The sequence below is a fragment of the Kaistella polysaccharea genome, from assembly GCF_020410745.1.
In the GTDB taxonomy this organism is placed as follows: domain Bacteria; phylum Bacteroidota; class Bacteroidia; order Flavobacteriales; family Weeksellaceae; genus Kaistella; species Kaistella polysaccharea.
On the sequence record NZ_CP084528.1, the window covers coordinates 2,018,502 to 2,076,172 of the forward strand.

General features: G+C 36.9%; 57 protein-coding genes (2 of these 57 cut by a window edge). 31 read left to right on the plus strand and 26 right to left on the minus strand.

The features are described from left to right. Positions 1-1,351, plus strand: the 3' portion of a protein-coding gene (locus LC814_RS09460) for an elongation factor G (RefSeq protein WP_226063687.1). It extends 773 nt beyond the left edge of the window; only the last 1,351 of its 2,124 coding nucleotides appear in the window; the start codon falls outside the window, past its left edge; it ends in the stop codon at positions 1,349-1,351. A 99-nt stretch (positions 1,352-1,450) separates the two neighbouring features. Here LC814_RS09460 and tnaA read toward each other — a convergent pair whose 3' ends face one another. The 3 genes from tnaA to LC814_RS09475 all read right to left on the minus strand — a co-directional run bounded on the left by tnaA (position 1,451) and on the right by LC814_RS09475 (position 4,202). Next, positions 1,451-2,827, minus strand: a complete 1,377-nt coding sequence (tnaA, locus tag LC814_RS09465) for a tryptophanase TnaA (RefSeq protein WP_226063688.1) — start codon at positions 2,825-2,827, stop codon at positions 1,451-1,453. 102 nt (positions 2,828-2,929) lie between these two features. Beyond that, positions 2,930-3,550, minus strand: a complete 621-nt coding sequence (locus LC814_RS09470; protein ID WP_226063689.1) for a DUF502 domain-containing protein — start codon at positions 3,548-3,550, stop codon at positions 2,930-2,932. A gap of 73 nt (positions 3,551-3,623) precedes the next feature. After that, positions 3,624-4,202, minus strand: coding sequence for a MiaE family protein (locus tag LC814_RS09475; protein WP_226063690.1), 579 nt, complete (start codon positions 4,200-4,202; stop codon positions 3,624-3,626). A gap of 154 nt (positions 4,203-4,356) precedes the next feature. On the opposite strand from LC814_RS09475, the gene LC814_RS09480 reads away from it, so the two are divergent. After that, positions 4,357-4,599 (plus strand): hypothetical protein, encoded by a 243-nt coding sequence (locus LC814_RS09480; RefSeq protein WP_226063691.1) that lies wholly within the window; start codon positions 4,357-4,359, stop codon positions 4,597-4,599. Between the two features lie 2 nt (positions 4,600-4,601). Here the strand turns inward: LC814_RS09480 and LC814_RS09485 are convergent, their stop codons facing one another. Beyond that, complete coding sequence (locus tag LC814_RS09485; RefSeq protein ID WP_226063692.1) at positions 4,602-5,723, minus strand: acyltransferase family protein; 1,122 nt, start codon at positions 5,721-5,723, stop codon at positions 4,602-4,604. A gap of 191 nt (positions 5,724-5,914) precedes the next feature. Here LC814_RS09485 and rplU point away from each other — a divergent pair, with 191 nt between their 5' ends. Both rplU and rpmA read left to right on the plus strand, forming a co-directional pair. Further along, positions 5,915-6,349, plus strand: coding sequence for a 50S ribosomal protein L21 (rplU, locus tag LC814_RS09490; protein ID WP_226063693.1), 435 nt, complete (start codon positions 5,915-5,917; stop codon positions 6,347-6,349). A gap of 26 nt (positions 6,350-6,375) precedes the next feature. Then, positions 6,376-6,633 (plus strand): 50S ribosomal protein L27, encoded by a 258-nt coding sequence (rpmA, locus tag LC814_RS09495; protein ID WP_226063694.1) that lies wholly within the window; start codon positions 6,376-6,378, stop codon positions 6,631-6,633. 72 nt (positions 6,634-6,705) lie between these two features. Here the strand turns inward: rpmA and thiL are convergent, their stop codons facing one another. Both thiL and LC814_RS09505 read right to left on the minus strand, forming a co-directional pair. After that, positions 6,706-7,764 carry a thiamine-phosphate kinase gene (gene thiL, locus LC814_RS09500; RefSeq protein WP_226063695.1) on the minus strand — a complete coding sequence of 353 codons (1,059 nt, stop codon included), beginning with the start codon at positions 7,762-7,764 and terminating at the stop codon, positions 6,706-6,708. A 31-nt stretch (positions 7,765-7,795) separates the two neighbouring features. Then, the gene (locus LC814_RS09505) at positions 7,796-8,335 is read right to left on the minus strand and encodes an acyl-CoA thioesterase (protein ID WP_226063696.1); all 540 of its coding nucleotides are present in this window, start codon (positions 8,333-8,335) and stop codon (positions 7,796-7,798) included. A 230-nt stretch (positions 8,336-8,565) separates the two neighbouring features. On the opposite strand from LC814_RS09505, the gene LC814_RS09510 reads away from it, so the two are divergent. Continuing rightward, positions 8,566-9,771 (plus strand): BaiN/RdsA family NAD(P)/FAD-dependent oxidoreductase, encoded by a 1,206-nt coding sequence (locus LC814_RS09510; protein WP_226063697.1) that lies wholly within the window; start codon positions 8,566-8,568, stop codon positions 9,769-9,771. A gap of 70 nt (positions 9,772-9,841) precedes the next feature. Then, positions 9,842-10,159 carry a bacteriophage spanin2 family protein gene (locus tag LC814_RS09515; protein ID WP_226063698.1) on the plus strand — a complete coding sequence of 106 codons (318 nt, stop codon included), beginning with the start codon at positions 9,842-9,844 and terminating at the stop codon, positions 10,157-10,159. A gap of 67 nt (positions 10,160-10,226) precedes the next feature. On the opposite strand, the gene LC814_RS09520 is transcribed toward LC814_RS09515, so the two are convergent. From LC814_RS09520 to rsfS, 7 genes are all read right to left on the minus strand, one after another. Further along, on the minus strand, positions 10,227-12,356 hold the full coding sequence (locus tag LC814_RS09520; protein ID WP_226063699.1) for a cation:proton antiporter: 2,130 nt from the start codon (positions 12,354-12,356) through the stop codon (positions 10,227-10,229). Continuing rightward, positions 12,357-12,920, minus strand: a complete 564-nt coding sequence (locus tag LC814_RS09525) for a hypothetical protein (RefSeq protein ID WP_226063700.1) — start codon at positions 12,918-12,920, stop codon at positions 12,357-12,359. Between the two features lie 89 nt (positions 12,921-13,009). After that, positions 13,010-13,663 (minus strand): phosphatidylserine decarboxylase family protein, encoded by a 654-nt coding sequence (locus tag LC814_RS09530; protein WP_226063701.1) that lies wholly within the window; start codon positions 13,661-13,663, stop codon positions 13,010-13,012. Between the two features lie 2 nt (positions 13,664-13,665). Beyond that, positions 13,666-14,541 (minus strand): phosphatidate cytidylyltransferase, encoded by an 876-nt coding sequence (locus LC814_RS09535; RefSeq protein ID WP_226063702.1) that lies wholly within the window; start codon positions 14,539-14,541, stop codon positions 13,666-13,668. A gap of 60 nt (positions 14,542-14,601) precedes the next feature. Continuing rightward, positions 14,602-15,183, minus strand: coding sequence for an LUD domain-containing protein (locus LC814_RS09540; protein WP_226063703.1), 582 nt, complete (start codon positions 15,181-15,183; stop codon positions 14,602-14,604). Positions 15,184-15,296: 113 nt separating this feature from the next. Further along, a complete protein-coding gene (gene ftsH, locus LC814_RS09545; protein WP_226063704.1) occupies positions 15,297-17,291 on the minus strand; it encodes an ATP-dependent zinc metalloprotease FtsH in 1,995 nt (664 codons plus the stop codon). Between the two features lie 48 nt (positions 17,292-17,339). Further along, positions 17,340-17,702 (minus strand): ribosome silencing factor, encoded by a 363-nt coding sequence (gene rsfS / locus LC814_RS09550; protein WP_226063705.1) that lies wholly within the window; start codon positions 17,700-17,702, stop codon positions 17,340-17,342. An 87-nt stretch (positions 17,703-17,789) separates the two neighbouring features. On the opposite strand from rsfS, the gene LC814_RS09555 reads away from it, so the two are divergent. After that, positions 17,790-18,506, plus strand: a complete 717-nt coding sequence (locus tag LC814_RS09555) for a biotin--[acetyl-CoA-carboxylase] ligase (protein WP_226063706.1) — start codon at positions 17,790-17,792, stop codon at positions 18,504-18,506. Here LC814_RS09555 and LC814_RS09560 read toward each other — a convergent pair. Genes LC814_RS09560 through LC814_RS09575 form a run of 4 tightly spaced genes read right to left on the minus strand, consistent with a single transcriptional unit; the run spans position 18,500 to position 21,832 of the window. Then, complete coding sequence (locus LC814_RS09560) at positions 18,500-19,594, minus strand: LptF/LptG family permease (RefSeq protein ID WP_226063707.1); 1,095 nt, start codon at positions 19,592-19,594, stop codon at positions 18,500-18,502. The two genes, LC814_RS09555 and LC814_RS09560, sit on opposite strands and share 7 nt — an antisense overlap. Before the next feature lie 19 nt (positions 19,595-19,613). After that, entirely contained in the window at positions 19,614-20,747 is a 1,134-nt protein-coding gene (tgt, locus tag LC814_RS09565) for a tRNA guanosine(34) transglycosylase Tgt (RefSeq protein WP_226063708.1), read from the minus strand. A gap of 3 nt (positions 20,748-20,750) precedes the next feature. Beyond that, positions 20,751-21,119 carry a DUF4296 domain-containing protein gene (locus tag LC814_RS09570; RefSeq protein WP_262903707.1) on the minus strand — a complete coding sequence of 123 codons (369 nt, stop codon included), beginning with the start codon at positions 21,117-21,119 and terminating at the stop codon, positions 20,751-20,753. Beyond that, complete coding sequence (locus LC814_RS09575; RefSeq protein ID WP_226063710.1) at positions 21,116-21,832, minus strand: polyprenol monophosphomannose synthase; 717 nt, start codon at positions 21,830-21,832, stop codon at positions 21,116-21,118. Before LC814_RS09575 ends, LC814_RS09570 begins: the two co-directional genes overlap by 4 nt. Before the next feature lie 135 nt (positions 21,833-21,967). On the opposite strand from LC814_RS09575, the gene LC814_RS12555 reads away from it, so the two are divergent. The 4 genes from LC814_RS12555 to LC814_RS09590 all read left to right on the plus strand — a co-directional run bounded on the left by LC814_RS12555 (position 21,968) and on the right by LC814_RS09590 (position 25,883). Then, positions 21,968-22,609, plus strand: coding sequence for a DUF4271 domain-containing protein (locus LC814_RS12555; RefSeq protein WP_511190240.1), 642 nt, complete (start codon positions 21,968-21,970; stop codon positions 22,607-22,609). Between the two features lie 12 nt (positions 22,610-22,621). Next, positions 22,622-23,362, plus strand: coding sequence for a uroporphyrinogen-III synthase (locus LC814_RS09580; RefSeq protein ID WP_226065810.1), 741 nt, complete (start codon positions 22,622-22,624; stop codon positions 23,360-23,362). Positions 23,363-23,443: 81 nt separating this feature from the next. Further along, a complete protein-coding gene (locus tag LC814_RS09585; RefSeq protein ID WP_226063711.1) occupies positions 23,444-25,543 on the plus strand; it encodes a S9 family peptidase in 2,100 nt (699 codons plus the stop codon). After that, complete coding sequence (locus LC814_RS09590; RefSeq protein WP_226063712.1) at positions 25,533-25,883, plus strand: hypothetical protein; 351 nt, start codon at positions 25,533-25,535, stop codon at positions 25,881-25,883. The genes LC814_RS09585 and LC814_RS09590 overlap by 11 nt, the downstream gene beginning before the upstream one ends. A 22-nt stretch (positions 25,884-25,905) precedes the next feature. On the opposite strand, the gene LC814_RS09595 is transcribed toward LC814_RS09590, so the two are convergent. Next, on the minus strand, positions 25,906-26,400 hold the full coding sequence (locus tag LC814_RS09595; RefSeq protein ID WP_226063713.1) for an SRPBCC family protein: 495 nt from the start codon (positions 26,398-26,400) through the stop codon (positions 25,906-25,908). Between the two features lie 185 nt (positions 26,401-26,585). Between LC814_RS09595 and LC814_RS09600 the strand changes: the two genes are divergently transcribed. Together LC814_RS09600 and LC814_RS09605 are read left to right on the plus strand one after the other, a co-directional pair. Then, entirely contained in the window at positions 26,586-28,133 is a 1,548-nt protein-coding gene (locus LC814_RS09600; RefSeq protein ID WP_226063714.1) for a sensor histidine kinase, read from the plus strand. 46 nt (positions 28,134-28,179) lie between these two features. Then, complete coding sequence (locus LC814_RS09605; RefSeq protein WP_226063715.1) at positions 28,180-28,866, plus strand: response regulator transcription factor; 687 nt, start codon at positions 28,180-28,182, stop codon at positions 28,864-28,866. 103 nt (positions 28,867-28,969) lie between these two features. On the opposite strand, the gene LC814_RS09610 is transcribed toward LC814_RS09605, so the two are convergent. Further along, a complete protein-coding gene (locus LC814_RS09610) occupies positions 28,970-29,509 on the minus strand; it encodes an SPOR domain-containing protein (protein WP_226063716.1) in 540 nt (179 codons plus the stop codon). 185 nt (positions 29,510-29,694) lie between these two features. Here LC814_RS09610 and LC814_RS09615 point away from each other — a divergent pair, with 185 nt between their 5' ends. From LC814_RS09615 to ypfJ, 12 genes are all read left to right on the plus strand, one after another. Beyond that, complete coding sequence (locus tag LC814_RS09615) at positions 29,695-31,059, plus strand: c-type cytochrome (RefSeq protein WP_226063717.1); 1,365 nt, start codon at positions 29,695-29,697, stop codon at positions 31,057-31,059. 21 nt (positions 31,060-31,080) lie between these two features. After that, positions 31,081-34,176, plus strand: a complete 3,096-nt coding sequence (locus tag LC814_RS09620) for a TAT-variant-translocated molybdopterin oxidoreductase (protein ID WP_226063718.1) — start codon at positions 31,081-31,083, stop codon at positions 34,174-34,176. Positions 34,177-34,194: 18 nt separating this feature from the next. Continuing rightward, positions 34,195-35,595 (plus strand): NrfD/PsrC family molybdoenzyme membrane anchor subunit, encoded by a 1,401-nt coding sequence (gene nrfD, locus LC814_RS09625; protein WP_226063719.1) that lies wholly within the window; start codon positions 34,195-34,197, stop codon positions 35,593-35,595. Beyond that, positions 35,582-36,103: a DUF3341 domain-containing protein gene (locus tag LC814_RS09630; protein WP_226063720.1), complete on the plus strand. Its 522-nt coding sequence runs from the start codon at positions 35,582-35,584 to the stop codon at positions 36,101-36,103. Before nrfD ends, LC814_RS09630 begins: the two co-directional genes overlap by 14 nt. Continuing rightward, complete coding sequence (locus tag LC814_RS09635; protein WP_226063721.1) at positions 36,096-36,842, plus strand: c-type cytochrome; 747 nt, start codon at positions 36,096-36,098, stop codon at positions 36,840-36,842. The genes LC814_RS09630 and LC814_RS09635 overlap by 8 nt, the downstream gene beginning before the upstream one ends. 14 nt (positions 36,843-36,856) lie before the next feature. Then, positions 36,857-38,188, plus strand: coding sequence for a quinol:cytochrome C oxidoreductase (locus LC814_RS09640; RefSeq protein WP_226063722.1), 1,332 nt, complete (start codon positions 36,857-36,859; stop codon positions 38,186-38,188). A 76-nt stretch (positions 38,189-38,264) separates the two neighbouring features. Beyond that, a complete protein-coding gene (locus LC814_RS09645) occupies positions 38,265-39,470 on the plus strand; it encodes a hypothetical protein (RefSeq protein WP_375373394.1) in 1,206 nt (401 codons plus the stop codon). A 2-nt stretch (positions 39,471-39,472) separates the two neighbouring features. Then, a complete protein-coding gene (locus tag LC814_RS09650; RefSeq protein ID WP_226063723.1) occupies positions 39,473-40,006 on the plus strand; it encodes an adenine phosphoribosyltransferase in 534 nt (177 codons plus the stop codon). A gap of 122 nt (positions 40,007-40,128) precedes the next feature. Further along, entirely contained in the window at positions 40,129-40,839 is a 711-nt protein-coding gene (locus tag LC814_RS09655; RefSeq protein ID WP_226063724.1) for a YfgM family protein, read from the plus strand. Positions 40,840-40,851: 12 nt separating this feature from the next. Then, the gene (gene ribH, locus LC814_RS09660; RefSeq protein ID WP_226063725.1) at positions 40,852-41,334 is read left to right on the plus strand and encodes a 6,7-dimethyl-8-ribityllumazine synthase; all 483 of its coding nucleotides are present in this window, start codon (positions 40,852-40,854) and stop codon (positions 41,332-41,334) included. A 59-nt stretch (positions 41,335-41,393) separates the two neighbouring features. Next, positions 41,394-43,472 (plus strand): LTA synthase family protein, encoded by a 2,079-nt coding sequence (locus LC814_RS09665; RefSeq protein WP_226063726.1) that lies wholly within the window; start codon positions 41,394-41,396, stop codon positions 43,470-43,472. 32 nt (positions 43,473-43,504) lie between these two features. Next, positions 43,505-44,362 (plus strand): KPN_02809 family neutral zinc metallopeptidase, encoded by an 858-nt coding sequence (ypfJ, locus tag LC814_RS09670; protein WP_226063727.1) that lies wholly within the window; start codon positions 43,505-43,507, stop codon positions 44,360-44,362. Positions 44,363-44,443: 81 nt separating this feature from the next. On the opposite strand, the gene LC814_RS09675 is transcribed toward ypfJ, so the two are convergent. From LC814_RS09675 to LC814_RS09685, 3 genes are all read right to left on the minus strand, one after another. After that, a complete protein-coding gene (locus LC814_RS09675; RefSeq protein WP_226063728.1) occupies positions 44,444-44,686 on the minus strand; it encodes a YtxH domain-containing protein in 243 nt (80 codons plus the stop codon). A gap of 162 nt (positions 44,687-44,848) precedes the next feature. Beyond that, the gene (gene pruA, locus LC814_RS09680) at positions 44,849-46,474 is read right to left on the minus strand and encodes an L-glutamate gamma-semialdehyde dehydrogenase (RefSeq protein ID WP_226063729.1); all 1,626 of its coding nucleotides are present in this window, start codon (positions 46,472-46,474) and stop codon (positions 44,849-44,851) included. 83 nt (positions 46,475-46,557) lie between these two features. Beyond that, positions 46,558-47,211, minus strand: a complete 654-nt coding sequence (locus LC814_RS09685; RefSeq protein WP_226063730.1) for a metal-dependent transcriptional regulator — start codon at positions 47,209-47,211, stop codon at positions 46,558-46,560. Positions 47,212-47,489: 278 nt separating this feature from the next. On the opposite strand from LC814_RS09685, the gene LC814_RS09690 reads away from it, so the two are divergent. Both LC814_RS09690 and LC814_RS09695 read left to right on the plus strand, forming a co-directional pair. Then, positions 47,490-48,521: a threonine aldolase family protein gene (locus LC814_RS09690; protein WP_226063731.1), complete on the plus strand. Its 1,032-nt coding sequence runs from the start codon at positions 47,490-47,492 to the stop codon at positions 48,519-48,521. Beyond that, entirely contained in the window at positions 48,518-49,861 is a 1,344-nt protein-coding gene (locus LC814_RS09695) for a M28 family metallopeptidase (protein WP_226063732.1), read from the plus strand. Before LC814_RS09690 ends, LC814_RS09695 begins: the two co-directional genes overlap by 4 nt. A gap of 57 nt (positions 49,862-49,918) precedes the next feature. Here the strand turns inward: LC814_RS09695 and LC814_RS09700 are convergent, their stop codons facing one another. After that, the gene (locus LC814_RS09700) at positions 49,919-50,731 is read right to left on the minus strand and encodes an enoyl-ACP reductase FabI (RefSeq protein ID WP_226063733.1); all 813 of its coding nucleotides are present in this window, start codon (positions 50,729-50,731) and stop codon (positions 49,919-49,921) included. Positions 50,732-50,834: 103 nt separating this feature from the next. Beyond that, the gene (locus LC814_RS09705) at positions 50,835-51,101 is read right to left on the minus strand and encodes a hypothetical protein (protein ID WP_226063734.1); all 267 of its coding nucleotides are present in this window, start codon (positions 51,099-51,101) and stop codon (positions 50,835-50,837) included. Between the two features lie 199 nt (positions 51,102-51,300). On the opposite strand from LC814_RS09705, the gene LC814_RS09710 reads away from it, so the two are divergent. After that, the gene (locus LC814_RS09710; RefSeq protein ID WP_226063735.1) at positions 51,301-51,855 is read left to right on the plus strand and encodes a DNA-3-methyladenine glycosylase I; all 555 of its coding nucleotides are present in this window, start codon (positions 51,301-51,303) and stop codon (positions 51,853-51,855) included. A gap of 125 nt (positions 51,856-51,980) precedes the next feature. Here the strand turns inward: LC814_RS09710 and LC814_RS09715 are convergent, their stop codons facing one another. Both LC814_RS09715 and LC814_RS09720 read right to left on the minus strand, forming a co-directional pair. Beyond that, entirely contained in the window at positions 51,981-52,835 is an 855-nt protein-coding gene (locus LC814_RS09715; RefSeq protein ID WP_226063736.1) for a nucleoside phosphorylase, read from the minus strand. A 195-nt stretch (positions 52,836-53,030) separates the two neighbouring features. Continuing rightward, positions 53,031-53,354: a translation initiation factor gene (locus LC814_RS09720; RefSeq protein WP_226063737.1), complete on the minus strand. Its 324-nt coding sequence runs from the start codon at positions 53,352-53,354 to the stop codon at positions 53,031-53,033. A 181-nt stretch (positions 53,355-53,535) separates the two neighbouring features. Between LC814_RS09720 and LC814_RS09725 the strand changes: the two genes are divergently transcribed. From LC814_RS09725 to LC814_RS09735, 3 genes are all read left to right on the plus strand, one after another. After that, positions 53,536-53,979 carry a transcriptional regulator gene (locus LC814_RS09725; RefSeq protein ID WP_226063738.1) on the plus strand — a complete coding sequence of 148 codons (444 nt, stop codon included), beginning with the start codon at positions 53,536-53,538 and terminating at the stop codon, positions 53,977-53,979. Between the two features lie 63 nt (positions 53,980-54,042). After that, positions 54,043-55,272: an efflux RND transporter periplasmic adaptor subunit gene (locus LC814_RS09730; protein ID WP_226063739.1), complete on the plus strand. Its 1,230-nt coding sequence runs from the start codon at positions 54,043-54,045 to the stop codon at positions 55,270-55,272. A gap of 3 nt (positions 55,273-55,275) precedes the next feature. Beyond that, a protein-coding gene (locus LC814_RS09735) for an efflux RND transporter permease subunit (RefSeq protein WP_226063740.1) crosses the window boundary here: on the plus strand, positions 55,276-57,671 show its 5' portion. The gene runs 757 nt beyond the window's last position; only the first 2,396 of its 3,153 coding nucleotides appear in the window; the start codon lies at positions 55,276-55,278; the stop codon falls past the right edge of the window.

The window sequence follows — 57,671 nt, forward strand, 5'->3', positions numbered from 1 at the left end:
ATTGAAAGATATGGGAAGTGGTAGATTAATGGGATTCATTGATGATATTGCACCTTCTCCGGCAGAAAGACCTGCACGAAAACTAGAAAACGGCGATGAGGTTTCCTATGATTCAAATGACAAAACAACAGTATTCATTTATAAAACAACCTCGGAACCACAAGTTGGACTGATTTCTTATTTTAAAGTTTTGAGTGGTAAACTGAAACCAGGCGACGAATTGGTAAATGCGGAAAACGGCGAAACAGAGCGTATTTCTCAGCTTTTTGTGGCGGAAGGAAAAGAAAGAATTCCTGTAGATGAATTGGTTGCTGGTGATTTAGGCGTAACTGTAAAGTTAAAATATGCACGTTCTAATCACACTTTAAATTCCAAAGGTGTCAATCGAAAAGTTCGTCCAATGGAATTCCCGGAAAGTAGAATCCGAAAAGCTATTTCTACCGAAGTTTCCTCAGACATGGAAAAATTGGTAACGGCTCTACATAAAATTCAAGATGAAGATCCAACCTTGGTTGTAGAACAATCTGTAGAACTAAAACAGACAATTTTGCACGGTCAGGGTCAGTTGCACCTTGATTTGGTTACCCAGCGTTTAGAAAAAGAGTTCGGTGTGAAAATGAAATTTGCCGCTCCGAAAATTCCTTATCGCGAAACGATCACCGGAAAAGCTGAGGCCGATTACCGCCATAAAAAACAGTCAGGCGGCGCGGGTCAGTTTGGGGAAATTCACCTTCGATTAGAAAATTACTATGACGGAATGGAAGAGCCCACCGGCGTAAATATCCGACAGAAAGACATAGAAGAACTGCCTTGGGGTGGAAAATTGGCTTTTTATTGGTGTATCGTGGGAGGTTCTATTGACAACCGCTATATTGGAGCCATTAAAAAAGGAATTATGCAACAGATGGAAGCTGGACCTTTAACAAGTTCCTATTGTCAAAATATTCGTGTGACGGTTTATGATGGAAAAATGCACAGTGTAGATTCTAATGATATTTCTTTCCAATTGGCCTCTGCTGGAGCATTTAGAGAAGCTTTTCATCAGGCAAAACCACAACTTTTAGAACCAATGTATGCAGTTGAAATTCTTTGTCCCGATGAAGATACCGGTGACGTAATGGGCGATTTACAAACCCGTCGAGCGATTATTTCAGGAATGGATTCAGAAACGCATTATCAGAAAATTCTTGCCGATGTTCCTTTGGCAGAGTTGGATGATTACGGATCAACTTTACGTTCTATTACAGGCGGACGCGCAAAATTTACGATGAAATTTTGTAATTATCAATTGGTTCCAATGAATGTTCAGCAGGAGTTGGTTAAGAAAAATTCACCAATGGTTGAAGTGTAAATAGGAAAGCAGGAAAGCTTTGGTAATATGTTTTAATGATTAAATGAGAAACCTCGACGAAAGCCGAGGTTTTTTTAGTTTTATATATCTCTAAATTATTTACGCCTTTTCCAGTTGTACTGTAAAATGTCGTAATATCTCTGATTCCCAAGTGATATTATAGCCTTTTTTGATTTCATCTCTGCGATCGTAGACATTTTTAATTGCTGCTGCAATATAATCCATGTGATTATTGGTGTACGTCCTGCGCGGAATGGCCAAACGAACCAGTTCTAATTTAGGATAGCGATTTTCCCGGGTTTCAGGATCACGATCCGCTAATAAAGTTCCGATTTCTACTGTTCTGATGCCGGCTTCCTTGTAAATTTCATTGGCTAATGTTTGAGCCGGATATTCTTCCCGCGGAACATTCGGTAAAAATCCCAAAGAGTCTATGAATACCGCATGACCACCAATTGGTTTCTGCACAGGAATGCCATATTCTATTAATTTATTGCCCAAATATTCGACCTGTGAAATCCGGCTTTCTAAATACTCAAACTCCGTGGCTTCATTTAAACCAACGGCTAACGCAGCCATATCTCTTCCAGCCATTCCGCCGTAGGTAATAAAACCTTCAAAAATAATGGTAAAGTTTGATGCTTTCTTAAAAATATCTGCATCATTCAGCGCAATAAAACCGCCGATATTCACCAGACCATCTTTTTTAGAACTCATCGTCATCCCAACGCCATAGGAAAAAGCTTCTTTGGCAATTTCTTTAATCGTTTTGTTTTCCTGGCCTTTTTCCCTCATCTTAATGAAATAGGCGTTCTCTGCAAATCTTGCGGAATCAAAGTAAATTGGTATTCCATACCGGTCAGAAAGTTCTTTTACAGCCTTCATGTTTTCTAACGAAACCGGTTGACCACCCGAAGAATTGCAGGTAATGGTAATTAAACAAAATGGAATTTTTTCTTTAGGATGCGCTTTGTAAACTTCTTCTAATTTTTCTAAATCGATATTTCCTTTGAAAAGGTGAGGATCTTCAATGTCAAATGCTTCATCAACCGTACAATCGATGGCGTGGGCTTTTCTAATTTCAATATGTCCTTTTGTGGTATCAAAATGAGAGTTTCCTGGAATAACGTCGCCATCTTTTACCAAAACTGAAAACAAAACATTTTCCGCAGCCCGTCCCTGGTGGGTTGGAAGTAAATATTGGTATCCGGTAATATTGCGAACGGTTTCGTGCAATTTTTCGAAACTTTTCGAACCTGCGTAACTTTCGTCGCCTGTCATCATCGCGCCCCATTGTTGGTCGCTCATGGCGCCCGTTCCAGAATCGGTTAACAAATCAATATAAACATGGGTTGATCTGAGATTAAATAAGTTGTAGTGTGCATTTTTCAGCCATTCTTCTCTTTCTTGGCGGGTAGACTGGTGAATTTCTTCCACCATTTTTATTCTGAAAGGTTCAGCGTAAGGTAATTTCATTTAGGATAATTTAAGGTTGAGTGTAAGGAAATTCAAAATTTCCGATGTAAAATAAATGTGAAAGATTAAGTGTAAAAATGTTAATCTTTAATCATCCTAACTTCATTCCGGTGCTTTGAAAACATTATCATCTGAATGAAATCCTGCCACGCCACCACTTACCGCGAACTTCATCGCCTGTGCTGCGCTTACATTTTCTAAAACGACAATATTGCTGGCCTGAACGAAAACAACCCAACCGGAAACCGCGTAAGAATGCGGTAAATAAACCGAAACATAACTCGGAAAGCCAACGGAAGAAAGATCACTTTGTGTAAGAAAACCGATACGCCAAACATCCGGATTATCCGAAGTTTTGATGAGAACAGGTTGATTAAATTTCTTTTTATCGCCCACGAAGGAAGTCATTACATCCTTGAGCGAAGTATAAATGAATTTAATTCCCGGTGTATGTTCCAATAAATAGTCGAAACTGTCTACAATTACCCGTCCGATAATAAATTTACTTCCTATAAAACCAATTATAGTAATGCTGCAGATGACAATAAGAAAAGTAATTCCTGGATAAAACTGTTGTGATAGTGAGGGTAGAATATTGTCGATGCTCGATACAACATACCAGATAATCCAAACCGTGAGGGCGAAAGGGCCGATAATAAGCAAACCCTGGAAAAAAGATTTTACCAGTACATTGACGAGGTGTTCAATTTTTTGTTTGTTCATCTACTTTGCTTGCGACGGTCAATTATTTTACATTGGTAAAAATAGGTAAAATTTCAGCTGCTTTTAGCAACAATTAGCCATGAATAGATTCTTTTTTTCCATAAGATTTTATGATTTCTGCTTCATAATCCAACCATTCTTCCCAGCGTTGATTTACTTCTTCTACATTCCCTAATTGTCTCGCAAAGCCAATGAATGTCGTGTAATGTCCCGCTTCCGAGATCATGAGCTCTTTATAAAAAGTTTTCAGTTCTTCATCTTTAATGTTTTCTGTCAGCACCCGGAAGCGTTCGCAACTTCTGGCTTCGATCATTGCTGCAAAAAGCATTCTGTCGATAATATATTCTTTTCGCGTACCCTGAACAATAAATTTGAAAAGCTGTCCTACATAATCATCTTTTCTTTCTCTACCGAATTCATAACCACGTTTTTTAATAATTTCATGAACCATTTGAAAATGCTCCAATTCCTCTTGGGCAATTTTTAAAAGTTCGGTCACAATCTCTGGATATTCAGGACACATGGTGATAATTGTGATGGCATTGGTCGTGGCTTTTTGTTCGCACCAGGCGTGATCGGTGAGAATTTCCTCCAGGTTACTTTCTGCAATATTCGCCCATCGCGGATCGGTGAGCAATCTTAATTTGAACATGGTAATTTTTTTACAAATTTAATAATTTAAAGTTCAGCGAATTAAGTTCATCAGACTTCTTAATATGATAAAGAATTTTAAGTATATTTACATTATACCTTTTCAGGTGGCATAAATGTTGAATAAAAGGAAAATAACATTAAAAAAATAAATTATGAACACACAAGCTTTAACAAACAGATTTGAAAAATTCGGAATTCTAGTACTTACTTTTTTCTTCAGTGTAATGACATTTGCGCAGGATGCAGTTAAAACGCCAGATGTTGGGGTAGATGTTACTACAACTAAAACTACAACTACAGAAGAATGGTTTACAAACCCTTTATATTGGGTAGTTGGTGCTTTATTGTTGATTATCTTAATCGCTGTAATTGCAAGAGGAAATAAAAAGGATTAATTTCATTTCTTAATATTTACTACTGCTTTGGTTTGTACCGAAGCAGTTTTTTTGCGCAGAAATTCTAATATTTTCCAGCCTAATGCATCTACTTTTTTCAAGCCTTCGGCAATAAGAATTGCTAAACCAATATTTAGTGCGAAAATAATAGGTAAAAATAATCCCCCATGTAAATACTCTTTTAGCGGAACGACCAAGAAGTAGATGAGCGAGGAACTCATTCCTTGCGCGAAATAATAGAAAATGGCGTTTTTACCGATGTAAGTAATGAAATTGTTTTTCTCAATTTTCAGGCGGTTGTACAGAACCAAAAGCGTGAGCAATGAAAAACTTGACCAGAAAATATACAGCAGTTTGGGGGGGAATTTCGCTTTGTTCATTCGCAAAAACAGATCTTTTCCGTAATTATAAAAGAGGAAAATGAGAATGAGAAATAAAATTCCATACAGAAAAGGGACGAGTTTCGTTGGGATTTTCTTGCCTTTTAACTGGTGTGCGATCAAAAATATTCCGAGGTATAAAGCGACGTAACCAACTTGCCCTGTTGGATAAAATTGTGGAATTAAGTTGAAAATAAGGGTAAGTCCGAAACAGATGGCTATAAAATAATTGATGTGTTTCGAAAAGAATCTCAAAATTAAAACCCCGAAAACCGTCAGAATAAAATAGACTTTCAGATACCAAAAACTTCCCATCACGACAGGAAAAGTATCTGCATTCGTATATTGATGCAAATACCAATTGCCCAGATTCTGCCACTGTGGAATATCCGAGATGTTATTAGGAACATACTTGGTGCCGAAGGTAGAATAGAAATTTTTCATCCAGTCTAAGCCAAAGACATTCAAGCCGAATACTTTAAAGAAATAATCCAGGAAGAAAAGAAACGTCACAAATATCATGAAGGTGATCTGCAGCTTTAAAAGACGATAGAGTGTTTTTTCTACATTTCCTCCAGATGTTAATCCACTTAAAGCGTAAAAGAGCGGAACATCTATTAATAGTGATAAAACGCGAACTTCTGTGGGAACATAATATTGCCCAGACCAGTAAACGGTATGAATGAAGATGATGGAAAGTGTTGCAAAACCTTTGGCAAAATCAATGTAGAGATCTCTTTTCATAATGGTAGGAAAAATCAAAAGTACTTAAAAAAGGCTTTAATAGTGAAAATTTTAATTTCAAATTGAGATTGATGGATGAGGCGCTAACACTTTGAATATAAATATTATGTGAAATTTAAAATTGCGTTGTGGATAACTCAAAATTATTTCTTATTTTTGCACCTCGAATTAACTAACAAAATTTATAAACAATGTTTGCAATTGTAGAAATAGCAGGGCTTCAATATAAAGTTGAGCAAGACCAGAAGTTGTTTGTAAACCGTTTGAAAGGAGATAAAGGAGGGAAAGTTTCCTTCGATAAAGTTCTTCTTACTGTAAACGGTTCTACATCAATCGGCGCCCCAGCTGTAAGCGGTATCACAGTAGATGCTGAAATCTTGGATCACGTGAAAGCTGATAAAGTAATCGTTTTCAAGAAAAAAAGAAGAAAGGGATACGAAAAGAAAAACGGTCACAGACAATCTTTAACTCAAATTCAAATTACCGGTATTACTGGTTTTGATAAGAAAGAAAAGAAAGAAGACAAAAAAGTTGAGCCTAAAGCTAAAAAAGAAGCAGCAGTTTCTGAAGAAGCTCCAGTTGCTAAAAAAACAACCAAAAAATCAGACAGCGAAACCGCTGAATAATTTTAACCAAAAAACCTTAAAATAAAATGGCACATAAGAAAGGAGTTGGTAGTTCCAAAAATGGTAGAGAATCGCATTCTAAGAGATTAGGTGTTAAGATTTTCGGAGGACAAGAAGCGATCGCTGGAAACATCATCGTAAGACAAAGAGGTACAACACATCATCCTGGGGAAAACGTAGGAATGGGTAAAGACCACACATTGCATGCGTTGATCGACGGTAAAGTAGTTTTCAGAAAGAAAGCAAACGACAGATCATTTGTATCTATTGAACCGAACGCTTAATTAAAAAGTGTTTACAATATAAAATCCCAATCGCAAGATTGGGATTTTTTTATGGACAATTATTTTTAATGATTATTGGCCTTTGTTCAGGAAAGCATCCCAACCCTGCGCATTCAAAGCAATCAATTCATTGCTGCCACGGGCGACTAAATAATTACCCTGATCCAAATCTACGGCGTGACCGATGATTGTAAAATCTGGATGGTTTTTTATCTTTTCAAAGTCATTCGGAGAAATTGTGAAGAGTAATTCGTAATCTTCACCGCCGCTTAACGCGCACATAATGGGATTTAAATTTAATTCTTCCGCCGTGGAAATGGTTAAGGAATCCATGGGAACTTTTTCCTCATAAATACGGAAACCAACTTTACTCTGATCCGATAAGTGTAGCGTTTCAGATGATAGTCCATCCGAAATATCTATCATGGAAGTCGGTTTAATATCCAATTCTTCCAAAGCTTTTTTAATATCGGTACGAGCTTCCGGCTTTAATTGTCTTTCCAAAATATAATCGTAACCTTCCATTTCTGGTTGCATATTAGGATTTGCTAAAAATACAGAATGTTCCCGCTCCAAAATTTGCAATCCCATATAAGCGCCGCCTAAATCACCCGTAACTACCAGTAAATCATTGGCTTTAGCACCACTTCTCTTTACTATATTTTCAGAATTTTCTAAACCAACCGCTGTAATATTAATGATCAATCCGGAGGTTGAGCTTGTGGTGTCGCCACCGACTAAATCAACTTTATAATGTTTACACGCCAGAGAAATTCCCGCGTAAATTTCTTCCAAAGCTTCCACTGGAAAACGATTTGATGCTGCGATTGCTACTAAAATCTGCGTGGGTTTCGCATTCATAGCCGCAATATCGCTGAGGTTTACCACCACCGCTTTATATCCCAAATGTTTTAGCGGAACATAGCCCAAATTAAAGTGAACACCTTCCGCCAGAATATCTGTCGTAATTACTACTTTTTGATTTTCGGGATTGATGACGGCGCAGTCATCTCCAATCGAAATTTCAGTTGAAGAATTGGCTGAACTAAAGTTTTCGGTAAGATGTTTTATCAAGCCAAATTCGCCGTACGCAGAAATGGGCGTGAGATCCATATTTTTATCTTCGAGCATAATTTTTTATTTAAAGGATACTAATTTACTGCTATTCTGCAGGTTTATCGTCACTTTTCTTTTTCCAGGTAAACGTGTTATGTTTATGAAAAGGTTCTATATTTTCTGGCTTAAAAGGAAGATCTTTCAAGTCGGCGCGTGTTAATATTTTTACATTTTCACTTTTAAATTCGTCCAGCACTTCCAAAATATCATCAGGTGGAGTCGTGGCTTTTCGCAGCATGGTATCAATCCAAACGCCTGTGGCTTCGGCAGTTGCACAATGTGTTCCGTCGGGTAAATAAAATTTATGCACGAACTGGTAAATACTTGCATCTTCCGACATTCCTGAAATTTCCGCGGTTACAAAAACAGTTTGATCCGCGTAAATCTCTTTAAAAAAAGAATATCTTTCGTGCAGAATTACAGGACCAATTCCCCAGTAACTCAGTTCCTTGAGGCCCATTTTGTGACTTCGCATAAAAGCCATTCTGGTTTGCGCGCAATATTCTACATACGAAGAATTGGCCAAATGACGGTTCGCATCGATGTCGCTCCAGCGCACCTCAAATTTATAGTGATAATGAGACATAATTTTTAGGTTTTATATTTGGGCGCCTTTATCCGTCTTCCGTTCCCTCCCGGTTTTGCAACCGGGATCCACTCAAGCCGGGGCGCAGGTTTCGCTTCCGAAAAAAGGTATTTTATAATTCCCAAAATTAAGCATTAATGATGGGTTAGAAAAATGGTATTTTTGCAGAAACTCGATGTAAGCTTTGATTACATCGCTCAATTCTAATTTGTGGTTGAAAGGGTAATTCTATGAAGAAAAAAAATATTATCATCATTGGCGGAGGCGCTGCGGGATTTTTCTGCGCTGCAAATCTAGACGAGACAAAATTTAATGTAACCATTTTAGAACAAAATTCAGAGGTCTTACAAAAGGTTAAAATTTCCGGTGGTGGACGTTGTAATGTTGCGCACGCGTGTTTCGATCCGAAAGAACTCGTACAATTTTATCCCCGCGGAAATAAAGAATTGCTCAGTGTTTTTCATAAATTTCAGCCAGGTGATACCATGGAATGGTTTGATCAGCGAAACGTACCCCTAAAAATTGAAGCTGATAACCGTATTTTTCCGGAAAGTAATTCTTCCCAAACGATTATTAATTCTTTAATGGAGGAAGTTCAGAGAAAAGGTTTCGAAGTCCGCACCAAATCTGTAGTTCTCGACATCCACAAAAAAGAAAACCAATATACAATCACCACAAACACGGAAACATTTCTTGCAGACTTTGTTGTTTACACGACGGGAAGTTCTCCAAAATCCCTGAAACTTATTCAAAAATTAGGTCACACCATTGTAGATTTAGTGCCGTCTCTTTTTACCTTTAATATTAAAGATGAAACATTAAAAGATCTGATGGGAACCAGCTTTCCGAATGCAGAAGTTTCAATTCCTCATTTAAAAATGGACGAATCTGGTCCGATGCTCATTACGCATTGGGGACTTTCGGGTCCTGCAATTTTAAAGATTTCGGCCTGGAAAGCGCGAGAATTAGCTGAGCTCAAATATAAATTTGAAATCATCGTTAATTTTTTAGGACTTGATCGGGAAAATGCTGAAGAAACATTTGCCACCTTCAGAAAAGAAAATCCAAAAAAAAATATAGGCAGCTCGAAGATTTTCGATATCACTTCACGTTTTTGGCATCGAATCCTTTGGTTGGCTAAAGTTGATTTAAATAAAAATATTTCAAACATTACAGGTCCGGAACTGACGAAAATTATAGAGAATCTCTGTGAAAATAAAATGCAGGTTACGGGTAAATCTACTTATAAAGATGAATTTGTAACTGCCGGCGGCATAGAGTTGAAAGAAATAAACTTTAAAACGATGGAATCTAAACTGCTTCCAAATTTTTATATTGCAGGGGAAGTCCTGAATATTGACGCAGTTACGGGTGGTTTTAATTTTCAGGCGTGTTGGAGTGAAGGATGGTTAATCGCCGAAGCGCTAAACTGTTAAAGCAAGTTTAACATAATATAGAGATTGTGGTTTGTATAATTTTATTAAATTTGCCAAAAGTTTTTAAACAATGAGAAAATTACTTCCAATATTTGTATTTCTGTTACTACTTACCTCTTGTCAGACCTTAGTAGTTACCCCAAAGCAACCAATGCGTACCAATTCGCTTGATCTTTATACGACTTATCGTGTTCAGACTGCTAATGAGAAAACCATGAAAGTAAAGGTTTTAAAACAGGATAACGAAAAAATTTATGGGAAATTAAAATCCGGTGAAGATGTAATCATCGATAAAGTAGATGTTCGTACGGTAAGAAAAACTGATGTTTTAACATCGTTACTTGTTGCCGCTGCCGCCGTTGCTGCCGTTGTATTTATCCCTATTTAAAAAAAAAGTTTTTCACAAACAGTAAAGGAGCATTTTTAGTGCTCCTTTTTTTATTTCCAATTTTTTACTATTTAAAAAGTCGTCCCACAATTTTACCAATCTCCACAAAATCGTTGGCATTCCCGATATCGCGGGTATCTTTTCTGTAATCCCATTCTTTCTGATGAGCGGGGTATATCAAAAGAAAATTACGATCTCGGAAATTCTCATTTAGAGAGTCGGGTAAACGTTGCATTTGTGGAAGATAAGAAACCATAGTTCTTTGTGCCATAAACATAATTAAAGCATCATTATCTTTCATTTTTTCGAATACTTTTTTGATTTCAGTCCAATTATTAAAAATAATAAAACGGGCTTCAATATTGTATTTTTTCCGGATATTTTCAATGACCGAAATCGTTTCGGCAGTTCCGTAAAATTCTATTTTTGAACCTGAATTACGAGCGATATTCCAAACTTTTAATAAAGAATGGAAAAATGTCGGTTCTTTCTCCGCATTTTTGGGTAAAATTACAAAGTAGCGCTGAATGGTAGAAGCAGGTTGGATGGCCTGATAGACCAAAACATTAGCAGTATTGTTCTTAAGATAACCGCTGTAGAGATTGTAAACAAAGCTGGGCGAAAATCCTTTTTCACTAGAGATGGCAATGAGTAAATCGGTGATGTCATATTCTTTAATAACATTAGAAATTCCCGACATTACATCGGTATCATAGCGCGTAAGTGGCGTAATTTTAATATCTGTTGCAGCACCATTTCGTACAGCTAAGCCAAGAATTGTTTCCGCGTTCTTTTTTGATGAATCATTTTTTACTTCATTAATGATGTTTACCGCAAACAAGTTTTCTCTTGCACTTTTCGACCGAAGAAGGAGCGCCAAACTGGTCAGTGGATCCACAGTACTCGTCTCGTTAATTGCCATTAAGAAATTTTCGGTTTCCGGATTTGATTCTGCGAGCGTATTTTCATTGTCTTGTTTTACGAGTTCTTCTGCGTTTTTCTGGGTGACAAAGGAGGAAATTGTACAGGAAACTAAAATTAATAGAATACTTCCATTTAATACACTTTCGTCCAATAGTCGGATTGGTTCGCCCAAATCTGTTTCGCCGATGATGATATTATATCCAACGGTTACCGTTGCCAAAGTAGCTGCAGCAGAAGCAGAACTAAGACCGAATATAATTCCACCTTCGGGTTTGGTATAAGAAAATGTTTTCTGCGTAGCAATCGAGGCCAAATATTTACCGCCAATTGAAATAATCATCATTAAACCTGCTACTTTAATCGTTTCAAAATCTTTGAAAAATACCGTAAAGTCAATGAGCATTCCCACACTGATCAAAAAGAAAGGAATAAAGATGGCGTTACCCACAAATTCTACACGGTTCATTAATGAGGAAGTATGTGGAATCAATTTATTCAGCGCCAGTCCCGCGAGAAAAGCACCAATGATGGCTTCAATGCCCGCAAGTTCAGCGAGCAACGCCGCAAAGTAAATCATGACAAGTACAAAAATATATTGCGAAATCTTATCACTTACTTTTTTGAAAAACCAACGCGCAATCAGCGGAAATCCAACAAGAACTGCTACAGCGAATAGTACGATTCCTACAGATAGTTTTGTCCAAAATGCGGCATTAACTTCTCCCGTGGTCATCCCGACAACAATTGCCAAAACCAGTAATGCCATGATATCGGTAATTACGGTTCCTCCGACCGTAACATTTACTGCACGATTTTTCACCACGCCGAGTTTGCTGACCAGAGGATAGGAGATTAAGGTATGAGATGAAAAAAGACTGGCGAATAAAAAGGAGGTGAGCCAGTTATATTCCATTATGAAATGTGCCGCCGCAATACCGAAAACAAAGGGAATGACAAATGTATAACCCCCAAATCCCAGACTTTTCCATTTGTTCTTTTTAAATTCGGCCAGATCAATTTCTAGTCCGGCTAGAAACATGATGTAAAGCAATCCTGTTGTACCGGTTACAACAATGCTGCTGTCTCTTGTCAACACATTAAAACCGTTTGGTCCGACTACAGCTCCTGCGATGATGAGACCGAGAAGATGAGGAACTTTAATTTTATTTAAGAGAAGAGGTGCTGAAAGAATGATAATCAGGACTACCAAAAATTTAAGAACCGGATCTTCGAACGGAAGATCAAATTGTGCTGTTAGAATTGTAAGCATCATTTATTCTTTTATTTTTTCTAATTCAACAGAGAATTTAGAGATGCAGTTGGTGCCTATTAATTCACGGTTACCTTTTATTCTACCAATCGTTTCGTTTGGGAACTGCAGGGTAATTTCAGATTTATTAAGATTTGAAGTGGTATTTTCGGAATTTAATTTTATCTCAGAACCCGTAAATTTTGCCTTGTAACTCCGTTCACCACCACTTTTATTGATGATCGTTAAATTCTGTTTTGAAAATATCCAAATGTCGTTTCTCTGATCGCCGATGACATTTTCAGGACAGGTAGATTCTGTACAAATCATCTTGCCATTCCATTTTCCAATAACATCATCAGGAATCGGATTCGTAATAATACTGTCTAGGGAAGTGCTTTCTGCCGCGTTTTCTAAACTGTCGCGAAGTACTTTTAGAGTTTCATAGTCCTGCTTTTTTGCGGCAAATTCTTTTTCTCTTTTCAGTAAATTCATTTCTCTTTCCTTCAGCTGATCATCTTTTTTAAGATTGTCGCAAGAAATAAAGCAAAGACCGAAAAGGAAGAGGATAAGCGGGTGAAATTTCATAAGTAAATGATTTGGATTTGTTCTAAAATTATAAAAAATATTCCGGAATTAAAAAATCCCGGAATATTTAAATTTTAGTAGAAAGTATTTTATTCTTTCATCTTCGCAATGGTGTCGATACCACCTTTAGTCTTTTGACCTATTTTGCAGGTGATTTCAGAATCCAAAGGCAAAAAAACATCCATACGTGAACCGAACTTTATAAAACCAAATTCGTGACCAGCCTTTGCATCATCTCCTTCTTTACATTTAAAAACAATTCTACGGGCAACATAACCCGCGATCTGCCGAAAAACTACAGTGTGATTCGTCAAACTCTGCACAGCAATCGTAGTTCTTTCATTATGAGTAGAAGATTTCTCGTGCCAGGCAACTAAATATTTCCCTGGATGATATTTTTTATAAATTACTTCACCCGAAACCGGATAACGGCAAATGTGAACATTTAAAGGAGACATAAAAATAGAGATCTGAAGTGCTTTCCCTTTTATAAATTCATTTTCTTCAACTTCTTTAATCATCACCACTTTACCATCTACAGGAGAAATCACATTTTCTACGTGATTTAATATTTCCCGGTTCGGAACCCGAAAGAACCAAAATACCAAGCCATAAATAATGAGCATAGGTATGATGATGGCCAATCCCCACATTTCCAACAAATAAACCGATAATATACTGACAACAGCGAAAGAAATGCTGGCGACAATCAGTGTACCTTTTGATTCTTTATGAAGTTTCATATTTAAAATAATTTTTCTAAAATAAAGTACAAATATACGACAGGAGCACAGATAATAAAGCTGTCTAACCGATCTAAAATTCCGCCATGGCCTGGAATAATATTTCCGGAATCTTTTACACCGAAAGTTCGTTTAAGTTGACTTTCGACTAAATCACCGAGAGGTGCAAATACCGAAACTAAAAATCCTACAATAATAAAATTCCCTCTTAAATCAGGATAATTAGCCTCAATAAAATAACCGAGAATGAGGGTGAAAAAAACGCCACCTGCAAAACCTTCCCACGTCTTTTTTGGAGAAATCTTCGGCGCCATTTTATGTTTTCCAAAAAACTTTCCGGTGAAGAATGCGAAGGAATCGCTGCTCCAAATTAAAACAAACAGAAAGAAAACCTCTAATGTAAATGTTTGATCAACCATCGAAAATTTTGGCAGACCTAAAGCAAAGCTAAAGGGTAAAGCGGTGTAGATAACGGTAAATATTAACTTTCCATTATCGTAATAAAGTTCTTTTGAAAATCGGAACAGGGTAATGACTGCAATCGCGATGAGCGAGAGCGCCAAAATTTCAGATAAATTAAAATTAAAATAAAAGCCGTGCTGAAAATATCTTTTAGAAAACCAGTAAAATACCAGTATAATTAAGGGGAAAACTAGCCACTTTTCCCAGCTTTTTGGGTCAAACTTCATCAGTCTGATACATTCCCAAGCTCCAACGAATATAAAGAAAGTAATTAATCCGTAATAAAGATTCTGCTGTTTTACAAGATCGGGAGATATTGAATTGATCCATTCTGAGCCGAGTGGTGTGGTACACATGATGACCAAAAAACCATATAAAGCACCACCGAAAAGGCGTAGAATTAAATTTTTATCCAAAATTTTTTAATTAAAAGTTGATTAGAGATTTTTGGTAGCGGGATTTAGAAAAGATCGTTTTTAATCTTCCAGCAAAAGTAAGAAAAGTTTTGTATTATCCTTATTAGGAGTGTCTAATTTTGAGTTGCTGCCACTAATCGAAGTAAGATTTCGAATATTTCCATTTCGTTTAATTTTGCTCATGGCATCGTTTAAATTGGTAACGATCTGAGAAACATTTGCCATAATCACAATTTTTTCCGGTAAACGGGAAGAATGGTAATGAAGAATATTGTTGTGGGAAAGCATTATTCTACCGTCGAAGGCGATTAAATATTCACAAGTGATAAAAGCGCAATCGTTGAAAAGTTCTAATTGTGGCGTATAAGGAACATCCACAACATTCAGAAAGTTTTTTAAATCGTGATCCCAACAGAAAACCGATTTTACCTGCTCAATTTTGAGAATATGATTTAAAGTATTGAGCGCTTCAGCCTCGTCAGCACAATAATTAAAAAACCCGCCGGAATGGGTGAACAATTGGGCAAACTTGTAATCTAGGTCAGCATTTTTCAGCTGATCTCCAAGTTTAACCAAATCCTGATCATCATCGTCCTCAGGTTGATTTAATATTTTCCCGACCAATTTTTTAAATAGACTCAATTTCGAATTTTATAAGATTGTTCTACAAAAATAAAAAATATTTCACGAAACAACCAATTTTATATAAGAATCCTGACTATTTCTAGCGAATAATAATCAGGATTTATAATTTCTTAAAGTTGCGTTCCCGATTCAGGAGCTATAACTACAGCTTCTTCCTCTGGATTTTCTTCCTTATGTACATTAGAGACAGGGTGTTCCGTTAATTCTGGGTCCCAAGCTCTTTCCCCAAATACCTCTTCTAAATCTTCCCGGAAAATTACTTCTTTTTCTAGAAGTTTAGCAGCCAAAGCATCTAACTTATCTTTATTATCTCCTAAAATCTGTAGCGCCCTTCTGTACTGTGTTTCAATAATGTTAGAAATCTCTTCATCGATCATTTTTGCAGTTTGTTCAGAATAAGGTTTTCCAAAGCTATATTCAGACTGGCCTGTACTGTCATAATAAGAAACGTTACCTACTTTTTCATTCAGACCGTAAATAGTTACCATCGCCTGTGCTTGCTTTGTAACTCTTTCTAAATCTGAAAGTGCACCCGTAGAAATATTCCCAAAAATGGTTTGTTCTGCAGCTCTTCCACCTAAGGTAGCACACAATTCGTCGTACATTTGTTCTGTAGTCGTTAACTGTCTTTCCTCAGGAAGATACCAAGCTGCTCCTAAAGAACGGCCTCTTGGTACAATGGTTACTTTTAATAGTGGAGCGGCATGTTCAACTAACCAAGAAATTGTTGCATGACCTGCTTCATGATAGGCAACTCTTCTTTTTTCAGAAGGTTTAATGGCTTTATTTTTCTTTTCAAGACCACCGATTATTCTATCGACAGCGTCCAAGAAATCTTGCTTTGTTACGGCCTCATGTGCATTTCTGGCTGCGATTAAAGCAGCTTCATTACACAGGTTGGCGATATCAGCTCCACTAAAGCCTGGAGTTTGCTTGGCTAAGAAATCACGGTCAATGTTCGGTTCCAGTTTAATTTTAGCCAAATGCACATCGAAAATTTCTCTTCTTTCGTGCAATTCTGGCAAATCAACATAGATTGACCGGTCAAATCGACCTGCTCTCATCAATGCTTTATCTAAAATATCTGCTCTGTTGGTCGCAGCCATGATGATAACGTTGGTATCTGTACCAAAACCATCCATCTCTGTAAGAAGTTGATTCAGGGTATTTTCTCTTTCATCATTTCCACCAGTCATATTTCCTTTTCCTCGCGCTCTACCAATGGCATCAATTTCATCAATAAAAATGATCGCCGGTGATTTTGCTTTTGCCTGGGCAAATAAGTCACGAACTCTGGACGCTCCAACTCCTACGAACATTTCTACGAAATCAGAACCTGAAAGGGAGAAGAAAGGAACCTTTGCCTCACCAGCAACGGCTTTTGCCAATAGCGTTTTACCTGTTCCCGGAGGCCCGACTAATAATACTCCTTTTGGAATCTTACCTCCTAATTTTGTATATTTTTCAGAATTTTTCAAAAAGTCTACAACTTCCTGAACTTCTTCTTTAGCACCTTCTAAACCAGCGACATCTTTAAATGAAATGTTCACTTTGTCTTTCTCATCAAACAATTTAGCTTTTGACTTACCGATGGAAAATATTTGACCACCAGCGCCGCCTCCGCCTCCGCCCATCATCTTGCGGAAAATAACGAAGTAGAAAAGTGCCATTATTGCGATCCAGAATATTGCAGTGAATAAAAGTTCAGTCATCGGGTTTTTCCCCATTCCGTAATCTTTCTTCGTTACAATTGCTGGATTTTCTTTTTTAATTGAATCAAATTTTTCTAAGAAAAGTTGAAGATCTCCAAAGCTTAAAGTATAGTCAGGTTTGGGTGCGAAATCGAAAGCTGAAAAAGGACTTCTTTCTTTCTGAACCTCTTTTGTAGCAACTTCTGTTTTCGCTGCTTGGGTTAGAAAAACATCTGCTTTTTCGGTGTCTTTATAGATCAGTACATTATCAACTTTGCCTTGTTCCATCAGTTGGTAGAACCCATCTTCATCTATAGCATTGGTGTCGTCACCATTCATATTAGAAAAGAAAAAGAGCAGTAGTGCTACTATTACGATAGGGAAGAACCAGTTAAATCCTTTATTGTTATTCATATCTTTTATAAAAATTTTGACGAAATTTTATCCCGTCAAGTGCTTTAATTAATTTTCAATTTTAGTAATTAACGCGTCGCCCCAAAGTTCTTCTATGTCATAGTACTCCCGGGTTTCACGTTGGAAAACGTGTACAACTACAGATACATAATCCAGTAAAACCCACAGATTATTTTCTGTGCCTTCTACATGCCAAGGTCTGTCGTGCAAGTCGTTTCTAACTTTTTTTTCGATATTTCCAGCAATTGCGGAAACTTGTGTATTCGAGTTACCGGTACAAATAATAAATGTTTGTGCAACGGAATTCTCTATTTTTGATAAGTCGAAGATCATTACATCTTCCCCTTTTGTATCTTGTATTGCTTCTACGATTTTGTCGATTAGAAGGTGTTTTTCTGGAATGTTATTCATTAAAAATTTTGTATAATCTGCAAATTTATTGTTTTTTTATTTAAATAGTCTGAAATTTACCGCTTACAACTCTTAAAGTTTTCATAAATGACCAACTTGTTTTATCTCCCAGAATGTTCTTCTACACAGGATGAAATTAAACAATTTGTGATTTCTGAAAATCCGACGGAAATCGCGGTGTACACTTTTCATCAAACTAAAGGCAAAGGTCAGTATGGAAATTCCTGGCAATTGGGTGAAAATCTTAATATTGCCTATTCACTTGCAATTCCAACGGCTTCGATTAACCTTGCAGATCATTTGCTCAATTTTCGTACCGCTGAACTTCTGGCAGAATTTCTCGCCAATTTGACCCAAGATCCTGTTGCTATTAAATGGCCGAATGACATTATTATCATAAATAAAAAAGTTGCTGGTTTACTCATTGAAAAAAAAATAATGAATAAAGTTTCTTATTTTGTTGTAGGAATCGGTCTTAATGTTTTGCAGAAAGATTTCGAAACTCTCTCGAAAGCTGGATCTTTGCTTACTCAAACGGGAATAAATCACGATTTACATTCTTTGGCGGAAAGGTTGCATCATTATTTGGTTCAACATTTTAGAAGAGAAGTTTCTGCGGAGAACGTTCTCCAGAATCTCAATGATAAGTTATATCGAAAAAATGAAGTTTCTGTTTTCGAGATTGAAGAAGTCAGACAAAATGGCATTATCGAAAAGGTAGATCAAGCGGGATATTTGTGGGTAGATTTAGAACACAGCGGTTTACAGAAATTTTTTCACAAAGAAATTCAGCTTCTTTACTGATTGGCGCGCTTGAAATAAAGAAACAAAGCAATCGGTCCAAATACCAAATTAGGAATCCACATTGCTAAAAGTGGAGTTAGTGATTTGTTCTCGGAGACCACCTTTAAAACTTCGAAGGAAAATACGAATACAAACGCTAACGAAATTCCGATGGCGAGATTCATTCCCAAACCGCCGCGTTTCTTTTGGGAGGATAGAGACAATCCTAAAAAGGTAAGAATAATTACAGATACCGGCATCGATGTTCGCTGGTGAAGCTCATTCAAATAAGTATTGAGATTCGCATTGCCCTTTTCTTTTTCCCGATTGATGAATTTTAAAAGTTCGGGAGTGGTTTTATTTTGGCCCAGTAAAACATCAGGAAAAAGTTCCTCTGGCGGAAGTCCGAAATCTTTCGTCATTGAGTTTCCGCTTGAAAGTTTCTCGGTATCGTTTTTCAAAAATGTTTTTTCCAAATAATTACTCATTGTGAAATGCTTTTTATCGGGTTCCCAATAAAAATCTGCCGCATTCAACTGATAAATTAAATTTCGTTTTTTATCGAATTTCTGATAAAGAAAGCCCGATCCGCGTTTGTCTTTTTTATTATAACTTTTAATGAAAATATATTCAGTTTTTGAAAGCTGTGTAGAAACTTCTGCACTACCTGTAAATTCTTCCCGGTTTTTTGCGCTGTAAGTATAAGGTTCTAATTCATTCTTTTTAATGTTTGCCAACGGCAAAACAAAATGATTAATCAATAAAGCTGCAATAGCAATCGCTCCAGAAGTAATTAAATACGGTCTTGCAAAACGATGAAAACTTGCACCTGAACTGATGATGGCTACGATTTCAGTATTATTGGCAATTTTAGAGGTGAAGAAGATAACAGATATAAAAACCAAGATCGACATAAAGGTGATCACCAGATTCACGATCCAATACGGATAAAAATTAATGAGAAATTCGCTTACCGTAAAGCCGTTCGATTCGATACGTGGCGCTTTTGCCTGAACATCAATAACCAAAACTATAATACTCAAAAGACCCAGCATAAACCCAAAGGTGCCGAGGTATTTTTTGATGATATAGAGATCGATTATCTTCATGAACTAAAAAGGCTGAATTTTAAAGTCGGTTTTTCAGATTAGGAATTATAGCATCTTTCCATTCGTAGAAATCTCCAGCCACAATATGCGCTCTTGCAGCGCGCACCAAATCTAAATAAAAGGCCAAATTATGTACAGAAGCAATTTGCTTTCCTAAATATTCTTTTGAGGCGAAAAGATGGCGCACATATGCTTTTGAATATTCTGAATCCACATAGCTCGTTCCCAGTTCATCCAAAGGTGAGAAGTCGCTTTTCCATTTTTCGTTTTTCATATTCATAACGCCGCCCCATGTAAAAAGCATGGCGTTACGCGCATTACGTGTCGGCATTACGCAATCCATCATATCAATTCCAAGCCCTATTGTTTCCAAAATATTCCAGGGCGTACCGACACCCATTAAATAACGGGGTTTGTCTTTTGGTAAAACATCGGTTACTTCATCTGTAATTCTATACATTTCTTCTTCCGGCTCGCCAACAGACAGGCCGCCAATTGCATTTCCCACCGCATTTTGTTCCGAAACAAATTCTGCAGATTTTTTTCTTAAATCAGAATAGCAGGAACCTTGAACAATAGGAAAAAAAGCTTGTTTGTGACCGTACAACTCCGGATTTTCTGCATTCCATTTAATACATCTCTTTAACCACCGATGTGTAAGATCCATTGATTTTTTTACATGATTGTATTCAGCAGGATAAGCGACACACTCATCAAAGGCCATGAAAATATCGGCACCGATTTGTCGCTGAATTTCCATTGATTTTTCTGGAGAAATAAAATGTGTACTTCCATCAATATGAGATTTGAATTTTACACCTTCTTCATTTAATTTTCTTGATTTAGACAAAGAAAATACCTGATAACCCCCGGAATCTGTAAGGATTGGCAAATCCCAATTCATAAATTTATGCAATCCGCCGGCAGCTTGCATCACTTCCATTTTCGGGCGAAGGTTAAGATGATAGGTGTTTCCTAAAATAATCTGCGCTTTTATATCATCTCTTAACTCTCTTTGGTGGACCGTTTTCACCGAAGCCACGGTGCCAACAGGCATGAAAATCGGCGTTTGAATTTCTCCGTGATCGGTTGATATAGTTCCGGCTCGCGCTTTTCCGGTTGTCGTTTTATTAATTGTAAAAAATTGGGACATAATTTATCTTGCAAATACTGGGACGTTTTTGTTTTCTTTTAATTTCTTTTCGATATACTTTTTGGCAGCTGGATCTTTGTCTAAAATCATATTCTGGGCATCAAGTAAGACGCCTTCAATTTCGCCAGTAGCGGTATAGTATTTAAAGCTTTCAGAAAAAGCTGTTCCCGTGGTTTTATTTTGTTTTAAGGAATAACGCGTGGCATTATCCAAATTAAGGTTTTCAACGACCGACATCAATTGTTCATTCATAGCGAAATCTGCAATTAGGGCCGACATTGTTTCTTTTGGGACTAAATTCTTTGGCGGATCAATTAATTTCTCGCAGGAAAAAAGCAAAAGTGCGAAAAATATGTAGAATAATTTCTTCATAATTTTCCGATGAGGGATTTCCATTTTAAATTTAAAACGCCAAAAACGGCCTCGTGAATAATTCCGCCATTCATCTTGCTGGTTCCCAGTTCTCTATTGGTGAAAATAATCGGTACTTCTACAATTTTGAATCCTTTTTTGAAGGCTCTAAATTTCATTTCGATTTGAAAACCGTACCCTTTCAATTTGATATTTTCCAGACCAATTTCCACTAAAACTTTGCGCGAAAAGCAGACAAAACCCGCGGTTGTATCATGAATGGGAATTCCAAGAATGGTGCGCACATATTTTGAGGCAAAGTATGAAAGTAAGACTCTGCCCATGGGCCAGTTTACGACATTTACGCCTTTCGAATAGCGGGAACCAATGCTCATATCGGCAGATTGACAAGCCTGAAATAATTTATTTAAATCTTGAGGATTGTGGGAAAAATCAGCGTCCATTTCAAAGATGTAATCATACTCATTTTCCAAAGCCCATTTAAACCCGTGAATGTATGCTTTTCCAAGACCATCTTTTACTTTCCGAACGCTCAGAAAAAGACCTTCAAGATGCAAGTGCTGCATCTTTTTTACGGCTTCGCCAGTACCATCAGGTGAGGAATCATCGACCACCAAAACATGAAAATCCTCCTGCAGTTCGAACACGGCAGAGATTATATTTTCTATATTCTCAATCTCATTATAGGTAGGTATGATGACCAGTTTTTTCATCCAGAAAATTAATGTGCAAAGATAAACTTTTCCGCCGTTATTTTTTCAGTTTTACATTTTGCACATTTAAGGAGTTAGATTGTTAATTATTGGTGAATTACCTTTAATATCGCTACTTTTGCAAAAAAGTATTTCTTGGTTAGAATAGTACAGCAGAATGATTGGGTAGCCTTCATTATCACAGGTTGCATTTTGCTTTATATTTTTATGTTGCTTTATTTGCACCGGGATTCTTCGGTGCGGGTTTTTCTTCTGCAGAAGTTTGAAGATTCTTCTAATAATTTTCTTACGTGGTTGATTATCAGTGTTGTATTTGTGTTATCATTGGCAACTTTAATCTCTCAATCTGTTCCTGTCGTTCCGGCAGCAATTCGAAAGTTATCGCTTTTTGGGTTTGAATTAAATAAATTTGGATTCACGCTGTGGGTGATTTTTTTATTCTATTTTATTAAAAGTTTACTCACTTATATTTTCTTCTCGGGTACCGGAAGCGGTAGGAAATGGCCGTATTTTCAATTTACAGCTTCGAAGTTTTACTTTACCGTCTCTTTGCTTTTAATGGTTTTATGTATTTACCAGCATTACTTTAAAGTTGATTTATTGCAGCTCTATAATTATTACTTTTTCGGATTTTTAATGATTTTTTTATTAAAAATACTGCTGTATCTCTTTTCACCACAGCATATTCTTCCCATAAAATGGTATTATAAATTTTTGTATATTTGCACCCTCCAAATTGCCCCTGTAATTGCCCTTTGGAGCGTATTATATTTTTAATAAATTTTGATGATGAAAATTAAATCTATACTTGTTTCTCAACCTGCTCCCAACGAGTCTTCTCCTTATCTAGAAATGGCTAAAAAAGAAAAAATCAAGATTGATTTTAGACCTTTTATTCATGTAGAAGGCGTTGATGCGAAGGATTTGAGAACTCAAAAAATCGATTTATCGCAGTACACGGGTATTATATTTACCAGTAAAAATGCGATTGATCACTTCTTTCGTTTAGCCGAAGAGATGCGTTTTGCAGTCCCAGATTCTATGCGATATATTTGCCAGTCGGAAGCGATTGCAAATTATCTGCAAAAACATATCGTTTATAGAAAAAGAAAAATTTCTTTCGGAGAGAAAAACTTCAGTGATTTAATTCCGCTTTTCAAAAAATTTCCGTCAGAGAAATATATCTTACCTGCATCCGATATTTTAAGTCCAGATATTCAGAATATTCTAGACTCATCTGGAATTGACTGGGTTAAAGCTACAATGTATAAAACGGTAAGCAGCGATCTAAGCGATATCACAATTCATGATTACGACATGTTGGTCTTTTTTACCCGTCAGGGAATTAAATCGTTGCGAGAAAATTTCAAAGACTTTACTCAAAACAGCACAAAAATTGCCGTTTTTGGAGCAACTACTGAGCAAGCAGCAATTGACGCTGGTTTACGTGTAGATGTGATGGCGCCAAGTAAAGAATCGCCGTCGATGACAATGGCTATAGAAAAATATATTAGAAATTTAGAAAAATAAAATTTCTAAATTTTAATAACAATTAAAAAACCGCCTTTCGATGACGAAGTCGGTTTTTTACCTTTTAAAGATACACACTCAATGAGCGATACAAAAATTGCTGTAAATAATTCGATACTTAAAGTTAACCACGTAACACCGAAGGCCAAGAAGATTGACCAAGTTTTGGAGATTCATGGTGATCAGCGAAATGATCCTTATTTCTGGTTAAAAGAACGGGAAAATCCAGAAGTTATCTCCTACCTCGATCAGGAAAATGCTTATGCCGAAGCTGTTCTGAAAGATACTGAAGATTTTCAGCAACTACTTTTTGACGAAATGAAAGCCAGATATAAGGAAGATGACGAGTCTTTGCCCTACTTTTTTAATGAATATTGGTATATCGTACGGTATGAGCAGGGAAAAGAACATCCGCTTTTTACGCGAAAACATTATACTTTAGAAAATGAAGAAGAGCTTTTGTTGGATGTGAATGTTTTAGCAGCAGCACATAAATTTTACGAGGTTGGAAGTGTCGCGGTATCTCCTAATAATAAATTAATTAGCTATTCATCTGATAATATTGGGCGACGAATTTATGAGCTTAATTTTAAGAATTTAGAAACTGGTGAAATACTGCAAGATCAAATTCCCAACACGACCGGAAAGGGCGTTTGGGCAAATGATAATGAGCATATTTTTTATATACGAAAAGATGACAATTTACGGGCTTTTCAGGTGTATATGCATCAGTTAGGGACAGATTCTTCCCAAGACGTGCTGGTATTTCATGAGAAAGATGAAACTTTTGATGTTAATGTTTATAAAACAAAATCGTTAAAATATATTTTTATCGCCAGCTCAAGTACGATTTCCGATGAACAGCGATTCATTCCTGCAAGTGATGTTTTAGCAGAATGGAAAATCATCCAACCCAGAATCGACGATCTGGAATATGCCGTTGAACATTATGAAGATGAATTTTATATCATTACCAATGCAGACGATGCGACCAATTTTAAAATCGTAAAAACGAAAGTTTCAGAACCGGGTTTGCAATTTTGGACCGACGTTATTCCACACCGAGAAGAAATTTTGCTGGAAGGTTTTGAAATCTTTAATAATTATCTGGTTTTAGAAGAACGTCGGCAGGGTTTACTTCAGCTGAAAATCATCAATACGAATGATGATTCTTTTCATTTTTTACCATTTTCAGATCCAACATATACGGCCTACATTGGTTTAAATCTGGAATTTGATACCGACAAACTGCGTTACGGGTATACATCTTTAACGCAACCGAATTCCACTTTCGAATATGATATGAAAGAAAGAACGACGAAACTCCTGAAACAACAGGAAGTGTTAGGCGGCGATTTCTTACCAGAAAATTATATTTCGGAACGGATTTGGGCAAATGCGCGCGATGGAAAAAAAGTTCCTATTTCTTTGGTTTATCATAAAGATACCCTGAAATCAGCTGATACGCCTTTACTTCTTTATGGATACGGAAGTTATGGGCATACGGTGGATGCGAGTTTTTCAAATGTTCGTCTTTCTCTGTTAAACAGAGGTTTTATTTACGCCATTGCCCATATTAGAGGTGGTGAATATTTAGGAAGGGAATGGTATGAAGACGGTAAAATGCTTCAAAAGAAAAATACGTTCTTCGATTTTATCGATGCTGCAAAATATTTGATTGATCAAAATTACACGTCATCACGACATCTTTATGCGATGGGCGGTAGCGCAGGCGGTCTTTTGGTTGGCGCGGTAATGAATTATGAACCGGAACTTTTCCACGGAATGGTTGCGCAGGTTCCTTTTGTGGATGTAGTGACGACCATGTTAGACGAAACAATTCCTTTAACAACTGGGGAGTTTGATGAATGGGGAAATCCGAAGAAAAAGAAATACTACGACTACATGAAATCATATTCGCCGTATGACAATGTAGAAGCGAAAAATTATCCCAATCTTTTAATTACGACGGGGTTTCATGATTCTCAGGTTCAGTATTGGGAACCCGCAAAATGGACTGCGAGACTTCGGGAACTGAAGACCGATGAAAATCTGCTGGTTTTTAAAACCGACATGAGCTCAGGTCACGGTGGTGCGAGCGGAAGATTCGAATCTTTGAAAGAAGATTCACTCGAATATGCTTTTTTAATGAAATTAGAAAATAAAATTGATGGAAAATAAATCAGAAAGCCACCTTTGGGAAGAAGTAGAGGCATTCTTCGTAAAAAATTTCGATACTGAAAAACACCCGCAAATCGATACGATTTTATTTCTTATCGGGGTACAGGAATTGGGAAGTGGGCAGCAGAAATATACCAAAGATGATAAACTCAACATGCTTCATATAGCGGTTTGCCGGTTATTGGAACCTTTCGGATATTATAAATTTTCACATTATGATGACGACGGCTATCCGCATTTCGATGAGATCGACCACTTGCCGGATTTGAAACCGAACGAACAACAAATTTTAATGAAGAAAGCAATCATTCAATATTTTATTGATGAAGAGCTTTTTTAATAGGTAAAGACTGATTTTTTAATCAGTCTTTTTTGTGCAAAAGAGTTTCTAATTGAGCTAAACTCGTTATAATGCGTTCTTCAAATCCCATATTCATTAATTTGATCATTTCTGCTTCGTTATTAAAATGAATATTGATGGTTAGTTTCGTGCCTTCTTCAACGCCTGTAAAACCTACGAGCCAGTTGGATGTTGGAATATCTTTCATAATATTTCCTTGGTCATCAGACATGAAATCTGTGAAGTCAAAGCTTCGGTGATTGTTGATTTCGTGGTATTTAAAACCAGCATACTGTTTTTGATTTTCCGGATCACTCATCATGTAATTCCAAATTCCATTGGGTCCAAAATTCATTTTAATGGTTTCGGCTTTCCAGGGTTTTGGTGCCCACCAAAGATCCAAAAGGTCAGGATTCGTAAAATGCATCCAAACGTCGGGCGACGGTGCATCCAAAACTTTCATAATATAAACGGTAGCAGCTTGTTGGTCGGTATTAAAGATAACTTTCGGTTTCATTTCTCTCTTTTTCACAAATTTAGATATTATTTGACAGACCGTTCCATCAGGTGCAAAATATTTAATATTAGCTATAATTAGTTAAAAAAAAGACTTTTAAGAAATTAAGCACAATAAATGGAACAATATTTTGTTATTATATTCTTAAAATGACTAATTTTAACAATTCATTTTTAAATCTCCTAATGAACAATAAGTTTATTCCATTTATATCGGTACTGATGACAATCTCCATGATTGTATTTGTAACCCTTCAATTGTACTGGCTGAAAGAATTATACGGCGCACTCAATCAGGATTTTAGCAACAGGGTTTATTCCTCTATGGAATCTTCTGCGCTAAAGGTCTCTCAATTGGAAAGTGAAAAATATTTAAATCAGGATTTCAAGAATTTCGGAAAAAGTGTAATTGACAGTAGTAATCAACCAACACAGACATATATTCAGCAAAATTCTGATTCTGCAAACCGTTCTACAGTCATTTTTCAGAAAAGCATAGTTGAAAATCAAAATATACCGATTTCTCAGAAAGGTGACAGTTTGCTTTTGACCAATTTGTATACTGATGAGGGAATTTTACAAATCAAGAAAGCTCCTAATGCTACCGAACCGCTCACTGCGCAAATGAGTAAGGACATCAACAACAATACGTATGCGCTTCGGCAGTTTGTAAAATTGAGTGCTTCAAATCTACCAATTGAAAAAAGAGTTGATGTAAAAACGCTGGACTCTGTTTTGAGCCATGAATTGAAATTAAGTGGCTTAAACACAAAATTTGGTTTTGCCATAATGGATCGTGGAAATAAAATGACGAAAGTTGTAAATTCTACTTATATGGAGGAAAAGGATAAAAATAACTACACTTATCCACTATTTACAGACAGTAAAGACCGTACGCTTTACACTTTGGCGCTGGTTTTCCCGCGGCAAGATTATTCTTTAATAAAGTCAAATTCGCCCATGCTTTTAGGAACTTTAATGTCGCTGCTTACGATTTTGGGGATTTATATTATTTCCATTAATTATATGATGCGCCAGAGAAAAATTGCGGAGGTAAAAACAGATTTTATTAATAATATGTCGCACGAGTTTAAAACGCCTTTAGCCACAATTTCTGTAGCGACAGATTCTTTGGCAAATGATAAAATTGCTACCAATCCGGATAAAGTAAAATATTATTCGAGTATCATAAAACAGGAAAACCTGCGAATGAAAAAACAGGTGGAAAATGTGCTAAATATGTCGAAACTGGAACGGAATGAAGTCAAACTATTTTTAAAGGAAACCGATGTTCGCAGTCTCATCAAAGAAATCACAGAATCGTTTGGCTTAATTGTGAGACAAAGAGATGGTTCGCTTACGCAGGAATTCAATACCGATAAGTATGTTTTTAAAATTGATGAATTTCATATTTCTAATGCGTTGGTGAACTTACTGGATAACGCCAATAAATATTCGCCCGAGGCACCAGAAATTAAAGTGAGCACCAGAAATGAAGGCAATTGGTATATTATCGAAATTTCTGATAAAGGAATAGGAATGGAAACAGATAATAAGGTTCGGATTTTCGAAAAATTCTTCCGGGAGGAAACAGGAAATATTCACAATGTGAAAGGACAAGGTCTTGGATTATCTTACGTAAAAAAAATTGTTGAACTCCACAAAGGCATCGTGATTGTCGATTCGCAAAAAGGAGTAGGAAGCAAATTCACCATCAAATTACCGATGGTTTAAAATAAAAAAAGAAGGTGAAAGCCACATAACATTAAATAAATTAATTATGAGCAACAGAATCTTATTAGTAGAAGACGACCAGAGTTTTGGGGCGGTTTTAAAGGATTATTTATCCATCAATAATTTTGAAGTAACTCTCGCCACTGATGGTGAACAAGGATTGAAGGAATTTACAGAAAACGAATTCGATATCTGTATTTTCGATGTAATGATGCCGAAAAAAGACGGTTTCAGTTTGGCTGAAGACGTGAAGCGCATCGATAAGAACATTCCGATTATATTTTTAACTGCGCGTAATATGCGCGAAGATATTCTAAAAGGTTATCAGCTCGGCGCTGATGATTACATTACGAAACCTTTCGATACAGAATTGCTTTTATATAAAATTAAAGCAATACTTCAGCGAAGTGCAACTTTGGAAAATGATGAGCAGGAACAGTTTAAAATCAGCAATATATTTTTCGACTCTATGTTGCGACAGTTAAGAGTTGGGGAAAACGACTATAAATTATCACCTAAAGAAAATGAATTGTTGAAGTTGCTTTGCCAGCACAGAAATGATTTTATGCCGAGAGATTTGGCCTTGCGCAAAATCTGGAAAAAAGAAAATTATTTTACGGCCAGAAGTATGGATGTTTATATCGCTAAACTGAGAAAATTACTGAAGGAAGACGATGGTTTAGAAATCATCAATGTTCACGGTGAAGGATTCCGTTTATTGGTTAAGAATTAAAAAAGCCAAGAAAAACCTTAAAAGAGCCCCGTTTTAGTTCTGTTTTAAAATAAAAATAGCCGCTTTCAATTTGAGAGCGGCTATTTCACATTTTTTAAGTTTCCTATTTGGCTTCTACACAGAAAACGCGATATTGAATTGGCAAAGCACTTTTAAAGTGTTGTTTAATTCTTGCCAAGTCGCTTGCGGCGCTTTGTTTCGTAAAATAGCTTCCTGCCATTACTTTATAATTTGGTCGTAATGAAGCATCGATTTCTACCTTCATGTTGGGAAAGCGTCTTCTAAAAAACATTCCAACTTCTCGGGCTTCATCATTACTTTTTACCACAGCAAGCTGTATTTTATAGCCCATAATTCGCGGGTTTCTGCGACAAATTTCTGCGTTCGTGAGTTCTCTTTCGGGCACTGAAATTTTTGGTGTGGTACTTTTTGTAGAAGAACCATCATAATTTTCATTGCCGGAAAAAGTATTTGGCGTTGCACATTTATCTTCAATATCGCTGAGCAGATCACTAACTTTTTGATCCATAACAACCGTGAGCGGTGTTCCGTTAATTGTATCATTCTTTATAACTTGCTGTGCGTGAAAGAAATTAGCAGACATGAAAGAAACGAGAGCGAATATTTTAAAAAAGTTTTTCATCGAATTTATTTTGGACAAATTTAAAACAAATAAAAATTATACCAACATTTGTTATTTAGAACCTTTACAAATTAAAGCAAAACATCCGATGGATACGTAATCGGCTGTTAAATTTCTGTTAAAAGTGTTATTTTTGCCAAGTTGAAAGTAAACGCAATACAATTTACTAACCCAAGATTTTATAAATGATTAGTTGGAGAAAGCATTACAAAAGAGGTCTTATCGCAATAGGTCTATTGCTGTCGACCAGTGCTTCTATTTACGCTCAAGGAGATGCGAAAAACGGTGAAAAGCTTTTCAAAGCTGATTGTGCCGCTTGTCATGCATTAGACAAACAACTTGTCGGTCCTGCCTTAGGTGGCGTTGTAGCAAGACTCAAAACGGAGCAAAATTTAGATACAGATTGGCTTCATAAGTGGATAAAAGACAACAAAGCGCTGCGAGCTTCTGGTGACAAATACGCTAACGAAGTTTTCGAAAAATTTAACAAAGTAGAAATGCTTGCGTTTCCTAATCTTACCGATCAGGATATCAATGACATTTTAGAATACACCACAAACCCACCTGCTCCAGAACCGGCTGCTGATGCTATCGCTGCGCCTGCAGGAATGGATGCTGTAACGGCACTTGAAGTATCGAAAAGAGAATCAATGAATTCAAAAGTAATTTTGATTTCACTTTTGGCGATTGGTGGACTGCTGCTTTGGTTGCTTCTAAAATTACGACAGTTGGTAAAACTGCAGCAAACCGATGAGTTGGTTGGTTTAAACGCCACAAGAGCAACATCTTTTGCTGATGTCTATAAAAAATACCACTACATAGGGAAAGGACTTATCGTTCTGCTCGGAGTTTTTGCCGCCTATGGAGTGTGGAACAGTTTAATGTGGATCGGCGTTTATAAAGGATATAAACCAGACCAGCCTATTTATTTCTCTCACAGAATACATGCGGGTGAAAATAAAATTGACTGTCAGCTTTGTCACTCTTCCGCAAAATATGGTAAGGTTTCCGAGATTCCTTCAATGAATGTTTGTATGAACTGTCACCGTAATATTTCTGAATACAAAGGGAAATATATGGAGCCAGGAAAAGACAAAGCCTTCTACGATGCCGAAATTCAGAAAATTTATGCCGCTACCGGTTGGGATGCAGCCTCGCAACAATATACAGGTAAAACACAACCCGTGGAGTGGACAAGGATTCACAATATGCCGGATTTCGTTTACTTTAATCACGCACAACACGTTGTACCTGGTGAACAAGCTATCATTAATGGGTATAATAAGAAAAATCCTGATGCTAAAATCGATGTAGTTTGTAAAGCTTGTCACGGTCAGGTTGACACTATGAATGTAGTGCAGATGGCCAACGACTTTACTATGGGATGGTGTATAGAATGTCACAGAACTACAGAAGTAGATATGAACAATGGTTATAATAAAGAGTACTTCAAAAATCTACATGAGAAACTGAAAAAACAGTATGGCTCAGGTGCGAAAATCACCGTAGATGCAATTGGAGGCCTTGAGTGTGGTAAATGTCATTATTAATAACAAAAATTAGAAGTATCAATGGCTTCAAATAAAATACAATTCAGAAGTATTCAAGAACTGAAAGATCCTACCTTAAACGGTAAGTTGGCTGCAAAAGAATTTCAGACTGAAATTCCGGTAGACGAAGTTTTAGGTACTGCTCAATCGACTGGATCAGGAACTTCACGTAGAGATTTCCTAAAACTTTTAGGTTTTTCTACCGCGGCTGTTACATTGGCTGCGTGTGAGGCACCGGTGATTAAATCAATTCCGTATGTGGTGAAACCGCACGAAATTATTCCCGGTATTCCTAATTATTATGCAAGTACATATTTTGATGGATTTGATTTTGCAAGTGTTTTAGTAAAAACCAGAGAAGGTCGTCCTATTAAAATTGAACCAAATCCTTTAGCAGGTACTTTAGGTAAAACTAGTGCAAGAGCTCAGGCAGCTATACTTTCACTTTATGATAATGATAAAGTAAAACAGCCAAAACTAAACGGAAAAGATGAAACTTTTGATAAAGTTGATGATTTCGTTTTAAAAGGTCTCGCTGATGCGCAAGGATTTAGCAAAAAAATCGTCGTATTATCGCATTCTTACGCCTCGCCAACTTTCAAAAAATTATTCGCAGATTTTAAAGTTAAATATCCAACTGCCGAGTTGGTCATTTACGATGCGATGACTTACAACGCAGGTTTAGATGCTGCACAAGAAGTTTTCGGACAAAGATTTTTGCCAGTTTATGATTTATCAAACACGCAATTAGTTGTTTCTTTCCAGGCAGATTTCTTAGGAGATTTTAATGGTGGAGGTTTAGATAGTTCTTACGCATTGGCAAGAAAGCCAGGTCCAGATATGTTGAGACACATACAAGTGGAATCTAACATGACTTTGACTGGTGCAAATGCCGATTCTAGGATTCGATTGAAACCAAGTGCTGTAAATAAAGTTTTAGTAGAAGTTTATAATGGTCTTAACGGCGGTAGTGTAAGCAAAGAAGCTGGAGAAATCGTTAAAGAATTACAGGCAAAAGGAAGCAAAGCAGTTGTTTTTGCAGATGGATCTAAAGCAGCACATGTTTTAGCACATTTAATCAATCAAAAATTAGGATCTACCGCATTTACTGGCAAAGCAAATATGCTTAAAGAATTTGACGGTGCGAGATATCAAGAATTTTTAAAATGGTTAGATTCAGGTCAAATTGGTGTTTTAATCGCCAATAATGTAAACCCGATCTATTCTAATAATAAAGGAGAAGATTTCAGAAAAGCTTTAGGTAGAGTACCTTGCGTAGTCGCTATTGCTGATAAGAAAAATGAAATGTATAAAGCAGCGAAAGCTGTGATTCCAGTAGCAAACTGGTTAGAGTCTTGGGGAGATTTAACGCCACAGACCGGAATTTATACATTAATGCAGCCTACTATTCAAAAAATCTTTAAATCGAGACAGATTGAAGAATCACTATTGGTTTGGATGAACGGTAAGGGAAATGAGGCTAATAATTATTATGATTATTTAAAAGCTAATTCTGCAACTTTATTAGGTTCTACTACTTTTAACAAAGCACTTTATAACGGTATTATTGCCGGTGGAAATACAGCATCTTTAAGTTATTCAGGTGGAAATGCACAGCAGGCAATTAGTGAATTGGGAGGTTTTAAAGCTTCTGATTTAGAATTGGTATTGTATACTACAACTGCTTTAGGAGACGGTACACAAGCCAATAACCCTTGGTTGCAAGAAATGCCAGATCCAATTACCCGTATGACTTGGGATAATTACTTAACGGTTTCACCTAAAGATGCAGCTAGATTAGGACTCGATAATGATCTTAATGGTAGAATGCAGTTGGATGGCTCAGTAGTAAATCTTACTGTAAATGGAGTAACACTGAAAGACGTTCCTGTATATATTCAACCTGGTCAAGCTGATGGTTCCATAGGACTTGCTTTAGGTTATGGTAAGAAGAATTCTGGCACAGTGGCTGAAACTGGAGTGAATGCTTACCCTATTTTTGACGGTAATAATTTAGTACTGTCAAATATAAAAATTGAAAAAACTGGTGGATCGCATGAATTTGCGGGCATGCAGCTTCAAAATACGTTAATGGGTCGTTACGAAATCGCAAGAGAAGTTTCTTTGGATACCTTCTTAAACGTAAAATTCGACGACGAAAAATTAGGATGGAACAAACCATTAGAATATCATACCATCGGAGGTGCTTTACCAGCTGGTAAAATTGATCTTTGGGATGCGTTTGATGATACTGATGGTCCACACTTTAACTTATCAGTTGACTTAAATTCATGTATCGGATGTGGGGCTTGTATCATTGCTTGTCAGGCAGAAAATAACATTCCTGTTGTTGGTAAAGATGAAGTAAGAATGTCTAGAGATATGTTCTGGTTAAGAATTGACCGTTACTATACAACCGATATTCCTGCTGATATTGATACGAATAAAGACAGCAAACTTTCACAGGCAGAAGCAGTAGCAGCAGATCTTGATGTACCTGGAATGTATGGTCATTTCATGGATAGAGAAAGTGGGATCTTAAACCATCCTGCGACCAATCCAGATGTTATTTTCCAACCGGTAATGTGTCAGCATTGTAACCATGCACCATGTGAAACTGTTTGTCCTGTGGCAGCAACTTCTCACGGGAAGCAAGGTCAAAATCAAATGGCTTATAACAGATGTATTGGTACAAGATATTGTGCAAATAACTGTCCTTATAAAGTAAGACGTTTCAACTGGTTTACTTATAACCTTAATGATAAATTCAACTACAATCAAAATAATGATTTAGGAAGAATGGTCTTAAATCCTGACGTTGTTGTAAGAACAAGAGGGGTGATGGAAAAATGTTCAATGTGTATTCAAATGACACAGAACGTAATTCTGGAAGCCAAAAAAGAAGGAAGAGTTGTTAAAGATGGTGAATTCGCGACCGCTTGTTCAAATGCTTGTCCTACAGGAGCCTTCACGTTTGGTGATATGAATGACAAGAACTCGGAAGTTCGTGCATTGTTCAGCACCAACAGAAAGTATACTTTGCTGGAAGAAATTGGTACAAAACCCAATGTATTCTACCACACCAAAGTGAGAAACAGAAAAGAAAATAATGTTTAAATAATAAATAGGTAAAAAATGTCAGGACATTACGAAGCTCCGATAAGGGAACCTTTAATTATTGGTCACAAGACTTATCACGATATCTCGGAAGATATCGCCAGACCTATAGAAGAACGAGCAGGCAAATTATGGTGGGTTTCATTCTGGATCGCATTAGCTCTCTTCGTCTACGGATTTGGTTGTATAGCATACACCATCGGTACCGGTATCGGTGCTTGGGGACTTAACCGAACCAATAACTGGGGTTGGGATATTACCAACTTTGTATGGTGGGTAGGTATCGGTCACGCAGGAACACTAATTTCCGCTGTACTATTATTATTTAGACAGAGATGGAGAATGTCTGTTAACCGTTCTGCTGAGGCGATGACCATCTTCGCGGTAGTACAGGCAGCTATTTTCCCCGTGATTCACATGGGTAGAGTTTGGGTTGGATATTGGGTTTTCCCTTTGCCAAACCAGTTTGGTTCACTTTGGACCAACTTTAACTCGCCACTACTTTGGGATGTATTTGCGATTTCAACCTATTTCTCGGTATCCACTGTTTTCTGGTTTATGGGATTAATTCCTGACTTCGCGATGATTCGTGACCGTGCAAAAACACCATGGACCAAAAGAATCTATACTTTCCTTGCATTCGGTTGGGGTGGTAAAGCAAAACACTGGCAGCGTTTCGAAGAATTATCTTTGGTATTGGCAGGTTTAGCAACTCCATTGGTATTCTCGGTACACACCACGGTATCTTTTGACTTTGCAACTTCCGTAATTAAAGGTTGGCACTCAACAATTTATCCACCATACTTTGTGGCTGGAGCAGTTTTCTCTGGATTTGCGATGGTACAAACACTATTATTAGTAGCGAGAAAAGTAGCGCATCTGGAAGATTATATTACCATGTACCATATCGAAATTATGAACATCGTAATTATCGTAACTGGTGGTATGGTAACAGTAGCTTACGCAACTGAATACTTTATCGCTTGGTACTCTGGTTCAAGATATGAAGACTTTACATACCTATCTCCAGGAGCAGCAACAGGACCTTACTGGTGGGCGTTTTGGGCCTTGATTATTTGTAACTTAGTTGTCCCAGCCTTATTCTGGTTCAAGAAAGTGAGAACAAATATTATGGCAACCTTTATTATTGCTCTAATCATTAATATTGGAATGTGGTTCGAAAGATTTGATATCATTGTTATCAATATCGCGAGAGATTATTTGCCAAGTTCTTGGACGATGTTTAAACCATCAATTATTGATGTTGGAGTGTTTTTAGGAACAATAGGATTTTTTGGAGTACTGTTTTTAGCCTACGCCAGAACATTCCCAGTAATTGCACAAGCGGAATTGAAGACAATCTTGAAAATTTCAGGTGAAACTTATAAAGCAAAAGAAGAAGAAGATGAGCACCACTAAAAGAATATACGGTATGTATGCCGACGACGATGATTTGTTAGAGGGTGTAAAAGCTTTCAATGACAAAGGGATCGCGATTGCTGAAGTCTATACTCCTTTTCCGGTTCATGGGCTAGACAAAGCTTTAGGTTTAAGAAAGACAAGAATTTCTGATGCTGCTTTTATTTATGCAGTATATGGATTAACGATTGGTATTTTGGTAACATGGTATACCATGAATCATGACTGGCCAATGAATATTGGTGGTAAACCCTCATTTACGTGGGGTGAAAATATGCCAGCTTTCGTTGTTCCTATGTTTGAACTAATGGTTTTCTGTGCCGCACACATGATGTCACTTACCTTTTTGGTGAGAAATAAAATGTATCCTGGTTGTCCGCCTCAGAATCCTGATCCACGTACGACTGATGATAAATTTATGATGGAATTTGTTACAGATAATGTAGATGCAGTAAAACAAATTCTGATTGATACCGGAGTTGAAGAAATAACTGTAAAAGATGCTTAAGATGATAAAGAATATATTTAAAGTTACAGCGATCTTAGGATGTGCAGCAATTACCTTAAGTTCTTGCAGCGATAAAAATCCGCCTTTGGTTTATTTTCCTGATATGTACTTTCCTGTAGCATACGATCCTTTGGCGAAAGCTCAAGATGCCTATTCAGACCATGCTAACACCATTCCTGCCTTTGTAAATAATAACGGCGCGACCGGTTTACGTCCTGTTGATGGAACTGTTTCACAAAACCCAGAGGGAATCGCTGATGAAGCGGCAAACAAAGCCATGACTCCGCAGGAATACAATGATGGTTATGATGCTTCAAAATTGATAACCAATTCTCCTTTAGACGCAACAAACCAGGCAAAAGATCTTGAAAAAGGTAAATTATATTACAACCAAACCTGTGCTGCTTGTCATGGTGAAGCGGGTGATGGTCAAGGACCAATTGTTGTAAGTGGCGCTTATGCTGGTGTTCCTAAGTATGCAGATAGAGAAATTACAATAGGATCTGTTCATTATGTTTTAACACATGGTAGAAACTCCATGGGTTCTTACGCGGGTCAGTTAAAACCTGGTGATCGATGGAGAGTTGCACTTTATATTATGAATGCATTTAAAGGCGGTACTATGCCTGCAGCAGCAACGTCAACACCTGCTGTAGCAGCTGCAACAACTATGGCAACACCTGCTCCAACAGATGCGGAAGTGCCGGCATCAGAACCTACTACGAGTCCTAAAAAATAAAAAAGAGTAATAAAATGTATAGTTTTTCACCCAAATTAAGATTATATTCAATCATATTCATTGTTCTGGGATTAGTTCTTTTTGGAGCTGGTTACTTTATGAATCATGGAACAGATGAGGCGCAGATAGGGCACATGATGGAACAAGTTCATGCCGGCGGAAATACTGCTCCCCTAAATTCCAGTGAATTGGTTGGTCCTCAAGATGAGGCTGCACATTTAGAGCATGCAACAATGCAGTTTAAAAATCAGCCATTAGCAGCAATTCATACTGTTTCGGTATTCCTTTTTGCATTAAGCTGTTGTGCATTATTCTTTTACGCCATTCAAAATGCCTCACACGCAGGTTGGTCTATTATTATCTTTAGAGTAATGGAGGCAATTGCTTCTTTTATACCATTTGCCGGCGCCTTGATTATTATTATCATGCTGTTAAATGTTACGCATATCGGTCATTTATTTCACTGGATGGATCCGGAATTAACAGATCCAAACAACGCACATTTTGATCCAATTCTTTTTGAAAAGAAAACGTTCTTAAATATTCCTTTCTATGTATTTAGAACCCTATTCTACGTAATTGGAGCTTCTTTCTTTTCCTGGAAATTAAGAAGTATCTCTAAAAAAGTTGACGAGACGAAAAGTAGAAAAGTTTATGCGAACTACTACACTTGGAACATTGGGTATATCGCATTTTTCGGATTCTGCTCTGCCGCTTGGGCGTGGGATTGGTTGATGTCTATTGATCCACACTGGTATTCCACCATGTATATTTGGTATGCGATGGTTAGTGCTTGGGCAAGTTCCGTTGCAATCATATTATTGATCAGTGTTTACCTAAAGAAAAAAGGTTTTCTACCACAGTTTAATGATAATCACTTACACGATTTAGGCGTTTATTTATTTGCCTTAAGCATGCTCTGGACCTATACTTGGTTCGCGCAGTTTATGCTTTATTGGTACGCAAATATTCCGGAAGAGGTCAACTATTTTTATGGTAGATTTGAATATTACGGTTGGGCATTCTGGTTAATTTTAGTTTTAAACTTTGCAATTCCTTTATCGGTCATGGTGAGTTCAAGTATTAAGAGAAATTATACCGTAATGGCGACCATGGCAGCAATTGTTATCTGTGGCCAGTGGCTGGTCTACTACAATATGGTAATGCCAGGATCAGTAGGTCCTTATTGGGAGAATATCACCGGATTGTTAACAAATGCTGGAGCAGTATTGTTTGGATTGGGTGCCTTCATCTTCGTGGTATTTACAACACTATCTAAGTTGAAATTAATTCCAGTAGGAAATCCGTTCTTACACGAATCAAAAATTTATGAATATCCTTTCTAGATTGTGATTTCACATAAAAATCTAATCCCGGCTTTTGTCGGGATTTTTTTATAAATTTGTTATAAACCCAACCCCGATGATTTCAAAAATTCCGACCATTATTTCATCTCATTTAAAAATGATTAGGAATAATTCTATCTTCATTTTGATTTTCTTTTTTCTTCTCGTCAGTTGTAAAAAAACTACTGTAGATGCGACTTCAACAAAAACCTTGCAGTCAAGTATTAATGATTTGGCGACTAATTTAAACACATTACAGCAAGTTAAGTTTAGTGAAGCATTGTACATCATTAAAACTTTTGGTGTGGAAGCGGAAGGTGCTCAAAATGAACTCACGGCCTTGGGAAAGATGATCAATGGTAAAAAAGTTCCGGAAATTTTCGCGTTAGCTGATAAAGTTGCGCAAAACAACGGGATTGAATGGTCAAGTTCAGGTCCGCCATCTCTGGGTGAAATGAATATATTTGGAACTGAGCTTGCAAAGGAATCCGACCCAAATGATGTTTCAGCGAGTTCCCTAAGTCTTTCAGTAAATCCGCTCGGAAATAGTGAAATTTTAGGTGCGCAATCCATACAGATTGTCCCTCGTCTTTTAGATAATACCGGAAAAGAAGCCGATTTTTCAGGTGCTGGATTAGAAGCGGTTCTAGAAGTTTTCAGCGGTGGCGCAAGAGTTTTGCAGTCTAAGAATCTAATGCAAGACAATAATTTTAAAGGTTTCACTTTGAGGTTTGCTTCTCTGCCTTCTCAGAAAATAGTTAATAATCAGATTGATATCACGGTTTCAATAAAAACGACGAAGAAAACATTTAAAATGACTAAAGTGGGTGTTGACGTAAACCCAAAAGCTTTACTCATGCCGCCAGGCGATCCTGATAAAAATCCGGCAAATCCCGATACAGATATTCCTACTGTACCGACTGATATTACAGATGTTCCATCTACAGACAAACCAGTTTCTTCTGCGGGAGACCCGAAAGCAACCGTTTCCAAATTCCTCAATAATCTTTCCTCTCAAAATTTAAAGGGCGCTTATGATACTGCCGATAATCCGGCTTGGGGTTCTTATGATCAATTTTCAAATCCTACTTCCGGTTTTGGTGGTGTGAAAGGCGTGAATGTAAAAAATATGTCGACCAATTCCGTTAGCGCGAATACGGCAAGTGTAAATGCAACCTATGACATTATTGATAAAGAGGGCAAAACAACGGCAATTCAGGTGACTTTCGGTCTGAAAAACACCAATGGAAATTGGAAGATCTCCAGCTATAAAATAAATTAAGAATGAATCAAAAGTTAGTTCACGAATTAGAAAGTACCATTGAAAATATTCCGGATTTCCCCAAAGAAGGAATTCAGTTCAAAGATATAACGCCTATCTTTCTCAATCCCCAGTTATACAAAGATGTCATCAAGGATTTGGCGGCATTCAGTCGGGACAAAATAGATGTGGTTTGCGGAATTGAAAGCCGCGGTTATTTGTTTGGAATCGCAATTGCGGTCGCATTAGATGTTCCTTTTATTTTAATTCGAAAAAAAGGAAAATTACCACCGCCATTTGTTGGGCAGAAATATGACCTGGAATATGGCTCAGCGGAAATAGAAATGCGAACAGGCCAACTAAAACACGGACAAAGAGTTCTCATTCACGACGATTTATTAGCAACAGGAGGCACAACAGAAGCTGCAGCCCTATTAGTTCAGAAACAGGGAGCCATAGTTTCCCAATTTAGTTTTTTAATTGCTCTGAAGGAATTAGGAGGTGAAGAACGCCTTAATAAATTCAATGCGGAAGTTCATCAGATCTTAAGTTATTAAAATATATTTCCTGCCGAAATATTTCAAATCGAGATCAATTATCAGAAATCTTTTTTTTGAAAACTTAATTTTGTATATCGCTCAAAAACAGTTAAATTTGCACTTCAATTTTTATTAAAATTATGGCAAAACAGAGACCTCACACCAGTAAGAAAGATATGGAAGGGAAGGAAACGGTAGAAGTTTTTAAAGATTTAGACCGCGGTGCCCTGGATACCGAAAGATTTCTGGAAAAAAATGCGAAACTTTTAGCCATTATTTTTGGTGCTTTAGTGATAGCCGTTTTAGGGTTTTTTGCCTACAAACAATTTTATGTAGAGCCTCGAAATGAGGAAGCTACTTTAAGCTATTTATCTGCTCAGAAAAATCTTGCTGAAGGTAAGGATGATTTGGCGTTAGGTGGTAAAAGTGCTGCAAATCCTGGATATTTAGGAACATACAAAAACTACTCGGAAACCGAAGTAGGGAAATTATCTGCGTACAATGCGGGACTTATAAAATTTAAGGAAGGTAAATTTCAGGAAGCTTACGATTTACTTGATGAGTTTTCTAGCGATAGCGATATTTTAACATCTTTGAAATTTGGCGCAATGGCAGATTGTCAGTCAAATTTAAATAAAAATGACGAGGCATTATCGCTTATTGATAAAGCAATAGCTGCTTCAGATGATCCTTATACCAAGTATTATTTCACAAGAAAAGCCGGAACTTTAGCATTGGCAATGAAGAAAAATGCAGAGGCTAAAAAATACTTTTCTACGATTGAAGAAAAATATGAAGATTACGATAACGGAATGTCGGACGCGTATATCGAAATGGTTAAATATTACTAAAAAATTATAAAAATGGCAACTGTAAATCTTTCAGATTATCAACCATTGCAGATCAACGATGCCAGTTCTTTTAGAATTGGCATTGTTGTTTCCGAATGGAATGATTTCGTAACTAATAATTTACGCGATGGCGCTATACAAACGCTTATAAAAGAAGGAGTAAAAGAAGAACATATTAAAATTTTCAATGTTCCTGGCGCTTTTGAACTCAATTACGCTTCTATGCAACTTTGCAAAACAGATTATTTTGATGCAGTCATTGCTATTGGGTGCGTGATAAGAGGTGAAACACCACACTTTGACTATGTATGTTCAGCGGTAGCCCAAGGCATTAAAGACTGCAATATTTTAACCAATGTTCCTACCATCTTCTGCCTTTTAACCGATGATACAAAAGAACAATCGATCGCGAGAAGCGGAGGCGAATTAGGGAACAAAGGCGTCGAAGCTGCTGTTACCGCGCTGCACATGATTGCTTTCAAAAAGGATTTATAGAAGTTACCGCTTTTATACCTTTTAAAAAACCAGACTCTTAAGTCAAAAAAAATACGATTATGTACGCATCAAAACTAAAACCTTATTTGTATTTGGGGCTTTTCTATGGTCTTTTGTCCCTGATTTTAAGAGTTGTATTTATTTTTCATCCAATTACTACCGTCGAATTTGGTTTTTTTCAAAGCTTAAAAATTCTATTCGTCGGCGCATTAAGTGATGTCTTTGTTTTTATTTTAGCGAGCAGTATTTTAGCAATTTACTTACTGTTTTTATCGAATTCAAAATATAAAAACCCCTACGGATATATTATTTTCGGATTTTTTGTTATTTCATTTTTATATACTGCCTTTGTTCCAGGAAATATTTTCAAACAATATGGTGGTTCTTTTCCCGAAGTTGCAATGATTTTTATCGGGTTGAAGATGGCATTATTTGGCTTAATGCTTTTTCTTCCTACGCAAAGACTTCGGATTCGAAATATTTTATATTTCATTACCATTTTCCTCTATGTTTTGCTCATCATTTTCAATGCGGTTAGCGAATATTTTTTTTGGAATGAATTCGGTGTTCGATATAATTTTATCGCGGTTGATTACTTAATTTACACCAATGAAGTCATCGGGAATATTATGGAAAGTTATCCTATAATTCCTCTATTTACCGGAATTCTGACACTGTCCGTAATCATCACTTGGTTTATTTACAAAAAAACACGTGATGAATTACTCACGCTTCCTAATTTTAAACAAAAATTAATTCTTCTTGTATCTTTTATCGTATTGGCGGCAATCAGTTTATTCATGATTCCGCAGTTGGGTAAAATAAAAAGTGATAATACCTTCGCTGCAGAAATTCAGGCAAACGGTTTTCCTAAATTTTATCATGCATTTACCCAAAATGAATTAGATTATTTTCAGTTTTATCCAACAATGAATCAGCAAGTTGCTGAAAGTAACTTTTTGAAACAATTTCAACCGCCATCTTTGGTAAGAAATATTACTTCAAACGGTCCAGAATTGCACAAGAATGTCGTCTTAATTTCAGTGGAAAGTCTCTCAGCAGAATTTCTCGAACATTATGGCAATCAACAACAAATAATGCCTTTCCTCGACAGTTTGGCGGATAAATCTTTAATGTTTACAAACCTTTATGCCACTGGAAACCGTACCGTTCGGGGACTTGAAGCTTTAACTTTATGTATTCCGCCTACGGCTGGAGAAAGTGTGGTAAAAAGAAAAAATAATAAAAATAAATTCACAACGGGAAGCGTCTTCAAATCCAAAGGGTATCATGTGAAATTTCTCTACGGAGGATACAGTTATTTTGATAATATGGAGGATTTTTATAAAGGAAATGGCTACGAAATTATAGATCGGAATAACTTTAATCCGGAAGAAATTACTTTTGCCAATGTTTGGGGAGTTTCAGATGAAGATATGGCGAAAAAAGCAGTGCAGGAAATGAACCAGGATGCTAAAACCGGAAAACCTTTTTTCCATCATTGGATGACCGTTTCCAATCACCGCCCTTTTACTTATCCCGAAGGAAGGATTGATATTCCGGGGACTGCCAAATCTCGCGATGGTGGTGTGAAGTATACAGATTATGCCTTGCGTAAATTTTTCGAAATGGCAAAGAAAGAGGCTTGGTATAAAAATACGGTTTTCGTAATTGTTGCAGATCATTGTGCATCAAGTGCAGGGAAAACAGAATTGCCGATGGACAAATACCGTATTCCGGGAATCGTCTTTTCAGAAGGTTTTATTGAGCCCCAGAAATTTCACCAAACAATGTCCCAAATTGATGTAATGCCGACACTTTTTGGACTTTTAAACTTTAATTATGAATCAAAGTTTTTAGGTCAGAATATTTTCAGCGCGCAATTTCAGCCCAAAGCTTACATCGCAACTTATCAGGATTTAGGTTTTATAAAAGACAATTATCTAACGGTAATTTCGCCGACCAAAAAAGTGAAACAATATTCTTTAAGCTTGCAAAAATCCGATTTACCGGAGAATTTTAAACTGTTTTACGATGAAAAACTTGTTAGTAAACCTCAAACCAGTTTGGTAGAAGATTGTATCTCAGCTTACCAAAGTGTTTCTTTTTGGTTAAAAGAAAATAAACTCAATAAATAATATTTTTTGTAATTTTAGCAAAAGATTCAGATATGAAATGGACAAATGACAGAAGTGGCAATGTTGACGACAGACGCGGTTCCGGCGGCGGTGGCGGTATGCTCGTGGGTGGTGGTTTAGGAACACTGATCATTGCAGCAATCATATTTTTTTTGGGTGGTGATCCATCTGCCATTTTATCTTCCGGTATGGGAAGTGCAGGTCCGGCAACAGAACAGCGGGATCTAACTCCGGCTGAATTAAAAGTTCGGGAATTCGTACAAATGGTTACTGCAGAAAATGAACAAACCTGGACAAAAATATTTAAAGAAAATGAAATGCAGTACGATCCTGCAAAAGTGGTAATGTTTGAAAATGTAACCCAATCTGGATGTGGAACCGCGCAGGCAGCGATGGGTCCTTTTTATTGTCCTGCCGACCAAACAGTTTATATGGACATGAGTTTCTTTAAAGAACTAGAGCAACGGTTCGGCGCACAGGTGACAGAGTTTTCTATAGCTTATGTGATGGCGCATGAAATCGGGCATCACGTACAAACACTTTTAGGAACTACGCAAAAAGTAGATGAGTTACGAAGAAGTGGCAGATATTCTGAAGCGGAGATGAATAAAGTTTCTGTAGCTACCGAATTGCAGGCCGATTTTTATGCGGGTGTTTGGGCAAGACAGACTGATAACCGCGAGAAATTTTTAGAGCCTGGAGATCTTGAATCTGCAATTTCTGCCGCAGAAGCAGTAGGTGACGACAATATCCAGAAACGTTCACAAGGATATGTAAATCAGGAAGGCTTTACCCACGGAAGTTCAGCACAGCGTAAAGAGTGGTTTATGAAAGGGTATAACACAGGTGATATTCGCCAGGGTGATACTTTCAATGCGTTACTTAAATAATCAAAACAAACCTTTGTATACAGAAAAACCACAGTGCGAAAGCGCTGTGGTTTTAAAAAATATATGAATGTAATTGTGTTCTTAGCTTTGGTTCATGGTATCTTCTACCGTACCTTTCGTTTGATTTACTTTGTCTTGAACTTGTGAAGCTACATCCGAAGCTTTTGTTTTGATGTCATTTCCCCACTGATTGAAATTGTCTTTCGCAGTGTTTACTTTGTCTTTCACCATTTGCTTATCTTCAGCACTTGCATTTTTGTATTTCCACCATGCTAATGCTCCTAATCCTAATAATGCTAATACGCCGTTTTTCTTAGTTCCCATAACTTAATTTTTTATTGATTTAATGAATAAAATTTAATTTGATATAGGCTAATATGTAAATTCTGTGCCAAACAATTTTGAGCAATGCTAAAGTTTTGTTAATATCTACATAATTAAAAAATCCGCCCCAATTGGAGTGGATTTTTAGGATAAATAGGACTACTATCCCAAATATGGATATTTATAATCTTTTGCAGATACAAACGTTTCTTTAATACTTCGAACTGAAACCCAACGTAAAAGATTCATTTTAGAACCTGCTTTGTCGTTTGTCCCCGACGCTCTTGCACCACCAAAAGGTTGCTGTCCTACAACAGCTCCAGTTGGCTTATCGTTAATATAAAAGTTACCTGCAGCGTTTTCCAATGCTTTGTACGCTTCAGCAATTGCGTAACGATCTTGGGAAAATACAGCGCCTGTTAATGAATATGGAGAAGTTTCATCCACTAGCTTTAAAGTTTCACTCCAGTTTTTATCTTCATAAACATAAACCGAAAGTATCGGTCCGAAAATTTCTTCGCAAACTGATTCGTATTTTGGATTTGATGTTTCAATAATGGTTGGCTCTACAAACCATCCTTTACTATCATCACATTTACCACCAATAATCACTTTAGCGTCAGCTGATTTTTCTGCTCTTTCAATATAACCTTTGCATTTTTCGAAAGAATTTTTATCAATAACAGCATTCACGAAGTTAGAAGGATCTTCCGGACTTCCTACTTTAATGGTTTTCATCTGTTTCTCTAAAACTGCTTTTACATCTGCCCAAAGCGACTGTGGAATATACGCGCGGGAAGCTGCTGAACATTTTTGACCTTGGTATTCGAAAGCCCCACGAACAATTGCAGTCGCAACAGCGTCAACATTTGCAGAAGGATGAACTATGATGAAATCTTTTCCACCAGTTTCCCCTACAATTCTTGGATAGGTTTTATATTGATGAATATTGTCGCCCATCATTTTCCACATGCTCTGGAATACTTTCGTAGATCCTGTAAAATGAAGACCTGCAAAATCTGGATGTGCCAATACTTTTTCAGCTGTTTCTTTTCCGTCAGTGAAAATCATATTGATTACACCTGCGGGCAAACCAGCTTCGATCAGGATATCCATAATTACTTTTGCAGAATAAATCTGCTTGTCAGATGGTTTCCAAACAACTACATTGCCCATCATTGCCATACAAGTTGGTAAGTTTCCGGCAATCGCTGTAAAGTTAAACGGAGTTACCGCGAAACAAAATCCTTCCAATGGCCGATATTCTGATCTGTTCCAAATTCCGTTATCAGAAATAGGTTGTTCGCTATACATTTCTGTCATAAACTCCACATTGAACCTCAAAAAGTCTATGAATTCACATGAAGCATCAATTTCTGCCTGATGCACGTTCTTGCTCTGACCGATCATGGTTGCTGCATTAAGTCGGTCTCTGTATGGGCCAGCAATTAAATCTGCAGCTTTCAGAAAAATTGCAGCGCGCTGTTCCCAACCTAAATTATTCCACTTTTCCTTTGCAGCCAAAGCTGCTTTTATAGCTTGGTCTACGTGGTCCATGGTTCCTTTGTGGTAAACTCCCAAATTATGCTGATGATCCTGCGGAGAATTAATGACTACCTCTTCGCCAGTTGTAATCTCTTTTCCATTGATCACCATTGGAATATTTACTTTCTCTTTCCACATTTCTTTATAGGTGGAAATAAGAGACTTAACTTCTGAAGACCCTGGTTCATAGCTTCTTACAGGCTCGTTTATTGCGAAAGGAACTTGCGAAATTGCTTTTGACATATTTATAATTTTTATTGATATTTTTATGATTGTTACAAAGTTACGGGATTTAGAGCTATGTTCCAAAATTCGGAAAAGTGCAATTAAGCCTTTACCAACATTTTTTCACACACCATCTTGCTTAGGGCAATAGTGCTGCCGTCTTCCTTGCCAATCGTCATTGATTCATCATATTTTTCAATTTCTATAATCCTCAGGATTTTCCCCAATTCTAATTTTTTACTATTCAGATAATTTAAAAAATTATCATCTGAAACAGTAACCGCACTGAAAGTGACCTTTTCACCTTTAGTACATTCGCTTAGTTTTTTTAAATCTAAAGAGATGATATTTCCTTCTTTATTGGGAATTGGCTCTCCGTGCGGATCAAATTTCGGGAACTGGAGCAATTCATCCATTTTATCGAAAAACATTTCAGAATGTACGTGTTCCAGCTGTTCTGCAATTTCGTGTACGTTTTCCCACCCGAAATTCATTTTTTCGACCAAAAACATTTCGGTCAATCGGTGTTTACGAACGATTAAAGCTGCTTCTTTGTTTCCTTGGGGAGTAATAATGAGTGGTTTATAGGTTTCATAAATTACCCATTCTTTTTGTGCAAACTTTTTCATCATGTTATTGACGCTGGGCATCTTCACATTCAAAAATTTGCTTAATTCATTTACAGTCACCGTATTATCATCTTTTCGGAGATGGAAAATAGCCTTTAGATAATTTTCTTCCGTGAGTGAAATCATATGTTAGACAATTAGTAATGCAAATCTAACAATAATAAAATAATGAAAGCGTGCTGAGGATTGCACGCTTTCTTTTCAAATACATAAAATGAAATAAAAAAATACTTCTTTTAAATAATGCTTCGGTTATAAAAACACCTTAAAAGAAATGATATGAAAAGGTTATAAATTAGGTTAGACTGGAATTGAATATCAAAGGTGTAACATTATTTTTTAAATCCCTAAGTGTTTTCACCCGGATTTCTCGTTTTTTTCACCCTTTTGTGTACATTTGATTTATGAAATATTCTTTTAAAAATGATTATGCCGAAAGTGCTCACCCACGAATTTTGGAAGCTTTGATAAAATCTAATTTAAATCAACAAAATGGTTATGGTTTAGATGAATATTCTACCGAAGCAAAAAGCATTATTAAACAAAAAATCGGCAATTATTCGTCCACCGTTGATTTTGTTTCTGGCGGCACGCAAGCTAATTTGATCGCGATTTCCGCGTTTTTACGTCCGCATGAAAGTGTTGTTGCTGCTGCAACAGGACATATTTTCACCAATGAAAGTGGTGCCATCGAAGCTACTGGACATAAAGTGCATGCCATCGAAACTTTAAATGGTAAAATTAAGCCCGTAGATATCCAGAAAATCATTGATGTTCATCAGAATAAGCCACATCAGGTCAAACAAAAACTGGTTTATATTTCAAATTCTACGGAGTTGGGAACCATTTATTCTAAGCAGGAATTAATAGATTTATACCAATATTGCCAGGAAAAAGAGCTTTATTTATTTGTAGACGGTGCACGTTTAGGACATGCTTTAACGGCGGAAACCAACGACTTAACTTTAGAAGATTTCGGAAAATATACGGATGCCTTTTACCTCGGTGGAACGAAAAATGGCGCATTAATCGGAGAAGCAATAATCATTAATAATGAAAATTTGCAGAAAGAATTCGGTTTTCACTTAAAACAAAAAGGAGCTTTGCTTGCAAAAGGCAGATTACTCGGACTTCAGTTTCAGGAATTGCTCCGAGATGATCTATATTTTGACCTTGCGAAACATGCGAATCAACAAGCCATGAAAATTAAGAATGCTTTTGGACAATTAGGCAGCGATTTCCTTTGCGAAACATTTACCAATCAGATATTTCCTATTCTTACAAATTCTCAAATCGAAAAGCTCTCCACCAATTTTGATTTTTATGTTTGGAAAAAGATAGATGAAGAAAAATCAGCCGTCCGAATCATCACATCCTGGGCGACAACGGATCAGATTATAGAAAATTTTATTAATGAAATAAAAAATTTAAAATGAAGAAAACGATCATTTTTTTAAGCCTTTTGGTTGCAGTTGGCATAAATGCACAGAAAAAGGAAAAAGATTCTGAAATTTTGGGATATGTAAATTCGGTAAGCAAAGATTCATTGAAGGCCAATATTCAAAAACTTGTAAGTTTTGGAACGCGACATACCATGAGTTCTACGACTGATAAAGATAAAGGTATTGGCGCCGCAAGAAGTTGGGTGCTTTCTAAATTCAGAACGTACGCCGAAAATACCGGTGGTCGAATGGAAGTTTATCTTCAAAATGAAGATTTACAGCCTGATGGAAAGCGAATAAGCAAAGTTACCAATCTGGGAAATGCAGTAGCGTTTTTAAAGGGAACCGATCCCAACGATAAGAGAATTATCATTATTTCAGGGCACTTAGATTCTCGAGTTTCAGATGTAATGAACTCCACAGATTATGCCCCTGGCGCTAATGATGATGGAAGTGGTGTTGCAGCAGTGATAGAAAGTGCCAGAGTTTTGAGTAAATCAAAATTCCCAACCTCCATACTTTTTGTTGCGGTAAGCGGCGAAGAGCAGGGGCTTTTGGGTGCGACCATGTTAGCAGACAAAGCCAAAGAAGATCATTGGGATATTCAAGCAGTTTTGAATAATGATATGATTGGAAACAACAGCTTTGATGCAAATAAAAATGACGGAACTCCAAAACTTAGAGTTTTCAGCGAAGGTTTATCAGCTTTTGAAACTGAAAAAAATGCCGCAAAAATTCGCAGTCTCGGATTAGAGAATGATGGAGACGCACGCCAGTTAGCCAGATATGTAAAAGAAATTGGAGAAAAATATGTGAAGAATATCGACATCAAATTAATTTACAGAAACGACCGCTTTTTACGAGGCGGTGATCATACTCCTTTCGTAAATAACGGCTTTACTGCAGTTCGTTTAACAGATTATTACGAAAACTATGATCATCAGCATCAGGATATCAGAACAGAAAACAATAAGAAGTACGGCGATTTAATTGAATTTATGGACTTTGATTATCTAAAAACAAATACCGCTGTAAATGTTGCGGTGATGGCCAACTTGGCGAAATCAACTCCGCCGCCAGTCAATGTATTAATGGATGTTAAAGAGCTTTCTAATTCTACAAAACTGATGTGGGAAAAACCATCCTCCGGGAAAGTCAAGGGATATAATATCTTGTATCGGGAAACCGACAGTTCTGTTTGGACCAATAAAATTTTCACTACTGAAAATTCTTATACAGTTCCGCTCTCCAAAGATAATTTCATTTTTGCAGTGCAGAGCGTTTCACAAAGCGGTAACGAAAGTTTGCCAGTGGTTCCCAAAGTTTCAAGATAAAAAAAATCCGTCTCGCTGATAAACGAGACGGATTTTATATTTTTATTAAAATTGTACTTATTCTAAATCCTCGAATTTATCAACAATTCTTTGGGAAACTCCAGTTTTGCTGAAACCACCATCGTGGAAGAGATTCTGCATGGTTACTTTTCTGGTAAGATCAGAGAACATGCTTACGCAATAATTCGCACAATCTACTGCATCTGCATTCCCAAGCGGAGACATGCTGTCAGCAAAATTAAAGAAACCACTGATTCCTTTTACACCAGCACCAGCTTTCGTCATTACAGGAGATTGAGAAATTGTATTGACACGAACTTTTCGGTCGCCCCAATAATATCCGAAACTTCTTGCAATACTTTCAAGATAGGATTTATTGTCTGCCATATCTCCGTAATTGGGGAATACGCGCTGTGCAGCAATATACGTTAAGGCTAAAATTGAACCCCATTCATTCATAATATCGCGATCCCAAGCAGCTTTCATTACTTTATGAAAAGAAACTGATGATACATCCCAACCTTTTTCTAAGAAATCATAATTAAGATCGGTATATGATTTTCCTTTTCTAATATTTACGGACATTCCGATAGAGTGAAGGATAAAATCGATTTTGCCATATTTCTCTTCTGCATGCGCAAATAGCTTATCTAAGTCTTCCACAGAAGTAGCGTCGGCAGCAATAACATCTGAACCTGTTTTCTTCGCAAGCTCATCTATTTCCCCCATTCTCATGGCGATTGGTGCATTAGAAAGGATAAATTCAGCGCCCTCTTCGTGACATCTTTCCGCAACTTTCCAAGCGATGGATTGGTCGTTTAAGGCTCCGAAGATAATTCCTTTCTTACCTTTTAATAATCCGTATGACATAATCTTAATTTTATTTAGGACAAATTTAAAAATTTTTTGTTGTTTAACGCATAAAAAAAAGAATCGCCATCCGACGATTCTCTTCTATAATTATAAATCTTGATTAGTTAGTAGTTTTTCTAACCTCAGATTTTGCATCTTCTCCCAGATCTTTGGTTTTTTCCCAAGCATCGGATACCGCATCTTTTGTATCTTCCCAAGCATCAGAAACATTTTCTTTAGCTCTTTCCATCCAGCCATCTGAAGTAGGTTCTACATTTTTGTCTTTTTGTTCGCGGATATAATCTTTTGCTCTATCTGCGTAATCATCTGCAGTCCATTTAGCCTTATCTACTGCGTTTTCTGCTTTGTTGTAATCTTGATTGTCCATAATAATAAAGTTTAATGTTAATATTTAATGATTGAAAAAATTAATTTGATAAATTAAGAGTTGCAATTACCATTCCTAAATTTTGTAATGATATGTTAAACATATCTTAAAGTTTTGATAATATAAATATCAAATTGTCATTTAAATTTTTAGTTGTTGATAAAATTTTGATTTGTAAATTTGTTATATAATAAAAAACATGGAAATTAAAAGATGTGGATGGAGTGAAAAAGACGATTTGTATCGGAAGTACCACGATGAAGAATGGGGAAAACCGGTCTATGATGATCAACTTATTTTTGAACTTCTAGTACTTGAAAGCTTTCAAGCCGGACTGTCTTGGTACACGATTTTAAAAAAGAGACCAAATTTCAAAAAAGCTTTTGAAGATTTTAATTATAAAAAAATTGCTACTTATTCTGATGTGAAAGTAGAAGAGTTGTTGTCTGATGCGGGGATCATCCGAAATCGATTGAAGATTTTAGCGACCATAAATAATGCACAGAAATTCCAGGAAGTGCAAAAAGAATTTGGCAACTTTTCAAGTTATATCTGGGGCTTCGTCGGTGGAAAGCCAATTGTAAACGATCCAAAAACTTTACAAGATGTTCCTGCAACCACCGAAATTTCCGATGCTTTGGCAAAAAATTTAAAGAAAAGAGGTTTTAAATTTCTTGGCTCTACGGTGGTTTATGCACACATGCAGGCAACCGGAATGGTGAATGATCATTTGGTGGACTGCCATTGTAAATAATAAATGCGGTTAACTTCTTGACCGCATTTATTCAATTAGAATGCACTAAATATACTTTTTCGCACTGCGCTTTTACAAACTTTTTTAGAAAAAATTAATCTTTTGTGACATTGTCGTTCTGAAGCCTATTTAATAATTCGATCCAAAACCCACTCGATCATGTTTCTTTCAGAAGCTGCGTGATCCGCAGAAAATTCCCCACGTCTTCTGTTCGCAATAACCGAATTCACGGTGATCGCTTTATGTCCGAGTAATTTAGAAAGACCGTAAATTGCAGAAGTTTCCATTTCGAAATTTGTCACTCCTAAATCATTCAACGTTTCCAAAAACTGATCATCTAGCGCTTTCAAACGAAGTTGTCTTCCTTGTGGAGCATAAAATCCGGGGAAAGTTGCCGTGTTTCCGTGGTATTTTGCGTCTTTATAATATTCACCCATTTCTTTCGTCCAATCAGAAAAATACAGCATTGGTTTGATTTTCTCGTAGGGAAATTTCGCAATGAAGTTTCTAGAGAATTCATTTTCAAACTCATAATCTTGGTAGAAGTGGAGCAAACCATCAAGACCCACTACATTTTCCGTCACCAACATATTATCGACCTCCACATCAGGATTTACACTTCCGCAAGTTCCCATTCTGAAAAGTTCTAAAGCCGTATGATCTTTTTTGAATTCTTTATTTTTCAAATCAATATTCACCAAAGCATCCAGTTCGTTCATTACGATATCGATGTTTTCAGTCCCAATTCCGGTAGACATTACTGTGATTCTTTCCCCGCGCAAAGTTCCGGTATGCGTATAGAATTCCCTTTTATTTTTTTTGATTTCTATCTTGTCGAAATATTTAGAAACCTTTGGCACACGGTCAGGATCTCCAACTAACATTATTTTCCCCGCAATATCTTCTGGCAGCAAGTTCAAGTGATACACACTTCCGTCGTCATTGAGCACCAATTCTGATGCAGCTAATTTATTAAGCATATTATTTTTTTTTATTTTATTTTTTTTATTTGGGCAGACATTTGACTATGTCGAATGTCAAGTGATTATTTTCTCATGGCAGACATTTCCGCCTTCTGCTCCCTCCCGATTTTACATCGGAATCCGTTCAAGTCGGGCTGCAGATTATTTCCCAGAATTAAAAGTATTTGGCATTACTCATTACTGATTAAGAAATCAACCACCAACGCGTTTCGTTTTGTAACCCATTTCTTTTAGGATTACCATAATTTTATCACGGTTATCGCCTTGAATAATAATAATTCCATCTTTTTCAGATCCACCAATTCCTAAAGTAGTTTTAATTTTTTTTGAAATCTTTTTCAGGTCTTCGTCGCTTCCTTCAAAACCCTCAACTAAAGTAACAGGTTTCCCGTGTCTCCCTTTCTTTTCAAACTTACAAGTGAGCGGTTCCTTCTGCACGAACTTTTCTACTGGCATTTCAAAATCCTGTTCTTCGTGGTCGGGGAATATATTTTTCAGTTGATCTCTTAAATCCATCAAACAAAATTAATGAATTTTATCTTCTATACTGTTCGTCATCTATTATTTTCCACACATATACATTTTATAAACAGTACAAAACACAATTTGTAAATCATAAAAAAATCTTAAAACTTCCGTTTGGTTCGTTTAGTTCAGAACTAATTTGTAGTTTTGCAAATTAATTTTAAGGTAGACAATGAAAATCGATAAAGATGTTTTTCGCGAAATGGTTAAATTTTATGGAGAAGCTTTCCATTTACCGCCACTTGCTGCGAAAATTTATGCTTATTTAATTTTTGATTTTGATAGAAAAGGAGTTTCATTTGATGAATTTGTAGAAATATTTGCGGCCAGTAAAAGCTCAGTTTCCTCAAATCTAAATCTGCTTTTAAATCTAAATATCATTAATGACTTCAATAAAATTGACGAAAGAAAACGGTTTTTCGTCATGAATGAACATTATATGAAAATACGTTTCGAGGAAATTATTGATAAAATGGAGCGTGAATTATTAATTTTAGATAACCTCAAAAAATTTCGAAATACCAATTGCGAGGTTGCTCTTCAAAAATTTAATATCTACACCAATTTATTTCAGAAGAATATTTCTAACATCAAAGAAACGCTAGATCAACTTTAATATAGCAAAATACCAACTTTACTTAAACATTTTTTAAGAAAGAAAAATAATAAAATTAAGTTCATGAAAAATAAAATTATCCTGCTATCTTTTTCTGCATTGTCGGTTTTGTCCTGCAAGAAGAAAGATGAGAGACCGGCGCAAGGTCCGAAAGTAGTTTCTACAGTAATGGTAGAAAACAGAAATGTTGTTGGTTACGTAACTTTCCCAGCGAGTATTGAAGGACGTGTAAATAACGATGTTCGTGCGAAGATGCAAGGTTACGTTACCCAAGTTCTGGTAGATGAAGGACAATATGTGAAGAAAGGGCAGCCACTTTTCCGCTTAGAAACCAATTCATTAAATCAATCTGCAAATGCAGCGAGAGCTGGAGTGGGTGCAGCGCGTTCCAGTGTCTCCGCCTCAGAAGCTAATGTGAAAGCGGCGCAAGCTGCAGTTAATGCAGCCCAGGTTGAGGTGAACAAGCTTCGTCCTTTGGTAGAAAAAAATATCATCAGCAGTGTTCAGTTGCAAACAGCTCAGGCAAATTTAGCGAAAGCGCAGGCGCAGGTTTCTCAAGCAATTGCAGGGAGACAGCAGGCAAGCGCCGGAGTTGCACAGGCACAGGCGAATTTCCAGGGTGTTCAAGCTAATATTGATTACTCCGTTATTCGAGCGCCTATCTCAGGAACGGTTGGTAAAATTAATTTTAGAAATGGGAGTTTAGTTGGTCCAGGAGATCCAATGCCAATATCCACCGTTTCTGATACAAGCGAATTGTACGTTTATTTTTCAATGAATGAAAAAGAGTATTTGGATTTTCTAAAAACGTCCAAAGGAGCAACTGTTCCTGAAAAATTAAAGAATATGCCTCCTGTGGAATTGTTATTGGCAAACGGTGATGTATATGGGGAGAAAGGATATGTGAAAGCAGTCACGGGACAAATTGATGCAGCAACTGGAAGCATTCAGTTTCGTGTTTCTTTCCCGAACCCTAATAAACTGTTGAGCAACGGGAACAGTGGAACAGTCAGAATCCCGGTGACTTATGACAATGCGTTGGTGGTACCGGAAAGTGCAACAATTGAGCAGCAAGGTTTGGTTTACATTTATAAAGTAAAACAAGATACGGCAAAAAGCACTGTCATTAAAGTCGTTGATCGAGTAAACAATATGGTTGTCATCAAAGAAGGTGCAGAAAAAGGAGATGTAGTTGTGGCAGAAGGTATTGGAACGATAAAATCCGGAACCGCTGTAAAACCTCAACCGAAAAAGTTTGACGATATCATTAATGCTATAAAACCGATTTTCTAAAAGATGGTTAAAAAATTTATAAACAGACCGGTTTTATCTACCGTAATTTCCATCATGATTGTTGTTTTGGGAATACTCGGATTGATCTCTTTGCCGGTCACTCAGTATCCTGATATTGCACCACCAACGGTGCGAATATCTGCCAATTATACCGGTGCTAATGCGCAGACGGTAATGAACAGTGTAATTATTCCAATTGAAGAACAAGTGAATGGAGTTGAAGGAATGGATTATATTTCTTCTTCTGCGGGAAATAATGGGTCCGCTTCAATTCAAATATTCTTTAAACAAGGAATTGATCCCGATATCGCTGCGGTAAATGTTCAGAATCAAGTTCAACGGGCAATTCCGCTTCTTCCTTCCGAGGTTACAAGATCTGGAGTTCAGGTAAGTAAACAGCAAACCAGTGCTTTGATGTTTTTGAGTTTCTACACGTCGAACCCGCAGTTGGATGAGGTTTGGCTACAGAATTATATGAACATTAATATCATCCCAGAATTAAAAAGGGTAAATGGTGTTGGTGATGCCCAGGTTTTTGGAGGAAAAAATTATGCCATGAGAATTTGGCTTGATCCAGCAAAAATGGCTGCCTATGGTTTAGAACCTACTGAAGTTTCTGCTGCGATCAATGAGCAATCAAGAGAAGCTGCTGCCGGAGCATTAGGTGAAAACAGTGGGAGTTCTTTTCAATACATTATTACATACAAAGGAAAATATAATGATGTTGATCAATTCGAAAATATTATTTTGCGGGCACTCGGTAATGGGGAATATCTTCGTTTAAAAGATGTTGCAGAAATCAAATTGGATTCTCAATCTTATGCCGGAATTGGGGAAAGTAATGGGAACCGATCCATCTCGATGGGGATTTTCCAAACTCCAGGTTCTAATGCGCAGGAAATTATTACCAATATTAAGACTTTGTTGAAGGAAACTGAGAAAACTTTACCAGAAGGAATTGGGTATAATATTAATTTTGATACTAATGAATTTTTAGAGGCTTCAATCGCAAAAGTAGTGACTACTTTATTAGAAGCCTTCGTATTAGTATTTTTAGTAGTATTTTTATTTTTACAAGATTTTAGATCGACCTTAATTCCAGCGATTGCAGTTCCGGTTTCGATAGTCGGTACTTTCTTCTTCCTGAATTTATTCGGTTACTCGATTAACTTATTGACGCTATTTGCTTTGGTTCTTGCCATCGGGATTGTGGTTGATGATGCGATTGTAGTAGTAGAAGCTGTTCATGCGAAAATGGAAGGCGGCATTACAGATGCGAAAAAAGCAACTGTCGAAGCCATGGACGAAATTACGGGTGCAATTATCTCTATTACTTTGGTAATGGCGGCAGTATTTATTCCGGTAACTTTCTTAACAGGTCCAACAGGAGTTTTCTACCAACAATTTGGAATTACCTTAATTATTGCGATTTTAATTTCAGCGGTAAATGCCTTAACGTTGAGTCCGGTGCTTTGTGCGATGTTTTTAAAACCGCCCGCGCATCATTCCAAAGAGTATGCGAGCATGAATTTCATGCAAAAGTTCTTCTCTAAATTTAATGCAGGTTTTAATGCAGGAACGAAAAAATATGGACAATCATTTCATTTTATTTTAAGAAATAAATGGGTAAGCTTATTGGTCATTTTTGCTGCCGGAGCAGTTACTTTCTGGTGGGCAAGTTCTACCATGCCTACAGGATTTATTCCGAAAGAAGACCGTGGGATTTTGTTTACAGATGTACAACTTCCGCCCGGAGCTTCCTTAGAACGAACCTATAATATTTTATCAGATCTTCAAAAAGAAGCACGGAAAATTCCAGGTGTTCAAAACGTAACGTATACCGCAAGTCGTGGTTTTATGTCCGGTTCTGGATCTAATGTTGGTCAAGCTTTTATTAAATTAAAGCCTTTTGATGAACGCGGGAAAGCCGATGGACAAAGTATCGATGAAATCACAGGAAGGTTATTTGGAATCACCAGTAAATATCCAGATGCAAAAATCATTTTCTTCTCTCCACCAAGTGTACCTGGTTTTGGGAGTAGTGATGGTTTCTCCACTGTTTTGTTGGATAAATCAGGCGGAGATATTTCAGAACTCAATAAAGTGACGCAAAGTTTTGTCGGTGCATTGATGCAGAGACCAGAAATTCAGTTTGCTTCAACTTCATTTAATACCAACTATCCTCAGTATCAGATGGTCGTTAATACACCTCGTGCGAAAGAAAGTGGAGTATCATTAAATGCGATTTTGAGCACCATGCAAGGGTATATCGGAGGAATTTATTCGTCAGATTTTACTAAATATGGAAAACAGTTCAGGGTAATGATTCAAGCTTTGCCAGATGATCGAAAATCGCCGGAAAGTTTAAATTCAATTTTCGTGAAAACAGCTTCTGGAGC

What these genes read in the sequence shown, in the direction of transcription:
- LC814_RS09560 (WP_226063707.1), bottom strand. Translation starts at nt 19,594, where the DNA reads ATGAAGATAATCGATCTCTATATCATCAAAAAATACCTCGGCACCTTT.
- LC814_RS09630 (WP_226063720.1), top strand. Translation starts at nt 35,582, where the DNA reads ATGAGCACCACTAAAAGAATATACGGTATGTATGCCGACGACGATGAT.
- ribH (WP_226063725.1), top strand. Translation starts at nt 40,852, where the DNA reads ATGGCAACTGTAAATCTTTCAGATTATCAACCATTGCAGATCAACGAT.
- LC814_RS09530 (WP_226063701.1), bottom strand. Translation starts at nt 13,663, where the DNA reads ATGAAACTTCATAAAGAATCAAAAGGTACACTGATTGTCGCCAGCATT.
- LC814_RS09605 (WP_226063715.1), top strand. Translation starts at nt 28,180, where the DNA reads ATGAGCAACAGAATCTTATTAGTAGAAGACGACCAGAGTTTTGGGGCG.
- LC814_RS09675 (WP_226063728.1), bottom strand. Translation starts at nt 44,686, where the DNA reads ATGGGAACTAAGAAAAACGGCGTATTAGCATTATTAGGATTAGGAGCA.
- LC814_RS09725 (WP_226063738.1), top strand. Translation starts at nt 53,536, where the DNA reads ATGAAAATCGATAAAGATGTTTTTCGCGAAATGGTTAAATTTTATGGA.
- nrfD (WP_226063719.1), top strand. Translation starts at nt 34,195, where the DNA reads ATGTCAGGACATTACGAAGCTCCGATAAGGGAACCTTTAATTATTGGT.
- LC814_RS09690 (WP_226063731.1), top strand. Translation starts at nt 47,490, where the DNA reads ATGAAATATTCTTTTAAAAATGATTATGCCGAAAGTGCTCACCCACGA.
- LC814_RS09685 (WP_226063730.1), bottom strand. Translation starts at nt 47,211, where the DNA reads ATGATTTCACTCACGGAAGAAAATTATCTAAAGGCTATTTTCCATCTC.
- LC814_RS09585 (WP_226063711.1), top strand. Translation starts at nt 23,444, where the DNA reads ATGAGCGATACAAAAATTGCTGTAAATAATTCGATACTTAAAGTTAAC.
- LC814_RS09590 (WP_226063712.1), top strand. Translation starts at nt 25,533, where the DNA reads ATGGAAAATAAATCAGAAAGCCACCTTTGGGAAGAAGTAGAGGCATTC.
- ftsH (WP_226063704.1), bottom strand. Translation starts at nt 17,291, where the DNA reads ATGAATAACAATAAAGGATTTAACTGGTTCTTCCCTATCGTAATAGTA.
- rsfS (WP_226063705.1), bottom strand. Translation starts at nt 17,702, where the DNA reads ATGAATAACATTCCAGAAAAACACCTTCTAATCGACAAAATCGTAGAA.
- LC814_RS09695 (WP_226063732.1), top strand. Translation starts at nt 48,518, where the DNA reads ATGAAGAAAACGATCATTTTTTTAAGCCTTTTGGTTGCAGTTGGCATA.
- LC814_RS09665 (WP_226063726.1), top strand. Translation starts at nt 41,394, where the DNA reads ATGTACGCATCAAAACTAAAACCTTATTTGTATTTGGGGCTTTTCTAT.
- LC814_RS09705 (WP_226063734.1), bottom strand. Translation starts at nt 51,101, where the DNA reads ATGGACAATCAAGATTACAACAAAGCAGAAAACGCAGTAGATAAGGCT.
- rpmA (WP_226063694.1), top strand. Translation starts at nt 6,376, where the DNA reads ATGGCACATAAGAAAGGAGTTGGTAGTTCCAAAAATGGTAGAGAATCG.
- LC814_RS09515 (WP_226063698.1), top strand. Translation starts at nt 9,842, where the DNA reads ATGAGAAAATTACTTCCAATATTTGTATTTCTGTTACTACTTACCTCT.
- LC814_RS09710 (WP_226063735.1), top strand. Translation starts at nt 51,301, where the DNA reads ATGGAAATTAAAAGATGTGGATGGAGTGAAAAAGACGATTTGTATCGG.
- LC814_RS09575 (WP_226063710.1), bottom strand. Translation starts at nt 21,832, where the DNA reads ATGAAAAAACTGGTCATCATACCTACCTATAATGAGATTGAGAATATA.
- LC814_RS09730 (WP_226063739.1), top strand. Translation starts at nt 54,043, where the DNA reads ATGAAAAATAAAATTATCCTGCTATCTTTTTCTGCATTGTCGGTTTTG.
- LC814_RS09480 (WP_226063691.1), top strand. Translation starts at nt 4,357, where the DNA reads ATGAACACACAAGCTTTAACAAACAGATTTGAAAAATTCGGAATTCTA.
- LC814_RS09475 (WP_226063690.1), bottom strand. Translation starts at nt 4,202, where the DNA reads ATGTTCAAATTAAGATTGCTCACCGATCCGCGATGGGCGAATATTGCA.
- LC814_RS09700 (WP_226063733.1), bottom strand. Translation starts at nt 50,731, where the DNA reads ATGTCATACGGATTATTAAAAGGTAAGAAAGGAATTATCTTCGGAGCC.
- LC814_RS09485 (WP_226063692.1), bottom strand. Translation starts at nt 5,723, where the DNA reads ATGAAAAGAGATCTCTACATTGATTTTGCCAAAGGTTTTGCAACACTT.
- LC814_RS09595 (WP_226063713.1), bottom strand. Translation starts at nt 26,400, where the DNA reads ATGAAACCGAAAGTTATCTTTAATACCGACCAACAAGCTGCTACCGTT.
- LC814_RS09525 (WP_226063700.1), bottom strand. Translation starts at nt 12,920, where the DNA reads ATGAAATTTCACCCGCTTATCCTCTTCCTTTTCGGTCTTTGCTTTATT.
- LC814_RS09580 (WP_226065810.1), top strand. Translation starts at nt 22,622, where the DNA reads ATGAAAATTAAATCTATACTTGTTTCTCAACCTGCTCCCAACGAGTCT.
- LC814_RS09510 (WP_226063697.1), top strand. Translation starts at nt 8,566, where the DNA reads ATGAAGAAAAAAAATATTATCATCATTGGCGGAGGCGCTGCGGGATTT.
- LC814_RS09610 (WP_226063716.1), bottom strand. Translation starts at nt 29,509, where the DNA reads ATGAAAAACTTTTTTAAAATATTCGCTCTCGTTTCTTTCATGTCTGCT.
- LC814_RS09470 (WP_226063689.1), bottom strand. Translation starts at nt 3,550, where the DNA reads ATGAACAAACAAAAAATTGAACACCTCGTCAATGTACTGGTAAAATCT.
- LC814_RS09520 (WP_226063699.1), bottom strand. Translation starts at nt 12,356, where the DNA reads ATGATGCTTACAATTCTAACAGCACAATTTGATCTTCCGTTCGAAGAT.
- LC814_RS09615 (WP_226063717.1), top strand. Translation starts at nt 29,695, where the DNA reads ATGATTAGTTGGAGAAAGCATTACAAAAGAGGTCTTATCGCAATAGGT.
- tnaA (WP_226063688.1), bottom strand. Translation starts at nt 2,827, where the DNA reads ATGAAATTACCTTACGCTGAACCTTTCAGAATAAAAATGGTGGAAGAA.
- LC814_RS09635 (WP_226063721.1), top strand. Translation starts at nt 36,096, where the DNA reads ATGCTTAAGATGATAAAGAATATATTTAAAGTTACAGCGATCTTAGGA.
- LC814_RS09640 (WP_226063722.1), top strand. Translation starts at nt 36,857, where the DNA reads ATGTATAGTTTTTCACCCAAATTAAGATTATATTCAATCATATTCATT.
- LC814_RS09715 (WP_226063736.1), bottom strand. Translation starts at nt 52,835, where the DNA reads ATGCTTAATAAATTAGCTGCATCAGAATTGGTGCTCAATGACGACGGA.
- tgt (WP_226063708.1), bottom strand. Translation starts at nt 20,747, where the DNA reads ATGTCCCAATTTTTTACAATTAATAAAACGACAACCGGAAAAGCGCGA.
- ypfJ (WP_226063727.1), top strand. Translation starts at nt 43,505, where the DNA reads ATGAAATGGACAAATGACAGAAGTGGCAATGTTGACGACAGACGCGGT.
- LC814_RS09600 (WP_226063714.1), top strand. Translation starts at nt 26,586, where the DNA reads ATGAACAATAAGTTTATTCCATTTATATCGGTACTGATGACAATCTCC.
- LC814_RS09505 (WP_226063696.1), bottom strand. Translation starts at nt 8,335, where the DNA reads ATGTCTCATTATCACTATAAATTTGAGGTGCGCTGGAGCGACATCGAT.
- LC814_RS09645 (WP_375373394.1), top strand. Translation starts at nt 38,265, where the DNA reads ATGATTTCAAAAATTCCGACCATTATTTCATCTCATTTAAAAATGATT.
- LC814_RS09620 (WP_226063718.1), top strand. Translation starts at nt 31,081, where the DNA reads ATGGCTTCAAATAAAATACAATTCAGAAGTATTCAAGAACTGAAAGAT.
- LC814_RS09650 (WP_226063723.1), top strand. Translation starts at nt 39,473, where the DNA reads ATGAATCAAAAGTTAGTTCACGAATTAGAAAGTACCATTGAAAATATT.
- LC814_RS09570 (WP_262903707.1), bottom strand. Translation starts at nt 21,119, where the DNA reads ATGAAGAAATTATTCTACATATTTTTCGCACTTTTGCTTTTTTCCTGC.
- LC814_RS09555 (WP_226063706.1), top strand. Translation starts at nt 17,790, where the DNA reads ATGACCAACTTGTTTTATCTCCCAGAATGTTCTTCTACACAGGATGAA.
- thiL (WP_226063695.1), bottom strand. Translation starts at nt 7,764, where the DNA reads ATGCTCGAAGATAAAAATATGGATCTCACGCCCATTTCTGCGTACGGC.
- pruA (WP_226063729.1), bottom strand. Translation starts at nt 46,474, where the DNA reads ATGTCAAAAGCAATTTCGCAAGTTCCTTTCGCAATAAACGAGCCTGTA.
- LC814_RS09720 (WP_226063737.1), bottom strand. Translation starts at nt 53,354, where the DNA reads ATGGATTTAAGAGATCAACTGAAAAATATATTCCCCGACCACGAAGAA.
- LC814_RS09655 (WP_226063724.1), top strand. Translation starts at nt 40,129, where the DNA reads ATGGCAAAACAGAGACCTCACACCAGTAAGAAAGATATGGAAGGGAAG.
- rplU (WP_226063693.1), top strand. Translation starts at nt 5,915, where the DNA reads ATGTTTGCAATTGTAGAAATAGCAGGGCTTCAATATAAAGTTGAGCAA.